We start from the raw sequence: 56598 nt of genomic DNA on the forward strand, positions 1-56598 counted from the left end.
CCGATCCCCTGGCTCAGTTCCTGTCGCTGCTCATCGCCCAATTTGCGCAGCAGCGCCGTAACGACAATTTCCAGCGCTTCTACCTGGGCGACCAGCTCTTTTGACTCGGTCTCTTTCTCCGCCAGCTTATCCAGTAGCTCTGCAATAAGATATTTCATTACATCATTCCGGTAACAATGCAAAGGCAGACACTATCACTTCAATTAACAAAATAATAGCGGATGTGACTGCTGTTTGAGCTGTTTTCCCGCCGCGTAATGAAAGCGTGATGTGCCTCATAGCGGGCCTGGATAACCGCCGCGCTTTTCGCACATCGTGCCGGCCGCGATAAACAACGCCGCCTGCAAGCCCGTCGACCACAAAGCGCCCTTTTACTTTTATATCTGCCTTAGTTACTGAGCTAAGCAAAAATAATTAACGCCGATATAAAAAAGTAAAAAACGATTATTTTTTCGTTTTCAGATAGCGTTAAAAGTAATATTACCGACGGCGGAACAATAATAAAATGCGGATCTTTCTTCGCCCCAAAAACGAAAACCCCGCGCAGGGAGCAGCAGGGAGTAGCGGAGTTTACGGGTAGTTTAGCGCTTTTCAGGGAGACGCAGAGCATACCAGCTCGGGAAAATCATTAATAACAGATAACCGGTGTCTGACGCTAATTTGAACCGCCGGCGCTTTATTGTCAATATCGCCGCAAGACAATAAACTTTAACACTTTTCCGCTGCGCTTCATTTAACCGTGGCGCGGCAAAAATTTTATTAATTCGCCCTGCTTAATCGCCAGCTAATTCTGTCTTTTTACGACGCAGACTATTAACTGCCAGCATATGTGTTATGGGCATTACGATTTATCGCTTAAGCAAAGCGAGGCGCTAAAACAACCGTAGCGCGGGCCGGTAACGGCTGACGGCAGAATCATCCTGGATAGCAGTTTAAATAAGCTTAAACGTTTTTTATTTATGCTGCTTCATCAGCATCTTATAAAACCCTCTGTTATAACATTAAATAAATAACACTATTTTTCAAACTATTACGCCAGGACGGCGTCAAAAGAGCCGCCTGGAAAAACAGGCTGCCACGCCTACACTTGATAGCGTTACAATGCAGAATATGCCTTGCTCAGGTAATTCATATTCTTGATGCTCACCAAACGCAACGGTAATCAGGAGAGGATTATGGCAGAACATCGTGGTGGTTCAGGCAACTTCGCGGAAGACCGTGAAAAAGCCTCTGAGGCCGGTAAAAAAGGCGGAAAGCAGAGCGGCGGCAACTTCAAAAATGACCGTGAAAAAGCATCCGAAGCGGGCAAGAAAGGAGGACAAAACAGCCACGGCGGCCGTAAGTCCTGATCGATTTTAAGTCCGATCGCTTTAACGATGACCGCTAACATCGCAGGTCGCCAGCCGGAGATAAATCCGCTGAGGCATCAGCCGGATGCTGGCGAATCAGCGTGCCGCGCGATTTACGGCAATAAAAAACCCGCCAGCTGGCGGGTTTCTTTTATTCTGGTTGCTTAGCGTACGGTGACGTTAGCAGCAGCCGGACCTTTCGGACCGTTTTCAATGGTGAACTCAACGTTCTGGCCTTCTTCCAGCGTTTTGAAACCCTGGTTCTGGATAGCAGAGAAGTGTACGAACACATCTTTGCTGCCGTCGGCCGGAGAAATAAAGCCGAAACCTTTCTCAGCGTTGAACCATTTTACTAAACCAGTCAGTTTTGCAGACATTTGTCTATCCTTCAGTCAATTAACGCCCTGTGGGCAACAGGTTTGTGTACAGATGTTATGAGGCACTCAGGAAGGCGATACTGAAGAAGGGATATCAGAGATAACTCTTACACTGCAGACTGCTTTACTAAAACTGCTCGCATACCCGGTTCTGTTTTAACAAACCGACGGCGTATTTACTCATAAAGGCGCGGGGAATGCAAGCAGGATTTCAATACTTTCTCGCTAAAAACGCTGCCGCTTCGCGTCAGACGACAAAAATATTTCATTTTGTTACTGGCATTTCTTCCTGGCGGATCTATGTTTAAAAAATCGCCAGCGGCTTGCGCCATGGCGGTAAAAGGCGTGTTTCCCGCGCCCGTCCGGTAAGCGGCCATCGCTTCTGAGCGGCGCAGGCTGACGCGCTGACGTTGCGTTTTCGGAGGTCGAACATGAGAACACAATCCACCAGCGCCGGGCGCGAAATCACCGACTATTTTAACAGTCCGGCATGGCACGCGCCTAAAGAGGCGGAGCTGCTGGCCATCGTCATGATGGAGCTGATGCAGGCGGGCAAACCCACCACCGACAAAGCGCTGATCGCCAGCGTGATTAAAAAACTCGATCTGGAAAGAGAAGAGCACGTGCTGCAGGGCTATCGCAACGTGCTGGCGCAGCTGATGAAGGGCCTCAACCGAGGCTAACCGCCCGGCTTAAACCACAAATACCAGAACAGCGCGACTTCCGCCGGATGCGCATGCAGAGCGCGGTAAAGATGACGATCGATGCCGCCCAGCTCAAACCCCAACTTCTCATACAGCAGGCAGGCGGCGACGTTCGTATTCTGCGTCTCCAGCGTAACGCCGGCCAGCTGCTGCTGCTGCGCCCAGATCGCGCCCTGCGCCAGCAGCGCGCTGGCGCAGCCGCTGCGCCGAAACGCGACGTCAACGGCGATATCTTCCACCAGCGCCAGTCCGTTCCAGCGCCGGCTGATAGCCAGGTAACCCGCCGGCTGTCGATCAACCAGCGCCACGAAAAAAGCGCCGTCGCGGCTGTTAAGATAGTCGGCAAACTGCTGCGGATCGTTAAAATAATTTTTTTCACGCGGCGCTACCGCCCGCAGGCCGGCGCCAACCGGGCGATCGAATGCCGCATCCAGCTCCTGCGTCACGATAAACCGGTAATCCAGCGCCTGAAGCGCCTGCAACAGCGTCGGCGTAGCTTCCTCTACCGCTAGCGTTTTCTTTTCCTGCATTCCCCGCCCCCATCGCTTCCGCAGCCCGTTCGACCAATAATAGCCGCTGTTTTTCCCTACGTAGCCGCCGATGAACCCGCTGCGCTATAAAAAAAATCCCGCACGCGGCGGGATAAATTAAAGACGGGCACGGTATTGTTATAGACAGGGAAATCACACAACTCCCCTTCACCCTACCCGCGACAGATGACGGCGGCATGACAGCCGTCGCCCGGTTCAGCCGCAGTAAACGCTGGTAATGACATCATCTTTATCGCCAAGGAAATTCAGGCGATTGAGGTTAAAATCCATCGTAACCGCAGAGTGCCAGGGGATCACGCGCACCGGGCCGTTGATATGCAGGCCGTTTACGGCGGTTAACGGTTTGCCGACATAGTTTTGATAATCGGCGGCGCCGCAGCGGTTATTCTCTACATCAACCGCCGCCGTATCGGCGCCCTTTTGCGCATGCTGACAGGCCGCCAGTGTAAAAAGCGCCATCACCAGCGCCGCTTTGCCATAACCTTTCAACGTGATTCTCCTTTTGCATCTGTGTTTCGCACATCGGCTTTAAAGCGTAACAGATCGTCGAAAGAATGCCGCCCGTTTTAGCATCGCCTGCCACAGGCCCAGCGGCAAAAGTGGCACAAATAGCGCAAATTATGCGCACCTGCTGCGTATAATCGTCTAAGATTAATCTTAGGAGGTGCGTTATGGAACTGGCTATTTTTATCGGCTTTGCGGCGCTGATGACCTGCGTAGCGGTTCGCGTCCGTTAAGCGCCTTAACGGGTCAGCCTGGCTGGCCCGTTGCTTTCCCGCTTTCGCCCTTATCCATCCCATGCAGCAAAGATGCAAAATCCCCTGCCGGCATCGGTCTGCCGAGAAAATATCCCTGCCCTTCATCACAGGCGATAGCCTGCAGCTCAGCAAACTGCTCGGCGTTCTCAATGCCTTCAGCGGTAATCGCCAGCGCAAAAGCTTTACCCAGGCCAATAATGCCGTTGACGATAGAGTGCGCCTGCTGCGAATGTGGAAAATCCTTCATATAGGAGCGATCCATTTTCAGGCCGTCAAACGGGAAAGTTTTCAGGTAGCCCAGCGAAGCGTAGCCGGAGCCGAAATCATCCACCGTTAATTTCACCCCCAGCCGCTTCAGGCTCTGCATCACTTTCAGCGTGTTGTCGGGATTTTCCAGCGTGACGTTTTCCGTAATCTCCAGCTCCAGCCGTTCGGCTGGCAGACCGGTCAGCTGCAGTACGCTGGCCACGCGTCCCGCCAGATCGCCGCGGCAAAACTCTACCGGCGAGATATTAACCGAAACGTAGAAAGCGCCGGGCCAGCTGAGCGCATCGCGGCAGGCGCGCTGCAGCACCCAGTCGCTGATGGGCAGAATCAGCCCGGTCTCTTCCGCCAGCGGAATAAAGCTGTCGGGCATCACCAGCGCGGGCGGCGATGGCTGCCAGCGCAGCAACGCTTCGGCGCCGTCCATTCTGCCGCTGTGCAATGAATAGCGCGGCTGGTAAAACAGACGCAGCTCGTCGCGCGCGACGGCGTGGCTCAAGGCGCGCTCCATTTCACGGCGACGCACCAGCTGTTCCGACATCTCCGGCGAATAGAAAACCCAGCGATCGCGCCCCAGATTTTTTGACTGGTAAAGCGCAATATCGGCCATGCGCAGCAGCTCTTCCGGCTGTAGCGCATCCTGCGGCGCGCGGGCGATGCCGACAGAGGCGCCGATATGCACCGTCTGGCCCGCCACGCTAAACGGCTTATGAATCTCCTGCATCAGACAGCGGCAGCGCGCCTCGATCGCCTCCCGGCTGTTCAGGCCGCTGAGCAGCAAAATAAACTCATCGCCGCCCTGGCGCGACAGCAGATCGTCCGGTTGCAGGCAGCCGCGCAGCCGCTGCGAAACCTCATTTAATACGCTGTCGCCCGCTGCATGACCATAGAGATCGTTAATCGGCTTAAAGTGGTCGAGATCGAGGCTGAACATGACCAGCGGCTGCGCTGCGGTCGGCTGCGCCTGCAGTTTGCCGTTAAGGAATTCATTCATGCGATGGCGGTTCGGCAGGCCGGTCAGCGTATCGTGCTGCGACAGATACTGAATGCGCGCCTGCGCTTCAACCTCCAGCGTAATATCCGATACCGTGCCGCGAAATCCGGTCGGCCCGTCCTGCAGCGCCACCGGCTTCGCCACCAGGCTGCAAATACGCTCCTCGCCCTGCGCCGAATGATAATGGCAGCGCAGCGTGCGCCGATCGCCGCCGGCGCCCTGGCGCAGCATCCACTGCGATACCGGCAGGCCGTTGCTGAGCAGCAGGCAGTCGATCGGCTTGCCCAACTGCACCGCCACGTCATAGCCGGTCACCGCCGTAAAGCGCGACGAGAGATAGGTCAGAACGCCGCGCGCATCGGTTTCCCAGATCCAGTCGGAGGCGGCCTCCGCCACATCGCGAAAGCGCGCCTCGCTGTCGCCCAGCTCGCGCTGGCTCTGCCTGAGCTGTTCAAAACGCCAGTCGGAAAGGCGCGCGTTATGCATCGCGTGGCGCACCACCCGGCGCGCAACCATTCCCAGCATCAGCATTGTCAGCGCCATCAGCGGTATCATAATCACCAGCAGATGATGTCCCGGCTCGCTGCTTTTCCAGCCCAGCTGCAAAGGAGCATCCTGCCCGACCGAGAGCGTCAGGCTTGCCAGAATAACGGGCGGCGCCTGCCCGGCAATGGAGCGCAGCTGGCTAACGCCCACGCTTTGCCCCAGCGCCAGCAGCTTCTGCGGCGTATAGCGATCGACAAACACCATAATCGACGGCGGGCCGGCGGTGTGGCCCAGTCCCGGCACTTTGCCGGTGGTAATCGGCGCGGCGGCGACTATCGCCGGCGCTCCTGCGATGGTGGCGTTTCTTACCAGCGCATTTTCCTCCGGCAGAAAGGTGCGCGCCTGGCGTATCATCTCCGCGCTCGCCTTGCCGAGCCAGTGTTCAAGCTGCATCGCGCTCAGTTTTCCGTCGATCACCGCATAGCGCGTGCGCCCGCTGCCGTCTACCACGAACACGCCGTCATAGTGATATTCGCTGTAAAGCCCCGGCCCCAGGTTTTGCTGGTCGAAAGCCCACCGCTTATCTACCTGCAGATGCAGGTGATTCCATGCCTCGCCCCAGAAGGCGTAGTCGCGAATATCGGTCAGGATCGATTTTTGCCGCGCCTGCCAGGCGTTACGCAGCAAAAACTTTTCCTGCGCCAGCGCCGCGCCGTTCTGCCGTACGGCAATAGCCACGATGGTTATGGCGGTAGTTAACAGCACGACGGCCAGCATACCGCCAAGTATCAGCAGGGTGCGCCGCGTAAAGAATGTCGCCTGGGCGTCCGCCGGGCGAAGATTGAACGGTAATAAGGTCGGTAAATTCATCTGCGAAAACCCTGATAAGAATGCGCTGGATAAGCTCTGCTGAAGCACGCCGCGCTCGTTGCGACACGGCGTAAAGCCCCGCCTGTCTCACGCTTGAGTTGGTTATCGGCCTACGCCGGAAAGGGTTTAGCGAAAACGCGCGGCAACTTACCCATCTCGACAGGAATTATGTCGGTTGTTACACTCCCTTCCCCCTTCGCCGCTAAAGCCGCCTATGAAAATGCAATCCGGCAAAGTCGCTGTAACCCTGTTCTGTCTCGGCAGTTTTGTTATTTACTATTTCATCACGCTGGCGATTACCTGGTTTCCTGATTATGCGGCGCTACGCCAGCAGGGATTACTGGTGCCGGTGCTCTGTCTGTTTGAGTTTGCCGTGCTGTGGCCGCTTTACCGTTTTTATCAGACGCACCGCGATGATATTCCGCTGGGGCGGCTGCGGCTAAAGCCGGCGCTGCTGTTTATCGTCCTGCTGCTGGGGCTGATGGCGGCACAGACGCTGTTTTTGCAGCCGGAGCGCTGGCTGGAAGATCAGGCGCATCAGACGGCGTTTACGCTCTGGGTGCTGCTTTTTTCCGCCGTGCTGCTGGCGCCGGTGTTTGAAGAGATTCTGTTTCGCGGCTTTTTACTGCAGGTATTTCTGCTGTGGGCGCCACGCAGCCGCTTCGCCGCCATTCTGCTGACGTCGCTGCTGTTTGCCGCCATGCATACGCAATATATCCACTGGCAAACTATCGTGGTGCTGACGCTGTTTTCCATCCTGCTTTGCTATGCGCGCCTGCGCGCCGACGGACTGCTGCTGCCCGTCGCGCTGCATATGCTGAATAACCTGATCGCGCTACTGCCGTCGCTCTGGTATGTGTAAGATAATGGCGAGTTGTTTTATAACCGTTTCAGTTGTGTTATAACTTTAATGCATAAGCATAGCGAATAATCTACTATCAGACCTTTCTGTTGTTCCCTTACACTCGCGAAAAAGTGGTAAGGAAATAAGATGAAAAGTTTAGCTCCCGCCGTCCTGACGCTGGCCTTCGCCGCCAGCTTTGCCGCCAACGCGGCTACGCCGCCCGATACGCTGGTGATCGCACAGTCGATTGATGACGCCGGCAGCTTCGATCCTGCCGAAGGTTTTGAGCTGACTTCCGTACAGGGCTTTACCAATATTTATCAGCGTCTGCTGCAGTCCGATCCGCAAAATCCCGGCGAGCTGAAGCCGACGCTGGCCAGCAGCTGGCAGGCGGGAAAAGATAATCGCAGCCTGATCGTGACGCTGCGCGATGGCGCTACCTTCGCCTCCGGCAACCCGCTGCGCCCGGAAGATGTCATCTTCTCGCTGTCGCGCGTGGTAAAGCTGAATCTCGATCCCTCATTTATTCTTACCCAGCTCGGCTGGAGCAAAGATAACGTTGACCGCCAGCTAAAAAAGATCGACGACCAACGCGTAGCGATTAGCTGGACGGCTGACGTCAGCCCGGCCTATGTGCTCAGCCTGCTGGCGGCGCCGGTTGCTTCCATTGTCGATGCGAAAACCGTGCTGGCTAACCAGCGGAATAACGATTTGGGCAACAAATGGCTGGCAACCCATTCTGCCGGCAGCGGCCCGTTCCAGATTCGCCGCTTTGTACCGCATGAGGTGGTGCTGCTGAGCGCCAACCCCAGCTCGCCGGGCGATACGCCGAAGCTGAAAAATATTCTGATCAAGAACGTGCCGGAAGCCGCTACCCGTCGCCTGCTGCTGGAGCAGGGCGATGCCGATATCGCCCGTAATTTAGGCGTCGATCAGATGGCGGCGCTGAAAAACAAGCCGGGCGTGAAGCCGCTGGCGATCCCGATGGCGTCGCTCTACTACATTCAGTTCAATATCGATGCGCAACCGGCGCTGAAAAATCCGGCGCTGTGGGAGGCCGCACGCTACCTGTTTGATTACCACGGCATCGCTGACGATCTGCTGAAGGGCCAGTTCCAGGTTCATCAGTCTTTCCTGCCGGAAGGCTTCCCCGGCGCGCTGAATGACAATCCTTACCGCTACGATCCGGAAAAAGCGAAAGCGATTCTGGCGCAGGCGGGCCTGAAAAATATCAGCTTTAAGCTGTCGGTCAGCAATCAGCCGCCCTATCTGGATATCGCTCAGGCGTTGCAGGCCAGCTTTGCCAAAGGCGGCATTAAAGTTGAGCTGCTGCCCGGCCTGAGCACCGAAGTGGCGACCAATGTAAAAGCGCATAAGTATGAAGCCACGCTGAACGCCTGGGGAGCAGACTATTTCGATCCGAATACTAACGCCGCCGCCTTCGCCTATAACCCGGAAGACGGCAGCAAAACGCTGGCGTGGCGTTCCAACTGGCATATTCCTGAGCTGAGCAAGCAGACGCTGGCCGCCACGGCGGAAAGCGATCCGGCGCAGCGCATTAAGCTTTATCAGGCGATGCAGCGCGAAGTAATGAAAAACTCGCCCTACGTAATCGGCCTGCAGGCGCGTAATCTGATCGCCGTACGCGCTAACCTGAAGGGCTACGTGCAGGGCATCAACCCGGATATGGTTTATTACAGCCAGGTCAGTAAGTAATGCGTTTATCTGCAACAGATGCCGGGCTTGCCCGGCGGTTCTGGCGGCCTGTCAGCCGCTTTATCACCGGCCTGCTTTCCCTGTTGGTCACGCTGCTCGGCCTGCTTGCCTTTACCTTTATGCTGTCGCATCTGTCGCCGGTCGATCCGGTATTGCAGGTGGCGGGCGATCACGCCAGCGAATCCACCTACCAGCAGGTGCGCCACGATTTAGGGCTGGATAAGCCGCTGCCGCTGCAGTTCTGGCGCTACCTGACCCATCTGGCGCAGGGCGATTTGGGCGCCGCCAATATTACCGGCCAGCCGGTGCTCAGCGATCTGGCGCGCACCTTTCCGGCGACGCTGGAGCTGGCGACCTGCGCGATGCTGTTCGGCGCATTTTTCGGTATCGCGCTGGCGCTGCTGGCGGCCTGGAAACCGGGCAGCCTGCTGGATAACCTGGCGCGGCTGATCTCTCTGCTTGGCTATTCGGTGCCGGTGTTCTGGCTCGGTCTGCTTGGCCTGCTGCTGTTTTATGCGGTGCTGCACTGGTCCGCCGGGCCGGGGCGGCTGGATGATATCTGGATCTATACCCTGGAGCCGAAAACCGGCTTTGTGCTGATTGACAGCTGGCTGTCGGGCGACAGCGAGATGTTTCGCAACGCAATTGCCCACCTCTGGCTGCCGGTGGCGGTGCTGGGGATGCTGTCGATGGCGGCGATTACCCGCCTGCTGCGCGCCGCGCTGCTGGAGGAGAACGGCAAAGAGTATGTCACCCTGGCGCGCGCCAAAGGGGCCAGCCGCGGACGCATTTTGCTGTGCCACCTGCTGCCTAACGTACGCGGCACGCTGATTACCGTGCTCGGCCTCTCCTACGCCACGCTGCTGGAAGGCTCGGTGCTGACGGAAACCGTCTTCGCCTGGCCCGGCGTGGGCCGCTATCTCACCACCGCGCTGTTCGGCTCCGACGTGCCTGCTATCCTTGGCGTCACGCTGCTGATCGGCGGCTGCTTTATCCTGTTAAACGCGCTGGTTGATGCGCTAACCTGGTTAACCGATCCGAGAACCCGATGACACAACATTTATCCGCTGCGGAAATGACGCCGCTCTCGCCGCGCCGCCGTCGCCGGCTGAGTACGCTGACCATCGGCGCGACGCTGGTGGCGATGCTGGTGCTGACCGCCCTGCTGGCGCCGCTGCTGGCGCCCTTCGATCCCGATGCGCAAACCATCTCCGCCCGCCTGCTGCCGCCCTCCGCCGCCCACTGGTTCGGCACCGACGGCTTCGGGCGCGATCTGCTGTCGCGCGTGATTTACGGCGCGCGTCCTACGCTGCTGCTGGTATCGCTAATCCTGGTGCTGACCATTCCCGTTGGTCTGCTGGTGGGTATGTTAGCGGGCTACCTCGGCGGCTGGAGCGAGCGCGTGCTGATGCGCATTACCGATATCTTTCTTTCCCTGCCGAATCTGGTAATCGCGCTGGCGCTGGTTGCGGTGCTCGGCCCCGGCCTGCTGAACGGCGCGCTGGCGCTTGCCCTGACCAGCTGGCCGCCTTTTGCGCGCCAGGCGCGGGCGGAAACGCTGGCGCTGCGTCGCAGCGACTATCTTGCCGCCGCGCGCATGCAGGGCATCGGCGGGCTGCGCCTGATATTCGGCCATATTCTGCCGCTCTGTTTGCCGACCGCGGTGGTGCGGGCGGCGCTCAGCCTCGGCGGCATTATCCTTTCCGCTGCCGGCCTCGGCTTTCTCGGCATGGGCGTGCAGCCGCCGACCGCGGAATGGGGATCGATGGTGGCGGAAGGCAGCAAAGTGATTTTCGATCAGTGGTGGGTAGCGGCCGCGCCGGGCGGCGCGATCCTGTTCGCCAGCCTGGCCTTTAACCTGACAGGCGACGGCCTGCGCGACCGACTGGATACCCGTCATGACGGCTGAAACTTTAATCGTTGCCGAAGATTTAACCATTTACAGCGGCGCTACGCCGCTGGTCAAACCGATCGGCTTTACGCTGGGGCGCGAACGCGTGGCGCTGGTGGGAGAATCAGGCTCCGGCAAATCGCTTACCGCCCGTGCGCTGATGGGGCTGCTGGCGCCGGGGCTGCATCTGCAGGCGCGTCAGCTGCAGGTGGTTGGGCGCGATGCGCTGACGCTCAATGAGAAACGCTGGAGCCAGCTGCGCGGCAGCGAACTGGCGATGGTCATGCAGGATCCGAAGTATGCCCTTAATCCAACGCGCACCATCGGCTGGCAGGTAGAAGAGCCGCTCAGACTGCACCATAAGCTGAGCCGCGCCGAACGGCGGGAAAAGGTGGCGGAGACGCTGGCGGCGGTCGGCCTGCCGCAGCCCGTTCAGCTAATGACGCGCTATCCGCACCAGCTCTCCGGCGGCATGGGCCAGCGCGTAATGCTGGCGATCGCCCTGATCGCCGATCCGCAGATGTTAATCGCCGACGAGCCAACCTCGGCGCTCGATCATGAGATGCGCGATCGGGTGCTGGCGCTGATCCGCCGGCTGGTAGAGGAACGTAACATGGGCCTGCTGCTGATCAGCCACGATCTGCAGCAGGTAGCAGAACACTGCGAGCGCGTGATGGTGATGTATAAAGGTCAGCTGCTCGACAGCCTGCCGGCGGCGGAGCTGCCGTACGCTACCCATTCCTATACCCGCACGCTGTGGGCCTGTCGCCCCAGCAAGGCGACGCACGGCCGGCTGCTGCCGGTGCTGGACCGCGCCGCGCTGGAACGGGAGCTTGCGCATGATTGAGTTACAGCATCTCAGCGTCGCCCATCGTCACGGCTACGATCTGCGCACCGTGGTGCATGACGTTTCGCTGGCGGTAGCGCCCGGCGAATGTTTCGGCCTGGTCGGCCCTTCCGGCTGCGGTAAATCATCGCTGCTGTGGGCAATGGCGGGCCTGAATCCGCACTGGCAGGGCAAGATGCGCCTCGCCGGCCATCAGGCGCAGCCGGGAAAAGCCTTTACCGGCGATCTGCGGCGCGAAGTGCAGATGGTATTTCAGGATCCTTACGCCTCGCTGCATCCGCGTCATCGCCTGCGCCGCACGCTGGCGGAACCGCTGAAGCTGCTGAAGCGGGACCATATTAACGATCGCATCAACGCGGGTTTGCGCCATGTCGGCCTCGATCCGGCGCTGGCCGATCGCTATCCGCATCAGCTTTCCGGCGGTCAGCGCCAGCGCGTCGCCATCGTGCGCGCGCTGTTGCTGGAGCCTGAGGTGCTGCTGCTGGATGAGCCGACCTCGGCGCTGGATATGTCGGTGCAGGCGGAGATCCTCAACTTGCTGAATCAACTCAAACAGCAGGATGGTTTAACTATGGTGCTGGTCAGCCACGATGCGGAAGTGATCGATCATATGTGCGATCGCGCGGTGCAGATGGCGGCAGGACGCATCGTCGCCGCCCGCAGCGCCTGATGCCGTAGCTAAAGGCGGCCGGCGGGCCGCCGCAGGCTATCGCTAGCTAAAGCGGAAAGAATAAGGTAAGCGAAGCGTCCCGTCAGGGGACGCCTGGATATAACTTACTGACAGGTCTGTCGCTCAGGCGATCACGGAACCCGACGCATCTTTTTTCTTTTCCGATTCAAAGTGCGTTTTGAACTGCTCATAGATAGCGATCATATTGCTGGCGTCGCCCTGCATCGGGCTCAGCTTGCCCGCGCGCACCAGCTCGATAACCAGCTGCAGCGCCGCCTGCTTCGGACTGCTGGAAGGGTGGGCAATTTCATTCGACATAAAACATTCCTGTCATTGATGGTTGAAACGGCAGAGTTTAGCCTAAAGCGCCGGAAAAAGCCGCGTTTCGCCGCCTTATGGCTGCTGCTGTTTCAGCCAGGCCTGCATACGATCGATCTCCGGCTGCTGCGCCGCAATGATCTGCTCGGCCAGTTTGCGCATCGCTGGGTCTTTGCCATACTGCAGCTCGGTTTTCGCCATCGCGATCGCTCCCTGGTGATGCGCGATCATCCCCTGCGCAAAGGCCACATCGGCATCCTGCGCCTTCAGCCCCTGCATCATCCGATCGTGCATTTCCGTCATGCCCTGCTGATAGCTTTGCTGCGCCGGGCTGAGCGCCTGATGCTGATGTGTTTCTTCCGCGGCCCAGGCGCCGGACGATGACGCCAGCAGGGAAAAAATGATTGCTGCGAATAATGTTTTCATCTGCGATCCTCGTGAGTCAGGTTGAGGTTATTTTTAACCAGACAAGAACCTGCCCTCCGGGCAAGGTCAATAAATATGACGACGATAATAAAATAAGCGAGACCATCACGTTTTCACATCAAAAAGATAGCGGGCAAATTATTTTCCGGGGCAGCTTCACATTTTTCACTAGCGACGCGTGCTAAGAAATCAGAACAAATAGCCGTTCAGCTTCACGCGCGCATTTGAATCAGATAAATCCATCTTCCCTTTATTTTTTTAGCGCCAATAATAGCTTTAGCATCACGGTTAGCGATGGTCCACGCCTCCAATAAACCTCGGTATATAGCGTATGAAATATTTCACTAAGTGTGTTCCGCTGTTGCTGTTTTTCGGGCTGGCGGCCAGGGCCGGGGCGGAAACCGTTGCCGTTTCGCTTTCGCAGGAGCAGGACGGCGGCGCTCAGGGACGCGCCTGTATTTACGTTTATCAGGGAAAAGCGGAGTTTCGTACCGTCAAAGCTGGCGAATCCTGTCAGCCGGAAATTTTACTTGAGACGCACGAAGGCTAAGGTAATACTCCCCGCTCTTATCATCCTTTCCACGATGTGGTTACCGGCCATGCGCTATTACCGGCGGGCGATGGAGCTGCTGCCGTTCGCAGCCTGATGCGAGGCTGGCGGCACAGCAGGCAGAAGCCTCGCCTGCGGCGCTACCGGGTGAAAACGAGCGTAGCGCTCAGCTCCGGCGGACAAACCGCCGTACGGGCTTATCGGCTATACTTACATTTTGAAATAATAGTACCCCGAATAAATAAGGCGTGCGAAAGGAGCTGAGAATGTTGATTGGGTTTGTGCTTTTAGTCAGCGCCTGCGGTCACGACGTCTGCGATGCCCTGCCGGTTACGGAACATATCTATCCAACGCGGGTCTCATGTGAGCATATGGCCTGGCGCATCCAGCAGCGGCGGCCCAACGCGGTACTGCTTTGCGGTGAAGTACATCGGTAAGTGAACGTAAAGATGCCTTTTTCTGCCGCTTAGTCGTTTGCTATTCGGCAGCAAAGAGGACAAAATATGAGCTGTTTTCGCACTAACTAATATCGTTGTGAATCCCATGAAAATACGGAAACCCCGTCGTCCTAACGGACGGTGGATTTATTACATCCTGCATGATGGTATTCTCTGGCCCTGCCCGGTGCGTTGGGAATGGGAGAGCGGCTACGGCGGCTGGCTGCCGTTCTACTTCTCGCCGACGCTGGAGTTTGTGGTAGGCGATCCGGCGAAGGCCTGGCGCGTGCCCGGCTCCGGCAACCGAAGCGCCAGACGGCAACGCTGGGCGGAAGCGGCCTGAAGCGGCGACGGCCAGGCACGCCGCCTGGCTGGTGGTAGCGACGGCAGTTTGCGTCGTTAACGGCGGGCCGGAATATTTCTTTCCCTGTTACTTATCCTCCATGCCGACAAATCAGACTTTATTTTCTGCCTGCCCACTATTTTTATTGGCTATGGCGATATCAGGCAAATTTTTCGCCCGCCGGCGGATTAAGATTTTTCCTGAAATTTATTGATCCTCTCGCTCTTCAGCTGCGGGCAAACGGCCGATCGATCAAGCGAGGCTTTTTGTCACGCGCGGCTGCATCCTCCCGCTGCGTTTTTGTTTACCGCCGGCTGAAATATCTCATCAGCCGCTGTCGCAGGAACCCCCTCCATTAATAACAGGCAGCATTAAGCGGGTAATCATGCGGGGTATGTCGCCTGGCGCCGGTTTCAGCTTCATATGGCGCCAGGCTGGCTTTTACCCCGCCGCAGCGCTCAGCCTGTCTTTCTTTTTTTAACAGCAACTCGCTTATCATTATTCAGTTTTCATAATCAAAGCGTCACGTTAAGGTAACCGCATGCAGAATACCGGCAACGATTAAAAGGAACGGCTATGTCATTTTCACCAGAAACGCACGCGATTTCACGCAACCCGGCCAGCGGCGCGATCCTTTCCGCCCTGCCCTATATCAGCGAGCAGCAGATTGACGCCGCGATTGCCGCCAGCCATCAGGCCTTTCAGCAGTGGCGCCGGCAGCCCGTTGCGGCGCGGGCGCAAAAGCTACGCGATCTGGCCGGCGCCATACGCCGCCGCAGCGAAGAGATGGCGCAAATTATTACCGCCGAAATGGGCAAGCCTGTTCTGCAGGCGCGCGGCGAGGTTGAAAAATCGGCCAGACTCTGTGAGTGGTATGCCGACCACGGTCCGGCGATGCTGGCAACCGAGCCAACCCAGGTCGAAAATAATCAGGCGGTAATCGAGTATCGCCCGCTCGGCCCGATTCTGGCGGTAATGCCGTGGAACTTCCCGCTGTGGCAGGTGCTGCGCGGCGCGGCGCCGATCCTGCTGGCGGGCAACAGCTATCTGCTGAAGCATGCGCCGGGAGTGATGGGCTGCGCCCAACTGATCGAGACGCTGTTTAACGATGCTGGTTTTCCACCACGGCTGTTCAGCGTGATCAATGCCACTAACGCGGGCGTAAGCCGGGCGATTAACGACGCGCGCATCGCCGGCGTAACGGTCACCGGCAGCGTTCGCGCCGGCGCGGCGATCGGGGCTCAGGCCGGCGCGGCGCTGAAAAAATGCGTGCTGGAACTGGGCGGTTCCGATCCCTTTATCGTACTGAAAGATGCCGATCTGGATGCGGCGGTAAAAGCCGCCGTTGCCGGACGCTATCAGAATACCGGGCAGGTCTGCGCCGCCGCCAAACGCTTTATTATTGAGCGTGAAATCGTGGACGCCTTTAGTGAAAAATTCGTCGCGGCGGTGCAGCAGCTGAAAATGGGCGATCCGCGTAATGAAGAAAACGATATCGGCCCGATGGCGCGCTACGATCTGCGCGATGAACTGCATCAGCAGGTGATGGCGACGCTGAACGAAGGCGCCACGCTGCTGGCCGGGGGCGATAAGCTGGCCGGCGCCGGCAACTACTATCTGCCGACGGTGCTGGCTAACGTTACGCCATCCATGACGGCGTTTCGTCAGGAGCTATTCGGCCCGGTAGCGGCTATCAGCGTGGCGGAAAACGCGCAGCACGCTCTGCAGCTGGCTAACGACAGCGATTTTGGCCTGATGGCGACGATTTATAGCGGCGATGACGCGCTGGCGACGGAGATGGCGGCGCGCCTGGAGTGCGGCGGCGTCTTTATTAACGGCTACAGCGCCAGCGATGCCCGCGTCGCCTTCGGCGGCGTGAAGAAAAGCGGCTTTGGCCGCGAGCTGTCGCGCTTCGGCCTGCATGAGTTCTGCAATATACAGACCGTCTGGCGCAACCGCAGCTAGCCGGCAACCGCGGCGCCCGCCCCGGCGACGCGGCCCATGCTTTCCCCCTGTCGCCAGCCTAAGAAAATGCTGATTCATTCCCTGCATAAGGCGGAACAGCGCCGGCTGGCGCCGCGCCACGTCTATACTGTGATCCCGCCGAAGCTGGAATATCCACTGCCCCCGCTGGGCTGAAAATTTGCCGGACCTGTTGAGCCGACATCAGCCGGGGCTGCAAAACAAAGCGGCGCTGACGGCGGCGGCACGGGCGAGCCGTCCGCTGAATGCATAATCAGCGCCATCCTTTGTCTGATAACGCGCCATCTGTTCCGCGCCGTACTGAAACCCGATCTGATAAGCGATATGATGATCCGCTTAATTATTTGATGACTGGGATAGCGCGGCCGTGCAGGCGCTGTTCCTGTTAATTTTAAGGCCGCTCCCTGACGTTCAGCGAGCGGCCTCTTATGCGAAGGAGTACCCGGTGGCGGTAAAATTAATTGCGGTTGATATGGACGGAACCTTCCTGGATTCCGTTAAAGGTTATAACAAGGCGCGCTTTCTGCGTCAGTATGCCCGCTTGCAGGAGCGTAATATTCGTTTCGTGGTCGCCAGCGGCAATCAGTACTATCAGCTGCAAAGCTATTTTCCTGAAATCGCCGATGAGATCGCATTCGTGGCGGAAAACGGCGCATGGATCAGCGATCGTAATGAGGAAGTGTTCTGCGGCAAGCTCAGCGCCGAAAAAGTAAAACAGGTGCTGGCGATTCTGGCGAAAGAGCCGGATATTCATACCGTGGTGTGCGGCAAGCGCAGCGCCTGGATCGATCCTTCGATGCCGGATGAGATAGTGGCGCGGCTGTCAAACCACTACCGGCGGCTGGAAAAGTGCGCCGATCTGAGCGCCGTCGACGATACCATCTTCAAGTTCTCGCTTAATCTGCCGCCGGAAGGGGTTGCGCCGCTGATAGAGCGCCTCACCGTAGAACTTCAGGCGGCGGGCGAGATTATGCATCCGGTTTCCAGCGGCTTCGGCTTTATCGATTTGATCATTCCCGGTCTGCATAAGGCGCACGGCATCAGCCTGCTGCAGCAGCGTTGGGGCATTGACGATTGCGAAGTGGTGGCGATCGGCGACAGCGGCAATGATATTGAGATGCTGCGCCAGGCGGGCTACAGCTTTGCAATGGCTAACGCGGTAGAAGCGGTGCTGGCGACGGCGCGCTACCGTACCGAAAGCAACGATGAAGAAGGCGCGCTCAACGTTATTTCCCGCGTGCTGGCCAGAGAATATCCGTTTAACTGACGCGCCCGGCGACGGCAGCCGCGTTGCTGCCGTCGGCAGGATATCGTCAAATAACGGCGACGCCGCCGGTCACCGCGATGGTCGCGCCGGAAATATAACTGGCCTCATCGCTGGCAAGCATTACATAGGCGGGCGCCAGCTCAGCGGGCTGCCCCATACGCTGAAGAGGCACTTCTTCGCCAAAACTCTTCACTTGTTCCGGCGGCATAGTGGCCGGGATCAGCGGTGTCCAGATCGGCCCCGGCGCCACTACGTTGGAGCGGATGCCTTTATCCGCCAGCAGCGCCGCCAGGCTGCCGGAGAAATTCACGATCGCCGCCTTGGTCGCGGAATAGGCGATCAGTTTCGGCTTAGGCCGATCGGCATTCACCGAAGCGGTGCTGATAATCGATGCCCCGGCTGGCATATGCGGCACCGCCGCCTTGCAGAGATAAAACATGGCGTAGATATTGGTTTTGATCGTGCGGTCAAACTCATCATCGCTGATTTCATCCAGCGATTCGCGCGTCATCTGAAACGCCGCGTTATTCACCAGGATATCAATCTGGCCAAAGTTGTTGACCGCCTGCTGCACGATATGGCGACAGTGTTCCGACTCGGTAATATCGCCCGGCACCAGCACTGCTTTGCGTCCTGCCGCCTCGATCAAACGTGCGGTATCTTTCGCATCCTCATGTTCGTCCTGATAGGAAATCAGTACATCTGCTCCTTCGCGCGCAAAGGCGATCGCTACGGCGCGGCCTATGCCGGAATCGCCGCCGGTGATAATCGCTTTCTTGCCTGTCAGGCGGCCGGAGCCGCGATAGCTCTCTTCGCCATGATCGGGCGCGGGCTGCATATCAAAAATAGAACCCGGTACATCCTGCTGCTGCTCTGGCTGCGGCGGTTGTGGTCGACTGGTCATAATAATCGCTTCTCCTTCAGGTTAGCGGCGCCGGACGCCGTAATGACAATGCAGGATCATCTTATTATTCAGTCAATAACGCAGATTAAAACGGTACTGGCGGAATAACTGAATACCGTTTCAGTATAGTTGACGGCCTCATATTGCAAGCGCAGCGGCGGATGCGGGCAAGCGCCAGGGCGGCTGAAGCGCGGTTGCTACGTTACGGCGGCGGGCGCCTTACGCCCGTTGGCGATGCGCGCCTGTTAAATTACGACGGCGGACGCCCGCCGGGTAGCAAGGCAGATATTCAGCCGCGCCCGTTTTCAGGCCGGCTGCGGGTAGCGCGGCAGCAGAGCCAGCCGGCTGGCGGTGCGCTGAATATCATCCAGCGCTACGTCCTGGGTTAGCTCAGACGGTGAACAGGCGGTAGTGATAAATAGCTGGCATGAGCGATCGTAAAGCACATCGATAAGATTAATAAATCGCTGCTGCGCGGCGGGAGAGACGCCGCCCAGCGGCGGCACATCTTCAAGCAGCCAGCGGCGGTAACGCTCGCTGAGCGTCAGATAATCCATCACCGCCGTTGGCGCCTCGCATAGCGCGTGAAAAGAGAAATGCAGCACTTCCTGCGCGGGCGAAAGCACCTGCAGCGTGCGATAGCCGACCGTTAGCGCCAGCGGCGCGGCGGCGGGAACGGGAAGCGCCAGCCGCTGACGCCACGCGCCCGCGCCGGGAGGCAGCATCGCGCCGGCGCTGAAGGCTTCATGCGGCTGACGTCGGCGCCTGCGGTAATCATTTTCGCCCGTCAGCGCCACCAGCGTCATATGCTGCCGCATCAGTTCGATACAGGGCACAAAGCGCTGATGATAAAGGGGATTCGCCAGCAGATTCTCCGGCGGATGGTTGGAGGTGGCCACCAGCAGTACGCCGCAGCGAAAAAGCTGCGCCAGCAGCGGCTTGATCAGCATCGCATCGCCGATATCGTGCAGATGAAACTCATCAAAACAGAGCAGCTGACAATCACCGATGCTAGCGGCAATCGCCGCTTCCACGCTGCGGCCGCCGGCAATCATCTGATGCAGTTCACGAAAGAAAAGGTGAAAATGCACGCGCTTTTTTTGCTGCAGCGGCGCCCAATGGAAAAAGGCGTCAACGATAAACGTCTTCCCCCGTCCCGGCGGCCCCCAGACGTACAGCCCGTCGCCGCAGGCGCCGCGCGCTGTTCCCGTCAGCAGCGGCGCAATCAGCGTTTCCAGCTGGATTATCAGCCGTTGCTGCCACTCATCCAGCACCATCGCTTTCTCTGCCGCCGTGCGCTGCATCAGCTGCTGAAAAGCCGTTTCGCTTTGGCTGGCCGGCTGGGTCATTTCATTCTCCTGTAGCCAGTGGCGGCTGGCCCGCCATCATAACCTGTAGCGTCGCACGCAGCGGCAAAGAACCGCGCGCAGAACGATGCCGCGGTAAACCATAAGCTTTCCTGCTGTACGCCGCGCCGGCGCGAGAGCCGGTATCTTTCCCGGCAGCATAGCGCACGCCGGGCGATTTATTTACGTTTTCCGGTAACGCCCGGCGATATCATTCCAGCCATTGCCAGAAAATCCGGCCGGTTATTGCTGCGCTATGGCGCAACTCAGAAAAGACTGATATTTACCGCACGACGTTAACCAACGCTGACAGCAGCGCCAGAACAAACATAACAATAACAAAAATAAAACATTTAACCAACAACTTCCTCATTATCAATGGCTGAATTCCGCAAACGCCTCTCATCAATTACGCCAAAAGCAATTTTTTTTAGCGCTATTTCGTCCAATTAGCCTGAGAAAAAAAGCGCTGTTTTACAAAAAATTACAGGTAACGTTTGGCACTCTTCTGTTATGCAGACCTTATCGGCGCCCGGCAAATAAATACCTCAAAATCACAATTATTTATTTAATTTTAATTCTAAAAGAAAGTATTTCCTCACTAATTAAATAGCCGCCTGAAATTAGGCTATTGACAAAATTCAGCAACAGCTTAAAATTCATCATGTATATATATACAGTAGTACGTACTAAAGTAGTCTGGAAAAGTATTTTCAAATTTCACGTTAAGGAATAACGCATGACTGTGACTAATAAAGCACTCGCTTCACTTCCGCTTTCAAAAACCTATATTGACTTCGAAAACTGGTCGAAAGAAGTGACCGGTAAAGATCTCGTCTGCTGCGCGCCGCGTAATGCCGATGAGTTAGTTACCCTGGCAAACTGGGCCTATAAAAATGGCTATACGGTACGCGCCGTCGGCTTCAAACATAACTGGTCGCCGCTTACTATCGCTAACGGTAATCAGAATGAAAAAGTGATTCTGGTCGACTTAACCCGCCACCTGAATAAGGTCACCATTACTAAAGGCGAGAGCTACGGTTATTTTACCGCTCAGGCCGGTATTGATATGGAAACCCTGTTAACCAAGCTGGAGAAAAAAGGCTACGGCTTCTATTCCACGCCGGCGCCGGGCGACCTGACGCTGGGCGGCATCCTGACTATCGATGGACACGGTACCTGTACTCCGGCCAATGGCGAAACGAAAAAGCCTGGCGGCACCTACGGCACCGTCAGTAACGCGATTATGGCGATGACTATCATGGCCTGGAATGAGCAGAAACAGTCCTACGAGCTGAAAACCCTGCAGCGTAACGATCCGGAAATCGCGCCTTATCTGACCGCTCTCGGCCGCACGCTGGTTTACGATGTCACCATGCAGGTGCCGGTAAACGATAAAATGCGCTGCGAAAGCATCGTGGATATTCATATCGATGAGCTGTTCGCTCCCGAAACCAAGCCGGGCATGCGTACCATGGAGTATTATCTCAATACCTGCGGGCGCGCCGAAGCCATCTGGTTCCCGTTTACTGAATATCCGTGGATGAAAACCTGGACAATATCACCGAAGCGTCCGCGCAACGTGAAGCAGGTCAACTCGCCCTTTAACTATTCGTTCTCCGATCAGGTGCCGGTGCAGATCTCCGATCTGATCAAGTCCATCACCAACAATAAGGCTGACCTTACGCCGGCGTTGGGTAACATGGAAATGGAGCTGGTGAAGTTTGGTCTGCGCGAAACGCTGACCAGCGATCTCTGGGGCTGGAGTAAAAACCTGCTGCTCTATGTTCGTCCCGACACGCTGCGCGTTACCGCCAACGGCTACGCAATTATCACCAGCCGCGCCAAAGCTCAGCGCGCCATCCATGACTTTATCCAGCAGTATCTGAAGATGGTGGATGAATATAAAGCCCGTAACTCTTACCCGATGAGCTGCGCCATTGAAATCAGGGTTACCGGGTTGGACAAACCTGAGGATTCAGTAGTGCCCGGCGCCGTTACGCCTGCGCTCTCCGCCGCTCGCCCGGTTGAAGGCCATCCGGAACGTGACGTGGCTATCTGGATCGATAACCTGACCATGCCCGATACGCCGGACGCGCTGCAGTTCTATATCGAAATGGAAGAGTGGGTGTTTAACCACTACAACACGCCGGATTCAACCGTACGTGTTGAGTGGAGTAAAGGCTGGGGCTACGGCGAAAAAGGCGCCTGGACCAGTGAAAAAATGTTGACCAGCGTCGTTCCTTCCTGCTATCCGGACTGGAACAAAACTATCGACATTTTTGACAAAAACGATCCGCATAAGATCTTTACGTCGCCCTTTATGCGCAAGCTGTTGGTTAAACGCTAACGCCCGGCAATCATCATTGCCATCAATCACGAAAGCAGGCGGCCTCACCCACCTGCTTTCAGCAAAAAGGCCTGTTTAACAGGCCTTTTTTAACCAGCTGGCGTTATTTCCACCACTGCGCATTCCAGTGATAGTTTACCCAGCTATCGTCGCCGCCGAGGATAATCCCTACGGAAGCAATGGCTTTCATAATGGTAAAGCCGATCAAGTCAGCGGCAACGTGGATAATACCAATGCCCACCGCATCAAAAACGGTACCCACAGAAGAAATTAATGGGGTATTCAAAAAATCATTAAACAGCTTCACGCCGAAAATAATACCGTTACCAACCAGCGCCAGACCATCGCCAATTAACCCAGACCCGGCTACTTGCTCAACTTCAGCAAAAGTCAGTTCACGCATAATAAACTCCTTTTCAACTCGTCCTGTTTATTCTTACTCGTCAGTTAACATCTGACTTAACATTTTTAAACGACAACCGAAGGGATACTATAACGTTAGCTTTACAACGATATCGTATTTTTACTAATTTCCCCTCTTTCCCCGGAAAATGACTTTTTGCAAAATTGATTTTCCAGGTTATTTCCAGATGATTTACTGCCTGTCCTGTCAATTAAAAATCGATCGGCAAACCAGCTATGCCTGCGCATTCAGGCGACTCGCAGAGAAATAATTCAGGACGAATATCATCATCCGCCAGTAGGTATAAAGAACACCGTCTGTCGGCAGGAGCGCCATTATGGCCGCCCCAACGATGCCATAATTAATAGCCGCTAATCCGGCCCGCCGGCAGGGGCGCCATTATGGCCGCCCCAACAGTGACATAATTAATGGCCGCTAATCCGGCCCGCCGACAGGGGCGCCATTATGGCCGCCCCAACGATGCCATAATTAATGGCCGCTAATCTGGCCCGCCAGCGTCGCCGGCGCCTGCAGATCTACCAGCAAGCAGAGCAGGATAGCGTCACGACTGGCTTCAATCGGCGGCAGCCGGTTTAAACCATCGCTTAGCGCATCGCCTTTGCCAAGCCGTTCGCCGCCAACGCTAATCGTCCCCTCCGCCACGTAAAGCCATTGCGCCAGCCCAGGGCGGCAGGGCGCCTCGGTTACCGCCTGTTTCGCCAGACGAATATCCCAGGCCCAAACCCGTTGCCGCAGCGTCAGCGGCGCCGCTTCACCCTGCGGCCCAGCCAGCAGCGTCCACGCGCCTTCAACTATGCCTTGCGGCCGCGCCATAAACTGCACGCGCCCTTCTCCACCAGCCTGTTGCGGCCGGATAAAGATTTGCAGCATTTCCGTATCCACAATCGGAGCGGATTCTTCATGCTCTACACCTTCGCCGGCGCTAATCAGCATTATTTTTTTCGCGGAGAGCGGCGTGCGCTCGCCGTGCCGATCTTCATGGAACAACGAACCGCGCCAGACGTAATGCAGAATTTCATCATTTACGTGCTGATGCATGGCGATCCGCGCGCCGCTTTTCAGCTGCATATGGTCGACGATGGCCAGCGGTCCGAAGGCGCTGGCGTTACTCGCCGCATCTGCCTCACCGGGGCGCATGCGTCTGATGGTAAAAGGGCCATATTCAAACAGCTGTATCGGGCTGGCACGCATGATATTCATTATTTCCCCCTTCGCTATGGCGCGGCTGACGCCGCCGAACAACCATGACGCCCGCAGGCGCCATGTATCAAGGCTCTGCGGCGCCGGGTTATTTCGTCAGCTCGGCGGTCATATGCACGCCGTTATTGAAGTTCGCTTCGGTAATTTTGTAGCCGGCGCCCTGCTGCTGCGCCTGCGCTGCAATTTTCGCCTCCGCTGCATCCAGCGTCAGCGCGCTGGCGGTCACGCTCTCCGCCAGGCTGGCGAATGAAAGCGTAGAGAGCACTACAGCGGCAGCAAAAAATTTGATGTTTTTCATAAGGTCTTTCCCGTGTATTTAAAATTTTTTGAGGCGATTTGCCTCGATGAAGCAATAGTAGGCGGGAAAGAGAGGATTAAAAAGCGGAAGGATTTGCTAAAAACATTCATAAAAATTGAATAAGATTGTACATAGCGAATTGTACGATTTTCCCGTCGCTGTTTCGTCAGTGCGCGTTTAACGCCAACGCAACCCATAATGCCCTGCTGCGCCAGGTGATTTGCCGCTACACATCTGTTTAGCGCAGCAGGTTGTACGCTGGTCGCAATTGCAACCAGCGACAGGCAAAAAATTGTCTGCCAGTACCGCAGCGCCCTGCTGCTGGCTCAACGGCTTAACAGCATTTTCCCGCAGCCATCGCGCTAACGGCCTGGCCCTGTTGCCGCTGCGCTGACCATAGCAAAACACTAAACAAAACTAATCAATAAACAGACAAAAAACAGCAATAGCCTTAAAAGATCCGGCTAAAAGCCCCGAAAATTGCGCATAACAGCGCCTGCTCTATACTTCAGTTAATAGATTACTTAACTAAATTATTTAATATAATAAATATAACAAGCGAAGCCGCCAAACCGTTCTGGCGACTGCCGCGCCGCTCTGCCCTCTCATTATCGCCCTTATCTTTCACAGCATGTACGGCATTACCCGCCGACATTTTGCCAAAAAATGTTAGCCGCATACGAAGCAGCGCACAGGCTCCATGCCGCTTTTCCTGCTTTTTTATTTGGCTTTAACAGTTGCGCTCGCTGGCCGCTACTCTGACGGGCGGAGCGCAGGAGAACGGTAATGATACCTTTCGCATCATTCTGGCAGGCAGGTTACGAAGGCGCAGATCATATCAACCCGCACGGCGAGCCGCTGGCGATGAACGAAACCAATGCTCACCTGGCGCGCGCCGGCGAGGATTACGCCGCGCTGGCAGCATTTAATATTGCAACGGTGCGGGAAAGCGTCGGCTGGCGCCTGACGGATCGCGGCGGCGAATATGACTTTTCCTCACTCGACAGCCGGCTGCAGGCGGCGCAGAAGCACAATATCCAAATCATCTGGACCCTGTGCCACTACGGCTGGCCGGACGATCTCGATCTGTTTTCCGCCGATTTTATTCCGCGCTTCGCCGCGTTTTGCGCCGCCGCGGCCCGTTACCTCGCCCCCTGGTCCGCACAGCCGCCGATCTACTCGCCGATTAATGAAATCTCTTTTCTGAGCTGGGGCCTAGCCGTCGGCCTTTTCGCCTGCCGCAACCTGCCGCAGCCCGATCCCGCCGACGCCTGTAAGCGCCGGCTGGTGCAGGCTACGCTGGCCGCCTGCGACGCCATCTGGCAGGCCGACAGCCGGGCGCGCATTCTGCACAGCGATCCCATTATCCATATTATCGCCAGCGAACAGACGCCGGAGGCGATGCAGGACGCCCGCTCACACAGTAACGCGCAGTATCAGGCATGGGACATGCTGAGCGGCAGGCTGGCGCCGGAGCTGGGCGGCGCGCCGCGCTATCTCGATCTGATCGGCGCGAATTACTACCACGATAACCAGTGGGAGTTGCCTTCAATGGCGCGCCTGTACTGGCATCTTGGCGACCGCCGTCGCCGCCCGCTGCACCAGATGCTGGCAGATCTGCACCAGCGCTACCGGCGCCCGCTGCTGCTGGCGGAAACCAGCCACGTCGGCAGCGGACGCGGCGCCTGGATTCGCGACGTCGCCGCGCAGCTGGCTCAGGCGCAGCTGGCGGGCGTGGATCTGCGCGGCGTCTGCCTTTATCCCATCCTTGACCGGCCCAAATGGGAAGATCTCACCTTCTGGCCGCGCAGCGGCCTGTGGGATCTCGACCGCGACGGCCCCGATCCTTTTCTTCGCTTAATCAGTAAGCCTTACGCGACGGCGTTGCGCGAAGCGCAAAAAACGCTTGTTAACTTTCAGTCGTTCACTCCTCCGGCAGCGGAGAATAAGGAAAATGGTATGCAGCAAAAAACTTTGATCGTGTTTAGCCACCTGCGCTGGGGCTTTGTTTTTCAGCGTCCGCAGCATTTGCTGTCGCGCCTGGCGCAGCACTATCGCGTGCTGTTTATTGAAGAGCCGATTTACGATGCGCAGCCGGCATCGCTTCACTATTCCACGCCCGCGCCAAACATCACCGTAATCCAGCCCCATACGCCGATAGCCGCCCCCGGCTTCCACGACGATCAGATCGCCGCCCTACAGCTGCTGCTGGCGGAGCTGGTTGATGAGCAGCAGCAGCCGGTTGTGTGGTTCTATACGCCGATGGCGCTGCCGCTGCTGACGCCTTTTACCCCGTCGCTGGTGATCTACGACTGTATGGATGAGCTTTCTGCCTTTAATCAGGCGCCGCGCCAGCTTCAGCAGCGTGAATCGGCGCTGATGACGCGCGCCGATCTGGTGTTTACCGGCGGTTCCAGCCTGTATGAGGCGAAAAAGCACCGGCATCACGCCGTGCACTGTTTTCCCAGCAGCGTCGACGCGGCGCACTTTGAACAGGCATTGGATCGTAGCAACGGCCATCCGCTTCAGCAGGCGCTGCCGGCGACGCGGCTCGGCTACTACGGCGTGATCGATGAACGTCTCGATCTGGCGCTGGTAGCGGCGCTGGCCGATGCCCATCCTGAATGGCAGCTGGTAATGGTTGGCCCGGTGGTGAAAATCGATCCGGCTACCCTGCCGCAGCGCGCCAATATTCACTGGCTGGGCCAGCAGCCCTACGAGGCGCTGCCGCAGCTGCTGGCCGGCTGGGATGTCTGCCTGATGCCCTTCGCCCTGAACGCCTCTACCCGCTTTATCAGCCCGACCAAGGTACTGGAGTATATGGCCGCCCGGCTGCCGATTGTCAGCACGGCGATCGCCGATGTAGCGCGCCACTATGCCGAGCTGGTAGCGATCGCTTACTCCACGCAGGAGTTTATTCACGCTTGCGAACGCGCGCTGACGATGGCGGCGGCAGATCGCGCCCGGCTGGCGCAGCAGATGCAGGCGGTAGTCGCCGCCACCTCCTGGGACGCCACGGCGCAGCAGATGTATAGCCTGATGGAAAAAGGCGCGGCGGCGGCGCGCGCTCCAGCGCCGGATATCACGCCGGTGATTGCCGATGAGGTGCAACAGGTTACGCGGCGGCTGAACCCGGCAGCCGAACAGCTTTCGGTGGTGCCCTGCCTGATTATCGGCGCCGGCCCTACCGGCCTCAGCGCCGGCTATCACTACGGCAAAGGGGCCGTGGTGCTGGAGAAAAACGCCGCGCCGGGCGGCTGGTGCCGCTCGCTGAACGACAAAGGCTTCACCTTCGACTATGCCGGGCACATTATGTTTTCGCAGGACCCCTATGTGCTGCAAATGTATGAAATGCTGCTTGGCGATAACCTGCACTGGCAGATGCGCGAGGCCTGGATCTATAACGAGGGCGGAGCATACACGCGCTATCCATTCCAGGGCGCGCTGCACGGCCTGCCTGCCGAAGTAATTAAAGAGTGTATTCTCGGCGCGATTGAGGCGCGCTACGGCGAGGCGGCGAACGCGGCGGCAGCCCCCGCCGCAGCGCGCGACTGCTGCGCCGACGGCGTGGTGCCGGATGGCGAGGCCTGCGTGCAGCAAACGGCAACCGGCCAGACGGAGAACTTCGAGCAGTTTATCTACAAAACCTGGGGGCGCGGCATCGCTAAATATTTCGCCCTGCCCTATAACAAAAAGCTCTGGACGCTACCGCTGTCCGAAATGGAAACTTCATGGCTGGGCGGACGCGTGCCGCTGCCGGATCTGGATCAAATTGTTGCCGGCGCGCTGGCGCCGCTGGAAAAACCGCTGGGGCCGAACGCCCGCTTCGGCTATCCGTTGCAAGGCGGTTTTCAGGCGCTGATGCACGGTTTTCTGCCGCATATGGCCTGCGATCTGGAAACCAACAGCACCCTGGCGGCGCTGCATCCTGAACAGCATATCGCGGTGCTGACCGATGGCCGTCGCTATCGCTATGAACAGCTGATCAGCACTATGCCGCTGCCGCAGCTGATTAACCTGATCGGCAGCGAAGCGCCTGCGGCCGTTCATCAGGCGGCCGCGAAACTGCGCCACGTTTCTATTCGCTGCGTCAATATCGGCGTGGGGCGCGCCAACCTGACCGAAAAGCACTGGATTTATTACCCCGGCGCAACGCTGTTCCACCGCATTTTCGTGCAGGGCAACGCCAGCCCGTTCTGTAACCCGCCGGGCGGCTGCGGCCTGACCTGCGAAATCAGTTATTCGCCGGATAAACCGCTGCCGGTGGATGGCGATGCGCTGATCCAGCGCTGCATTGAAGAGTGCATCGCCGTCGGCATGATCAACGCCGACGATCCGATCGTGACCGCCAACCAGGTGGATATTCCCTACGCCTACGTGGTTTACGATCACGCGCGCAGCGCCAATATCGCGCTGATTCGCGACTGGCTGCTACAGCAGGATATTCTGCTGGCGGGCCGCTACAGCGAATGGGAATATTACAACTCCGATCACGCCTTCCTTGCCGGCAAGCGCGCGGCTGAATTCGTGCAGGCCCGCAACGCCGCGCCTGGAACCCAGGAAACCCGCTACTGATGTTCTGCGGCATCAGGTGGTTATCTGATGCCGATCTTTCTCTCATCATCCGCATCTCAGGCTGATCGCCGCTGCCCGTCTGGTCTACAATAGGTGACGCCGGCGAGCGCTTCCTGCGCAAATAATCATAACCATACCGGCGGCAATAAGAGTGGGTGAAGTATGAAAATACGTTTTCTGTCCAGCAATGAGCTAAAGCTGGACGAAGTATGCAGAATTCTGGAGCCGGTTGGCGTGCAGGTTCTGCCGGTAAGCTGCCATATTGAAGAAATACAGACGGAAAATGAAGTCGCGCTGGTGCGCGATAAGCTCACCAAAGCCTTTGCCCTGATCGGGCGTCCGCTGTTCGTCGAACATACCGGCCTCTATCTGGATGGTCTCAACGGCCTGCCCGCCGGGCTGACGCGCATCTTCTGGAATCGCCTGAAGGCGGAGCGTTTTACCGCGCTGGTACAGGCGCTGGATAGCCAGAACGCCACCGCCAAAACGGTGCTCGGTTACTGCGACGGGCGCAAAATGTATCAGTTTTCCGGCGAGGTGCGCGGTAAGATCATCGCCGAGCCGGCCGGTCCGCGCGAGTTTATCTGGGACTGCATTTTCGTGCCGGAAGGCCATACGCAAACTTTCGCCGAAATGGGCGATCTGAAGCATGAGATCTCCATGCGGCGTCTGGCGCTGGATCGTTTTGCCGCTTTTCTGAAAACCGCCAGGAGCCTGCCATGAAACCTGAACTCAAGCGCGCCTACGATTCCGGGAAGCTGATCCTGTTCGCCGGCGCCGGCGTATCACGCAACCTCGGCCTGCCGGAATGGCATGAGCTGATTACGCATCTCGCTCACGAGCTGGGCTACGACCCGCAAATTTTTAACGCTTACGGCACCCACCTGTCGCTGGCGGAATACTATAAGCAAAAGAAGGGATCGCTGGGACCGCTGCGCAGCTGGATGGATCGCGAATGGCACCGGCCTGATATCGACGTGCGATCGTCGGAAATCCATACCATGATCACTCAGGGCGATTTCTCACGCATCTACACCACTAACTACGATCGCTGGCTGGAGATGGCGCACGACGCGCACAACGTACCTTACTATAAGGTGGCTAACGCCGCCGATCTGGTTTCACTGACGGAAAATCGTCGGCATATCATCAAGCTGCACGGCGATTTTGACGATGATACCTCGATCGTGCTGGATGAGAGCAGCTACTTTGAGCGGCTCTATTTTGATTCGCCGCTGGATATTAAGCTAACGCATGACGTAATGGGCAATTCCGTGCTGTTTATCGGCTACAGCATCAGCGACTTTAATATCCGCCTGCTGTTCTACCGCCTGACCAAGATATGGGGACGCACCGGCCTGTCTTCCGCCCGCCCAACCTCCTATCTGTTTACCAACCGCACCAACCCGGTAGCCAAAGAGGTGCTGGGCCAGTGGGGCATCGAAATGATCGTGTCGGAAGAGGATAACCCGCGCAAAGCGCTGGGCGACTTCCTGGCAGAGCTGATCGCCTGAGCCGCCGGGCATCAGGACGCCTGATACCAACGCGCCCTGATGCCTGCGGCGAACAGCGACGACACGCGCCCGGCATAGCGTCAACGCTCGGCAGGGCGCGCCGTTTTTTCCTGTTCGCTTTTAGCCAGACGTATTTACCTGCAATTTGTCGTAGCCGCACAGATAATACCAGGCCATCGATAGCAGCCAGCAGCAGATGAACAGGCCCACTATCCAAAAACCCAGGGTGCCGAGGTTATCATTCAGCGCCGCAATTCTGTCCCACAGGCCGCCCTGCAATTCCAGCTTATCAATAATCAACCCCAGCGCCTCCAGACCACCGATAAACAGGGCCACTACTACTGACGCGCCGGTAATCGTCAGATTGTAATAGAGCTTGCGTACCGGACGTGAAAAGGCCCAGCCGTAGGCGCCTATCATCACATAGTTATCCAGGGTATCAATCAGAATCATGCCGGCGGCAAAGGCGGCAGGAAACAGCATCAGATGCCAAAATTGCATCCCCTGCCCGGCGCCGGTAGCAGAAATTGACAGCAGTCCGATTTCGGTGGCGGTATCAAAACCCAGGCCGAACAGGAAACCGACCAGATACATATGCCAGTTGCAGCTGACCAGACCAAACAGCGGGCGACACAGGCGGCTAAGCCATCCGCCTCCCGGCTGTTGCTCATCAGGCTGCTGGGCCGGTAACGGCACCCCCTGTTTTACCTGACGAAACTTTTTCCATACGTCCAGCAGAATCACCAGATTAAGCAGCGCTACAACCATTAAAAAGACAGCGGATACGGAGGTCCCTATTACGCTGCCGATCTGATGCCACTCTTCAAGCCGATCGCGTAGCAGCATGGTAGCGGCAGCGACCATCGCCGTCGCCAGGATGACAATCGTTGAATGGCCCAGTGAAAAAAATGCGCCAATGCCGATAGGCTTTTTGCCCTGCTGCATCATCTTGCGCGTAACGTTATCAATCGCCGCAATATGATCGGCATCCACGGCATGCCGTAACCCAAAGCTATAAGCGAGAACGGCCATGCTCATCAGGGCGGCGTTATGCCCGAAAACGGCGAAAACCAGCAGCCAGACGGCGATATTAGCCAGTACGATAAGCGTCAGTAATCCCGCGGCATGCCACCGCAGCACGCTATGGCGTTCAGACGCAATGTTATCCTTCATTTACTTCCTCCCTGTTAAACAGACAGCTGTTATCAGACCGCTTTTCTGGCCTGGCCAGCAGACAACACCAGGTAACCAGCACAAACGGCATCGTAAACGCCGGCATGCCCAGCGGCATAAGCAGCGTATTTAAAGCGCTCTGCACTAAAACGGCGGCCAGTACCCCTATAGCGCCGCCGATCGCGTCTCGCCAGTCAGCGCAGGGAAAAGCGGCCCCTAAAGCGACAGCGGTCAATATCGCACTAAAGGAATAGAGCCCGTCATTAAGCGCTTGCGCATCCGCGCTCATAAGCCAGGCAAAACCCAGGGCCACAGCCGAACCGCCCAGAGCGCAGAACATAGCCCGCCGCGAGCTGCACGCTAACCCCGCCAGCATCAACACGCCCGCCAGGCTGCTTTGCAGCAGAAAAACCTGGGAAACGCCTGATAAAATGGCCTGCGGCAGCAGCAGGGGCAACGCCTGCGGGTTGGTTACATGCGGTAAAACCGGTACGGGCAAAGGTCCCGGATGTAGCGCAGCGAAATGGTAGCTGGCTAACAGCGCCATCCAGCTGATCAGCACGAAAGGCGCCGTCAGCACCGGCAGCTGGCGAGCAGCAAACGCCCGTTCCATCGCCGCCGTCAGCATGACAGACAGCAGGCAACAGACGACCAGTACGCCCCACATCAGCGGCGTCGCCGCCAGAAAAAAAGGCAGCGCCGTGCCGATTAAACAGCCGTTATAGCCGTACAGCCCCTGCGCCGTTTTCTCCCGCTCCGCCGGCAAGAATAGCGCCGCCGCCGCGGTTGCAATCGCCGTTCCCAGCAGGCAGCCAACAGCGATGGTCAGCTCGTGCGCCTGACCGGCGGCAATAAAGATGGCAATAAAAAACAGCAGCCCGCACAGCGCGCTATCCTGAAACATAACCTGCGCGCAGCCGCGCAGCACCCAGACTACGCCCTGCCTCAGGGCGCAGCACCACCTGAAACAACGGTTTCGCATTTTTCTCTCCCTTCCGGCCTCAGCGCCAGAGAAATGCGGGCATTAAAGACGCGCCGGTTATTTCTTGCCGCGCCACCTGCCAGAAAGCGCGCATCGCGCTTTTTACCTGATGCGCTTCATAGCCCAGCGCTTTAAATATCACTCCGCACTGGTTCGGCAGCAGGCTGGCTCCGCTGGCGATCCCGGCGGCGGCGTCATAGATCGGCTGGCTTTGCTGTAAAATGGCGGCGTGGTGGCGCGCCGGCGTAAGCAGTACGAGATTGCCAAAGACGGAGAATTCTCCCATTACCCCCACGTTATTCAGCGGCTGCGTTTTTGGCGTCAGCAGATAGCGCTCGCTAAACAGCTCGGCGCCGTCGCTGGTACTGGCGGTAACAGAAGAGGAGTAGAGATCGAAGTTAAATCCCCCATCGGCGGCATGATATTTGCGCCCCGACGTCACAATTTCGCCATAAAGCAGCGTGGCCGTCGGGTGGATAGCGATCTGCGTAGTGCTGAAAAAGCGCGAGTTGTCGTGCGGGATAACCGGATCGGGCATCAGCTCCAGGTAACTCTCTTCTTCCAGCGTGATGTGCTGGCACTGGGCGGCATAGTTATGGCTCATGGCATGAATTTTTGTCGCCGCCTGGGTGGTAACATGGCCGCAGGCGCCTGCCGCCATATAAATATCCAGCGCCTGACGATCGCCCTGGAGCAGACAACCTGAAGTGGAAATCATAAAAACGCAGGGCATATGCGGCATCGCCTCATCCCAGTACAGCGCCCGCTGTACCAGGCTGGGAGCGCGGCGCTCCATATGCGCCAGCACGCTACGCCGACTGCGGCGGGCGAAATCCAGCCGCAGATAGCCGCATTTGCCGGGGCTGCCGCTGGCCATTTGCGGCGGCTCCTGTTGATAGGCCGCCAGCTCAGGCGCCTCTCGTCCAATATGCGCTATTTCCCTGAGCGCCATACCTCTTCTCATGAAACCACCTGCCCGCCGTGGGTGAAAAGAAAATCACGCATAATCATCCCGACCAGCGCTTCAACGCCCTCTCCCGTTTTACAGTTGGTGAGAATATAGGGGCGCTCGCCGCGCACGGTGCGGGTATCCTGTTCCATTACGGCAAGGCTGGCGCCCACGTAAGGGGCGAGATCGATTTTATTAATCACCAGAATATCGGCCTGTACCAGGCCGGGGCCATTTTTGCGCGGGATCTTTTCCCCCTCGGCAACATCAATAACGTAGATATAGAAATCGGCCAGCGCCGGGCTAAACGTCAGCGTCAGGTTATCGCCGCCGCTCTCGATCAATACCACGTCGCTGTCCGGGAAACGCGCCTCCATCTCCTCAACGGCAGCGATGTTCATACTGGGATCCTCTCGCACTGCGGTATGGGGGCAGGCTCCCGTCTCGACGCCCAGAATTTTCTCCTCGTCCAGAACGCCCTTTAAGGTGCGCTTAACCTGCTTCGCATCTTCGGTGGTGACGATATCGTTAGTGATAATCAACGGCCTGACGCCTTTTTGTATCAGCAACGGCGTAATGACCTCAATAATGGCGGTTTTTCCTGAGCCAACCGGCCCGCCAATACCTATACGGGTAATTTTTTTCACAATATTTCCTTAGGGGAGTTAGCGTTAATTGCTGAACAGACGAGTAAAGGCCCCGACATGCAGCGCAGCCAGCACATCATTTAGCGGCGCATAGCTGGCCATCTGGTCCACATCGCCCTGTTCGGCCAGATCGCATAGCGTCTCAATCGTTTCGTTAAGCTCGAATAAGATGCGCTGGGTTTCCAGATGCGTGATGCGCATCAGACGCATGGCCGCGCTGAGCAGCGTCATTGCTACGCCATACAGATGAACCACCACCGCTTCACGCGGCGTCGCGCCAAGCGCGTTCAGCAGCAGCGCCTGAGTAATGGGATAAGTGCCCGGCGTTTCGCCCGATACAATCTTCTCCAGCCACCAGGCTATATCGGGATGATCGGTAACAGCGGCGGCCATTTCCGCCAGCTTTTTCCCCATGCGGGCGATCATCATCCGGCTCTCTTCGTTCAGTTTGCGATTAAACAGCTTGCGGTCATGGAGCGGCGCCGCCGCCAGATCCCGCTGTTGCAAACAGCGACAGCAGGAGGCGACGGCGCGCGCGTCGCCGGTAGCCGCCTGCAGCAAAGCGCTGCGGGTAAACTCCGCCAGCGTTGCCGCATTGTGTACCAGACCATGCTGAACGGCAGATTCCATGCCGTTGGAAAAGGCGAACGCGCCTACCGGCAGTACCGAATCGCCAAACTGCATGATGCGAATCAGACGTAATGCGTTCATTTTTCCTGAGTCACCTGCTGGTCCGCTGCATGGGCGACATGTACATGCGTGGCGGCATCTTCGGCGCCGCCAAACAGCAGGCGCGCTTCCGCCTGCGTCAGCGCCGGCAGCACGCTCTCGCCCGGAACAAAGGAATAAGGCAGGTAATGGAACCCGTGCGTTTTCATCACCGCCTCCATTACATGCGTCGCCACGGTAAGCGGAATATAGATCCGCGTATCCTTAAGCACCGCTTTCCAGTGCTGATTGCCCAGCGCATGGCCCAGCTCGAAACTGATGCGCATCAGGCTGTGCCGCTCCTGAGCCAGCAGGCTTTCCAGATGAATCACCATCACCGCGCGCAGCTGGATTTTCACCACTACCGCACGCGCCTGTTGCTCATCCCACAGCACCACATCGCCATCCTGCAGCAGCTGCTGACGCGGCAGCGCAATCCCCAGCTCCAGGCCGGCGCGCGTCCTTTTACGACAGCGGCTTTTTTGCGCTTCCCACTGCGTTAACTCCAGCATATCCGCCGGGTTAGCGGCCGCTCTTGCCTGCCACAGCGCATCCCGTTTGATATTGCCCAGCACCTTTTCCACGATAATCATGCTTTCTCCTAACTAAAGAAGTAACGCTGGTTAAGTACCGCTGAGGTCACCGGCTCGACGGTGGCATGTTCGCCATTGACGCGAACGGCGAAGGTTTCAGGATCCACCTCAATGTGCGGCGTTTCGGCGTTGCGCACCATATCGCGCTTGGAAATAGCTCGGCACTGGCTGACGGCCATAACCTGACGTTCCAGCCCCAGTTTCTCTTTCACGTCGGCTTCCAGCGCCGCGCGCGAAACGAAGGTGACGCAGGTGTCGCGCAACGTTTTGCCCTGCGCGCCAAACATCGGGCGATACCAGGTAGGCTGCGGCGTAGGGAGGGAAGCGTTGGGATCGCCCATCACCGCCCAGTTAATCATGCCGCCTTTGATAACCAGCTTAGGTTTGGCGCCGAAGAAGCGAGGCTCCCACAGCACCAGGTCAGCCATTTTTCCTGTCTCAACCGAGCCGAGTACGTGGCTGATGCCCTGGGCGATAGCGGGATTAATGGTAATTTTTGCCACGTAGCGCAGTACGCGAAAATTATCATTTTCCGCCGCATCCTCCGGCAGCTTGCCGCGCGCCTGTTTCATCGCATGGGCGGTTTGCATTACCCGCAGCCAGTTTTCACCCACGCGCCCCATCGCCTGTGAGTCACTGGAGAACATCGACAGGACGCCCATATCGTGCAGGACATTTTCTGCGGCGATGGTTTCCGGACGAACGCGGCTTTCGGAAAAAGCGACATCCGCCGGCACATCAGGATTGAGGTTATGGCAAACCATGATCATGTCGAACAGCTCCGCCTGGCTGTTAATGCCAAACGGCAGCGTGGGGTTGGTTGAACTGGGCAAAACGTTCATCTGCGCCGCGACTTTAATAATATCGGGCGCATGGCCGCCGCCGGCGCCTTCGGTATGGAAGGTATGGATGGTGCGGCCTTCAAACGCATCGATGGTGTCTTCTACGTAGCCGCCCTCATTCAGGCTGTCGGTATGTACCGCTACCTGGATATCCATCTCATCCGCTACGCGTAACGCATGGCGCAGCGCTGAACCGGTCGCGCCCCAATCCTCGTGTACTTTAAGTCCGGCGACGCCGGCGCAAATTTGCTCCCGCAGAGGGCCGGCGCAGGAGGCGTGTCCTTTCCCCAGCAGCCCAATATTCACCGGAAGATCTTCAACGGCGCGCAGCATGCGCTCAATATGCCAGGGCCCGGCGGTCACCGTCGTACCGTTAGAACCGTCGGTTGGCCCAACGCCGCCGCCGAAAAAGGTCGTCACCCCGTTAGAAAGCGCATGTTCCGCCTGCTGCGGCGAAATAAAGTGAATATGGGTATCAATGCCGGCGGCGGTTAAAATAAGGTGCTCACCCGAAATAACATCGGTGCTCACGCCGACCACCATACCCGGCGTTACGCCATCCATCATGCCGGGATTACCACACTTGCCTATACCCGCAATCAGACCGTTTTTAATACCTACGTCCGCTTTGACCACGCCCTGCCGGGCATCCAGTACGGTAACGTTAGTAATCACCAGATCCAGCACTTCTGCGCTAAGCATACGGTTGTCCGCGCCCATGCCGTCGCGCAATGATTTACCGCCGCCATAGACGGATTCATCGCCGTAGCCGCGTAAATCTCGTTCAATTTCGATAAACAGGTTGGTATCGCCAAGGCGAATTTTATCTCCCGTCGTTGGGCCGAACAGGCCAGCATATTCCTGGCGTGAAATTACAGGCATAACAAACTCCTTAAAGGTTAGCGGCTTGTTGATTTATCCCGGTTTTGATAACCCAGTGCGATAGCGTGTTTAACCGCCTGAATTTTTTCAGCGCGTTCGCCCTGCGCTACCGGGCTTTCTCCAGCCCAGCCATCCACCAGATTATTAAAGCCATACAGCGTTTGCTTTCCACCCACCGCTATTAACCCAACCTCGATTTCATCACCCGGCTCAAAACGAATAGCGGTAGTGGCGGCGATATTTAATCGTTTACCGTAGGCCTGCTTTCGATCAAACTGCAGGGCTTTATTCACCTCGAAGAAATGAAAATGGGACCCAACCTGTATAGCGCGGTCGCCAGTATTACGTACCTTGATTCGGGTTTCTGGTTTGCCTGTATTAAATTCAATCGGGCTTTTTTTCAGAATATAACCACCAACTTCGGTCTCGTTTTCCTCATCCAAATAACTCACAGCACTCTCCATGTATTTTCAACCAAAACTCCTGATACAGAAAAATGTAAATTAACTCATTTTCAATAATCACTTTACTGAACAGGATCGTGTACCGTAATTAAGCGGCTGCCGTCAGTAAAAATAGCTTCTACCTGTACATAAGGAATAAGCTCCGCAACGCCTTCCATAACATCATCCCTACTCAGCGCCTGCCTTGCGTCCGACATAACCTCCTCCAGGGTTTTACCATCCCGCGCGCCTTCCAGCGCAGCCACCGTAATAATGGCTACCGCTTCCGGGTAATTAAGTTTTAATCCTCGTGCTTTTCTCCGGGCAGCGACATCGGCCAGGGTATAAACCATGAGCTTATCTATTTCTCGCGGTGTTAATTGCATCGTCCCTCCTTATTAAATAACTTCCCGACGCAAGATAATTATTTTAAATACCGCTCTTAAACAAGAGAGCGGCATAACTAAAAAGTAACAAAAAGAAAAAAACCTTATTGGAATGTTTTACAATAAAGAAATCAAAAAGATATTTTCACCCTAATTATTACTGCGCTTTTTTTTTGCCGTTTACTCTTTATTTAACTTCAACGCCGGCTTACGGGAAATAAAATGAAACAAGTTAAACAAAAATTAAGCCGCAAAAAAAACTCAGGTTATTAATCCTGAGTTTTTTAGTGATTAAACACAATGAAATAGTTATAGTAATAACTCTATTTTTTTATTATCGCACAATATGCCGCAACCTTTTTTTTAATTTGCTTTATGCCGTTGCTAAATATTGCTGCGGTATGCAAATCCGGCCATATCCGCAGCAGCCATACTTAATTACCCGCTACTTTAATTCCAGCCGGCGCGCCAGGCGATGCAGGTTGCCCGCATCCATCTCCAGCCGCCGGGCGCAGGCGGCCCAGTTATTGTCGCTGGCCTGCAGCGCACGCAGAATATACTGACGCTGAAAATCACGCGTGGCGTCCTGTAAATTTTGCTGCGGCAGCTCGGCGGCAGGCGGCGGCGCTTCCATCACTTCCGCACCGTTATCCAGAGAAAAATGGTGCGGCATCAGCAGAATATCGCCGTTGCGCGCATCCGCCTGCGCAACGATAGTGGCGCGATAGATGGCGTGCTCCAGCTCGCGTATATTGCCCGGCCAGCGGTAGGCGCTCAGCATCGCGCGCGCCGCCGCGCTGAGCGCGATATGCTGCAGGCCAAACTTTGCCCGACACTTCTCGCAGAAATAACCGGCCAGCAGGATGATATCCTCGCCGCGCTCGCGCAGCGCCGGCACCTGTAACGGGAATACGCTGAGGCGATGATAGAGATCGGCGCGGAAAGTGCCGTCGGCCACCGCCTGGCGCAGTTCCAGGTTAGTCGCCGCCAGAATGCGCACATCCACCTTCAGATGGCGATCTTCGCCCACGCGTTGCAGGTCGCCATATTGCAGTACGCGCAGCAGCTTCGCCTGTAGCGTCAACGGCAGCTCGCCGATCTCATCAAGAAACAGCGTGCCGCCGTCGGCCATTTCAAACTTGCCGGTACGATCGTGCACCGCGCCGGTAAAGGCCCCCTTCACATGGCCGAACAGCTCGCTCTCCGCCACCGTCTCCGGCAGCGCCGCGCAGTTCAGGTAGATCAGCGGGCTGGCGGCTCGCGCCGACTGACGGTGCAGCGCCTGCGCCACCAGCTCCTTGCCGACGCCGGTTTCACCGGTAATCAGCACATTCAGATCGGTTGGCGCCACCACCGCGATCTCTTTTTTTAGCTGCTGCATCGGTACGGAATTGCCGATCATTTCGCTCTCTTCCGTTCCGCCGCGGCGCGCATGATCGGGCGTAAAGGCGTTGCCGGGCTGCTCCAGCTGCTCCAGCAGCAGCGCATTATTTAGCGCGCTGCCCACCAGGCTCGCCACCACGCGCAGCTCCTCGTCGCTGTAGTCGTCAAACTGGCTGGCGTTCATGCCGTCCAGCGTCAGCGCGCCGATCAGGTTTTGACCGGAAAACAGCGGCAGCCCAACGCAGGCGTGGACGTGCAGCTCATGCCGATCGGGGATCAGCCCGTCATAGGGATCGGGCAGGCTGCTGTCGGCGGGAAAACGCACCACGTCGCCGGCACGGGCAATCGCCTCCAGGCGCGGATGCGCCTCGATTTTAAAGCGCCGGCCCATCACATCCGGCGCCAGTCCCGCCGTCGCCAGCGGACGAAAATGCTGCGCCTCGTAGCGCAGCAGCGCGGTGGCGTCGCACTGCAACAGATAATGAATACTGTTAATCATGTGCTTAAAACGGTCGGAACGGGAAAGACCGTTCTGAATCTCCACCGCCAGCGCGGCCAGGCTTTCTACTGAAATCGTCATGCTGTCGTTTCCACAATGCTGTTGTCAAAAAAACAATAGATGAATACTGTCATTTTAACAACCTTTAAATTTCAAATCTTTATAAATCAATGAGATAAAAAGTTGGCACGCGAAGTGCAATAACAGGGAAACTTTATGAACCTGTTGAGGAACCAAGATGAGCATTCACGTTAAAAACAATATTACCTGGGTAGGCCAACGCGACTGGGAAGTACGTGATTTTCATGGTACCGAATATAAAACGCTGCGGGGCAGCAGCTATAACAGCTACCTGATCAAAGAAGAGAAAAATGTCCTGATCGACACCGTCGACCACAAATTCAGCCGTGAATTCGTCAACAATCTGATGCAGGAGATCGACCTCGACAAGATCGATTACATCGTGATTAACCATGCGGAAGAGGACCACGCCGGCGCCCTGACCGAGCTGATGTCACGTATTCCGCATACGCCGATCTACTGCACCGAAAACGCCATTGACTCCATTAACGGTCATCACCATCACCCGGAATGGAACTTCAACGTGGTGAAAACCGGCGACTCTCTGGATATCGGTAACGGCAAAAAACTGATCTTCGTTGAAACGCCGATGCTGCACTGGCCGGACAGCATGATGACCTATATGACTGAAGATGCGGTGCTGTTCAGCAACGACGCCTTCGGCCAGCACTACTGCGACGAACACCTGTTCAACGATGAAGTGGATCAGACTGAACTGTTTGAACAGTGCCAGCGCTACTACGCCAATATCCTGACGCCGTTCAGCCGTCTGGTAACGCCGAAAATCACTGAAATCCTCGGCTTCAATCTGCCGGTGAGCATGATCGCCACCTCCCACGGCGTGGTATGGCGCGATAACCCGACGCAGATTGTCGAGCTGTATCTGAAATGGGCCGCTGACTATCAGGAAGATCGCATCACTATCTTCTACGACACCATGTCCAACAACACCCGCATGATGGCCGACGCTATCGCCCAGGGTATTAACGAAGTTGATCCACGCGTAGCGGTAAAAATCTTTAACGTGGCGCGCAGCGACAAAAATGAAATCCTGACTAACGTGTTCCGCTCCAAAGGCGTGCTGGTGGGCACTTCCACCATGAACAACGTGATGATGCCGAAAATCGCCGGCCTGGTAGAAGAGATGACCGGTCTGCGCTTCCGCAACAAACGCGCCAGCGCCTTCGGTTCACACGGCTGGAGCGGCGGCGCGGTAGATCGTCTTTCCACCCGTCTGCAGGACGCCGGCTTCGAGATGTCCCTGAGCCTGAAAACAAAATGGCGCCCGGATGGTAAAGCGCTGGAAGAGTGCCGCGAACATGGCCGCAACATTGCCCGCCAGTGGGCGCTGTCGCCGCTGCCGGAAAAAGCCGCACAGCCGCAGGCCGCCGCGCAACCCGCCGCCGCGCTGGAGGTAGCTGTTAACGCCGCGCCGGAAAGCGCCGACAACGCCGCCGCGACAGATGCCGGTCAGAAAATGATTTGCAGCGTCTGCCTGTGGGTCTACGACCCGGCCACCGGCGAAGATTCTCAGGACGTAGCGCCGGGCACCGCCTGGTCTGACGTACCGGAAGATTTCCTCTGCCCGGAATGCGGCATGGGTAAAGACGTCTTTGACCCCTACGAGGGCTAATACTATGTCATCAGATATCATTGTTATCGGTTCCGGCTTTGCCGCCCGACAGTTGATTAAAAACCTGCGTCAGCAGAATAAGGAGGTGCCGATCCGTCTGATCGCCGCCGACAGCTGCGACGAATATCACAAGCCAGAGCTGAGCCACGTCTTCTCTCTGGCGCAGCGGGCCGATGATTTGACCCGCGTCACCGCCGCCGACTACGCGGAAAAAAACAACGTGACGCTGCACCCGCATACACGGGTAACCCGTATCGACGCCGCCGCACACCGCATCGAAACCACGGCAGGCGACTTCTCCTATGGCAAACTGGTGCTTGCCACCGGGGCCGAGGCGCTGGTGCCGCCGGTCAGCGGCAGCGAGCTGATGTACACCCTCAACAGCCAGCAGGAATATCGCCGCTGTGAAGAGAGCCTGCAAAGCGCGAAACGCGTGCTGCTTATCGGCGGCGGCCTGATCGGCACCGAACTGGCGATGGATCTGAATCGCGCCGGTAAAGCGGTGACGCTGGTGGACCGTAGCGGCAGCCTGCTCTCCGCGCTGATGCCGCCGGAAATCAGCGGCCGCCTGCAGCATCGTCTGGTGCAGTCAGGCGTCGAGATGCGCTTTAACTGCGAACTCTCTTCGCTGGCGCGTCATCACGATACCCTGGTGGCAACGCTGAACAACGGCCAGCAGCTCACCTGTGATGCGGTGGTATGCGCCATCGGCCTGCGTCCCAACGTGGCGCTGGCGCAGCAGGCGGGCCTGAAAACCGGACGCGGCATCGTGGTGGACGATCGTCTTACCACCAGCAACCCCGATATTTTTGCGCTGGGCGACTGCGCGGAAATTCAGGGCCGGCTGATGCCTTACCTGCAGCCCGCTCAGCTGGCGGCAATGACGCTGGCGAAAAACCTGACCGGCAATAGCGCCAGCCTGAGCCTGCCGGCGATGCTGGTCAAAATTAAAACGCCCGATCTGCCGCTGCACCTGGCGGGCAACGCTGGCGATGCGGATCTGAACTGGGAAATGCAGTTCAGCAAAGCCGGCATTGTAGCGAAAGGGCTGGACGCCGCCGGACAGCTGAAAGCGTTCGTGGTCAGTGAAGATCATATGAAGCAGGCGCTTCCCTTGCTGAAACAGTTAACCCGTTAATAACGGAGTAAAACATGACCGATCTGATTTGTTATCAAACGCTGCCGCTTTGGGATAGCACCACGCTGCCGCCGATCTGGCTGCAGCCCTACCACACCGAGCCGGGAAGCTGGGCGCAGCTCAAGCTGTACAAAGGTACGCTGGATCTTGCCCTGCTCACCGAACGCGGCGAAGTGGTAGAAACGCTGACCCTGAATTCAGCGTCACAACCGCCGCGCCTGACGCCGCAGCAGTGGCATCGGGTGGTTTCCTTTAGCCCGGACATGGAGTGCCAGCTGGCGCTCTACTGCAAGCCGGAGGATTACTACCACAAGCGCTATCAGCTGACGCCGACGCACTCCGAAGTGCTGGAAGCGGCAGGCCGCATTCCGCCTGGGCGGGCGCTGGATCTCGGCTGCGGCAACGGCCGCAACGTGCTCTATCTGCAGCAGCAGGGCTTTAGCGTTGAGGGCTGGGACAGAAACAGCGACAGCCTGAACAGCCTGCAGCAGATAATCAACACGGAAGAACTGGCGAGCGTTCAGCTGCGGCAGTGTGATTTAAATCAGGTAACGATTGAGAAGCAGTACGATTTTATTCTCTCAACCGTGGTCATGATGTTTTTGCAGCCGGAAACCATTCCTGGGCTGATTGGTCAGATGCAGCAGGCAACGGCGCCGGGCGGCCACAATCTGATTGTGGCGGCGATGAGCACGCCGGACTACCCCTGTCCGATGCCGTTCCCGTTCACCTTTAGCCGCAGCGAACTGCTCGGTTATTACGACGGCTGGGATATTCTGAAGTACAACGAAAATCCCGGCGCGCTGCATAAAACCGACGCGCAGGGCAACCGCATTAAGCTGCGCTTCGCCACGCTGCTGGCGCGCAAGCCGGCTTAACGCGACGGTGACGGACCAAAAAAAAGCCTGCGTTACGCAGGCTTTTAGTGAAGAGAGGACTCAGAAAGTCATGGTTACGCCAGCATAGTAAGCGCGCCCCGGTTCGTTATAGGTTGATGCGCTTTCATTTTCACGATATACGCGCTTATCCAGCAGGTTGTTGATGCCGGCGTTAACACGCAGATTTTTCAGCAAATCGTAATTAACGTTTAGCCCCACGACCGAATAAGCGGCCACCTCTTTATCTGACAGCCCTTCCTTGTTTTCTTTATTGTTTTCTACATGATTACGCGGCTTCTGACGGCCATACAGCGTCCAGTTAACGTTGGCGGAAAGCTTATCGGTCGCCTGATAATCCAGCATGTTGTTGATGGTGTATTTCGGGATAATCGACAGCGGATTGCCGGTTCGCTTATCTTCCGAAGTAATCATATAGGTAACGTTGGTGCGCCAGTTCAGCGTATCTTCCACCAGCGGAATCACCAGGTTCCCTTCCAGCCCTTCGACTACCGCCTTACCGCCGTTTTCCCAGCGCAGGATATTATTGCCCGCGCTGGTTTCGGCAATAACGCTATTGCCGGAAACGATTTTATTTTTGTAGTCATTACGGAACCAGGTAATGCCCGCGTCATAGCCGTCATGGGTAAATTCAATACCCAACTCTTTATTGACGCTGACTTCAGGATCGAGATCTTTATTCCCCATCAGATAACACTGGCCGACAACGCCGATCGGGCAGCCGTTGCCTTTGGTGGAAAGCAGGTAGCCTGCGCTGGCCTGATAAAGGTTCGGCGCCTTAAAGACGCGCGCAATCCCCGCCTTCAGCTTAAAGTAATCGCCCAGCTCCTGGGAAATATTCAGGCTGGGGCTCCAGTTATTGCCGAACTCGCTGTGGTGATCCAGACGCAGGCCAGGGATCAGCGTGGTGCCGGGCAGCGCTTCGATATTATCTTCGAAATACACCGCGGTTAAATCGGCGTGGTTTTTACCGCTGCGCGTAGCCGGATCGCCGGAAATGCCGTCGTAGTCAAAATCGCTGATGTTGGCCATCGTCATGGATGCCGGATCGTTCAGCTTCTCGCGGCTCCACTCTGCGCCCAGCGTCACGTTTTGATCCACCAGCAACGTCAGCGGCAGGTTCAGCTCGCCGGTGGCGCGGTAGTTTTGCAGGCGGCTGGTATTATATTTGTCGCTGTTAATCATCCCTTCAACTTTGCCGCCTGCGCCTTCGCCCAGCCGGGTGTTGTTGGTTTTCTCATAGTAGAAGCCCAGCTTCGACTGTCCCCAGTCCCAAATGCCGTTATGGGTCACGCCCCAGTTCTGACGATACATGCGGTTCGTTTCATGGCCGTACAGATCGGCGATGAGGTTGCCCGGACTGACGTTGCTGTTGCTGTACTGCGTATCGCCGGCGTAGATATTGCCCTGGCGGCTGTAGCCGTAATCGAAATCAATAATCTGCGACGGCGAGAGTTTCCAGGAGAGCTGGCCGTTTATATCCTTGTTACGCACCCCTTCGTGCCCGGCGGCGTAAGAGCCGTTCTGCGCGTTGTTGATATCCCAGGCGTCGGCCTGCGTTTTATTAATATTGCCATACAGGCGCATGGTCAGCGCTTCGCCCGCCAGCGGGCCGCTCAGGCTAAAGTTGGCGCGTTTGGTCGCCCCTTCTTTCTCATCTTCCGGCTGGTTGGTGAACAGCGACAGGCTGCCGTGCCAGTCGTTGGTCGGACGTTTGGTAATGATATTAATCACCCCGCCCGCCGCGCCGGAACCGTAGCGCGCCGCCGCCGGGCCGCGCAGCACTTCAATACGCTCCACCATTTCCGGCGGCACCCAGTTGGTATCGCCGCGGGTATCGCGTTCGCCGCGCCAGCTGTAGCGCACCGAGTTACGCGAAGTGGCAGGCACGCCATCAATCAGGATCAGGGTATTTTCCGGACCCATGCCGCGAATATCGATTTGGCGGTTATTGCCGCGGCTGCCGGAGGCGCTGTTGCCGGTCAGGTTAACGCCGGGCATTTTACGAATGATGTCAGAGAGATCGTTTACCGGCGGGCTTTTTTCAATGTCTTCCGCAGTGATGACAGAGACGCCCGGCTGCTGTTTAAGCACTTCTTCTGCCGTAGCGCGCACCGTCATAACGCCATCTTCCGGCGGTATATTATCCACCGCCAGCGCAACGCCGGGACAGCCGATCAACAGCAGCAGCGCGCAAGGACGCATTTTGAAAGACTTTGTATAAATCATGCTACTAATCCCTGATAGATGTGTACGATTATTTCAGGGCGATATGATAACGATTATTATTACTATTACACTGCCGGCGGAGCAATCTCCATAAAATCTCCATAATTGCCGCTATTGGAAAAGGCCGCACTGCCCCGCTGATGCCAAAACTTTTTCCAAAACAATCAGATAAATAAAGCACCCCGACAGAGGTAATTAAACGGATAGCCCAAACCTGCTTTTTAGCGATGCATAAAGTGGCGCATGCAGCACTGTTCAAGCCGCCGCGACAAAGGTATGATTTGCTCGCCTCATCAAGAATGCGAATCATATGCATTAACGATTGCTATCTGTCTGTTAACATTTTCAGGAGAGAAAATGCGTCTACCTTCCGCTTTTACCGCTACGCTGCTTGCCGCCGCCGTCGCCCTGACCGGGTGTGACGATACCACCGCGCAGACCACATCGGCGCATACGCTGCAGGTTGAACATGCGCAGGGCACCACCACTGTGCCGCAGCCGCCGCAAAAGGTGATTATTCTTAACCCTTCCACGCTGGATAACGCCGATGCGCTACAGATCCCGGTGGCGGGCGTACCGAAAAACAGCACGCATTTGCCGGCGTTTCTGGCGAAGTACGAGGGCGACGCTTATCTGAATACCGGCACGCTGTTTGAACCCGATTACGAAGCCATCAGCAACGCGCGTCCCGATCTGATCATTGCAGGCGGACGCGCGCACGACGCTTACGACAAGCTCAGCGCCATAGCGCCGACCATCTCGCTGGAAGTGGATACCAAACATTTCACCCAGAGCCTGACCCAGCGCGTACAACAGCTGGGCGAAATTTTCGGCAAGCAGGATGAGGCGAAAGCGCTGACCGATAGCTTCGCCGCTAAAATCGCCGCGCTGCGCGATAAGAGCCAGCACGCCGGCAAGGCGATGGTGATTATGGTCAGCGGCGGCAAGATGTCCGCCTATGCCCCCGGCTCGCGCTTCGGATTTATCTTTGACGAGCTGGGATTCGCCCCCGCCGCCACCTTCAGCCAGGCGGGCAAGCACGGCAACGTAGTCACCTCTGAATTTATTATGGATGTCGATCCCGACTGGCTGTTCGTTCTCGATCGCGACAGCGCTATCGGCCGCGCCGAAGGCGAATCCGCCCGTCAGGTACTGGATAACGCGCTGATTCATAAAACCAAAGCCTGGCAGAACAAACATATCATCTACCTCGATTCCGCTTCGCTCTATATCGCTGGCGGTATTCAGAGCTACAGCGGTCTGATGGACAGCATCAGCGACGCGCTGGATAACACCCCAGCCGGACAATAAATCGGCTTATGAAGAGTTTTAGCTTTATCGCGGGCCTGGCGTTGCTGCTGGGCCTGATGATCTGGAGCCTGTTCGTCGGCGTCAGCCAGGTCACGCTGACCCGCCTGTGGAGCGATGCGGAAGTACGCGACGTCTTCTTTCTCAGCCGCGTGCCGCGCACCCTGGCGCTGCTGCTGGCGGGCAGCGCGGTCAGCGTCGCCGGGCTGATTATGCAGATGCTGACGCAGAACCGCTTTGTCGAGCCCTCTATCGCCGGCACCACGCAGTCTGCCAGCCTCGGCCTGCTGCTGGTGATGATCGTCAATCCCGCCGCGCCGGTCATGGTGAAAATGATCGTCGCCACGCTGTTTGCGCTGATCGGCACCGGGCTGTTTTTGCTGGTGCTGCAGCGGATGCGGCTGAAAACGCCGCTGATGGTGCCGCTGACCGGCATCATGCTCGGCGCCATTTTCAGCGCGGTCACCACCTTTCTGGCAATGGAGTTCGATCTGCTGCAGTCGCTGGGCAGCTGGGAGTCGGGGGATTTCTCCGGCGTGCTGCAGGGCCGCTATGAGCTGCTGTGGCTGACCGGCCTGCTGACGCTGCTGGCCTGCTTTACCGCCGATCGCTTTACCGTCGCCGGAATGGGGCGGGAGTTCGCCGTTAACGTCGGGCTGAACTATCGCCGCGTGGTGTTTATCGGCATGGCGATTATCGCGCTGATCAGCGGCGTGGTAATCGTGGTGGTCGGCGTGCTGCCCTTCCTTGGCCTGATCGTGCCGAACCTGGTAAGCATCACGATGGGCGATAACCTGCGCCGCACCATTCCCTGGGTGGCGCTGTGCGGCGGCGGGCTGGTGGTGCTGTGCGATATCATCGGACGATTGATTAGCTTCCCGTGGGAGATCCCGGTCAGCGTCATTCTCGGCTGCCTGGGCGCTGCGATATTCCTGCTGTTGATTTTAAGGAGCCGCCGCTATGCAGGCTGACAGTTCGGTACAACCGCCTTCAGGGCGCGCTTTACGGCTGCGTTTTCATACTCCGGCCCGGCGGCTGGCGGGATTAAGCGTACTGGCGCTGGCCTGTATGGTGCTGTTTATGACCATCAACCTCAGCGGCAATATCAGCTATATCCTGACGCATCGCGGGCTGATGCTCGCCACCATGGTGCTGGTCGCCTTCTCCTCCGGCGTGGCGACGCTGCTGTTTCAGACGGTTACTAATAACCGCATCCTGACGCCGTCGGTAATGGGGCTGGAGGCGCTGTTTATTCTGATCCAGACGCTGCTGATCTTCTTTATCGACGCTAACGGGCTGGCGCTGCTCGGCGCCAGCGGCCAGTTTATCTGCGAAGCGCTGCTGCTGGTGCTGTTTTCCACCTTCCTCTACCGCTGGCTGCTGGGGCGGGTGGGCGTCAATCTGCATATGGTGCTGCTGGTAGGGCTGGTATGCGGCACGCTGTTCCGCAGCATCTCCGGCCTGCTGCAGCGTCTGCTGGAGCCGGGGGAGTTCGCTATTTTACAGAGCCGCATTTTTGCCACCTTTACCCGCGCGGCGCCGGAAATTATCGCGCTGTCGGCGCTGGCGGTGCTGGCGACGGCGGTGGCGATCTGGCGTATGCGCTACAGCCTGGATGTAATTGCGCTGGGACGCGAGCTGGCGATGGGCCTCGGCGTCAGCTGGCGGCGGCGCGTAACGCTGATCCTGCTGCTGGTTTCGCTGCTGGTGGCGCTCTCTACCGCGCTGGTGGGGCCGCTGACCTTTTTTGGCCTGCTGGTAGCCAACCTCACCTATCCGCTGATCGGCTCGCATCGCCATCAATATCTGCTGCCCGGCGTAGTGCTGACCGGCATCATTACGCTGGTAGGCGGACAGGTTATTCTGGAGCGCGGGCTGAATATGGCGGGTACGCTCTCGGTGGTGATTGAGTTCGTCGGCGGCGCGCTGTTCCTCTGGTTTTTGATTAAAAAGGCTGCGGTGTGATTGAAGTAAAAGAGATTTGTAAAAGCTATCAGAACACAACGGTGCTGGATCGCGTTACCGAATCGATTCCGGCGGGCGGCATTACCTCGATAATCGGCGCTAACGGCGCGGGTAAATCGACGCTGCTGTCGGTAATTAGCCGCCTGTTGACCGCCGACAGCGGCAGCGTGTGGGTTAGCGGGCTGGAAGTAGCGAAAACGCCCGATGAACAGATGGCGAAAGTGCTGGCGGTATTGCGCCAGGAGAACCACTTTACCAGCCGCCTGACGGTGGAAGATCTGGTCGGTTTCGGGCGCTATCCCTGGTCGAAAGGACGCTTAACCCAGCAGGATAAGCAGCATATGGAGACGGCGATGACGTTTCTCGATCTGCTGCCGTTGCGAACGCGCTATCTGGATCAGCTCTCCGGCGGCCAGCGCCAGCGCGCCTGCGTGGCGATGGTGCTCTGTCAGGATACCGACTACGTGCTGCTGGACGAGCCGCTGAATAATCTGGATATGAAACACAGCGTGGCGATGATGAAGCAGCTGCGCCGTGCCGCCGACGAGCTGCATAAGACCATTATCCTGGTGATTCATGATATCAATTTCGCCTCAGCCTATTCCGACCATATTATCGCCATGAAACAGGGCCAGGTGCTCTATCGCGGCGCGCCGCAGGAGATTATGCGTCCGGAGGTGATTGAAGAGATTTTTGATACCAAAGTGCAGATTGAAATACTGCATGGTCAACATATCGCCATCTATTACCGTTAGCGCCCCTGCTGATTGAAATACCGCATGGTCAGCATCGCGCCATCTGTTACCCCTTAGCGCCTTCCCGCTATCGCTCAGAAATGAGTGATAGCGCGGCCTTACACTCGCCAGACAGTTTTTTGTCAAAAAAAATAACGTGTGGCGCCAGACGGAAAGTGTTAACTTCCGCCAGCGTAATATAACTAACTATATGACGCTGGATACAAAATGCACAAAAAACCTTTAGCAGCGCTGCTGCTGACCTTACCAGGGATCTCTCCGTTCGCCATTGCCGTTAACGCCTCCGCTTCGGCGAATAAAAGCAACGCAGAGCAGGAAACGATGGTGGTTGACGCCAGCGCCGCGCCCGTCGCCGACCAACACAAGGCGGGCGCCGGCTTCGTTACCAGCGATCTGGAGATTGGTCCGTCAGGCAACAAGGCGTGGATCGATACGCCCTACTCCACCACCACCGTTACCCAGCCGATGATTGAGAACCAGCAGGCGAAAAGCGTCAGCGAACTGCTGAAGTACCTGCCCGATACGCAGATGCAGGCGCGCGGCGGCATGGATGTCGGCAGGCCGCAAAGCCGCGGTATGCAGGGCAGCGTGGTCGCTAACAGCCGCCTTGACGGGCTGAATATGGTCGCCACTACCGCTTTTCCAGTGGAGATGCTGGAGCGGCTCGACGTGCTGAACAGCCTGACCGGCGCGCTCTACGGCCCTGCCAGCCCGGCCGGACAGTTTAACTTTATCGCCAAACGCCCGACGGAACAGACGCTGCGGCGCGTCACGCTCGGCTATCAAAGCGGCAACGCCTGGAGCGGCCATATCGATCTCGGCGGTCATTTGGATGCCGATAACCGCTTCGGCTATCGCCTTAACCTGCTGAATGAGGATGGCGAAGGCAGCGTGGATGACAGCACGCGCCGCCGCAAGCTGATCGCGCTGGCGCTGGACTGGAATATTCAGCCGGGTACGCAACTGCAATTTAACGCCAGCCACTATAACTTTGTGCAGAAAGGTTACGTTGGCGGATTCAGCTATCAGCGGGGCGTCCAGCTGCCAACGGCGCCGGACAGTAAAAATAAAAACTTTACCCTGCCGACGGCAGGCAACGATCTCACCAGCGATACCCTCAGCACCCGCCTGATTCACTATTTCAACCCGGACTGGTATTTAACCGCGGGCATGGGCTACCAGCAGGCGGATCGGGGAATGCGATCGGTTTCCAGCACGCTGATTGATAACCAGGGCACGTTAAAGCGCAGCATCAGCGATTCCAGCGCCGCAGGCCGCTTCCGCGTGCTGAGCAACAGCCTGACGCTGAATGGGCATGTTGATACCGGCAGCATCGGACACGATCTGTCGCTGGCTACCGCCGGCTACGTCTGGTCAATTTACGGCGCAAAAGGCAGCAGCCGTTCCTACGATCCTGGCAGCACGTCCTTCTACGATCCTTCACGCCCACAAGAGCCGGGCGATGGCAAAATCAATACTCACGGCGCACGCTATAAATCAGGCGTCAACACCCAGCAAAGCCTGACCATCGGCGATACGGTGACCTTTAACCCGCAGTGGTCGGCAATGTTCTACCTGAGCCAGAGCTGGCTGGAAACGCGCAGCTTCGATAAACAGCACCATAAAACCAGCCAGGATAATCAGGATGGCCTCAGCCCCAACGCCGCGCTGATGTATAAAATCACCCCGGCAGTAATGGCCTATATCAGCTACGCCGACTCGCTGGAACAGGGCGGCACCGCGCCAATAGATGATGCAGTAAAAAATGCCGGTCAGTCGCTCTCCCCTTACCGCAGCAAACAGTATGAAATGGGGCTGAAAGCGGATTCTGGCACGATGAACCTGGGCGCAGCGCTGTTTCGCCTGAAACGCCCCTTCGCCTGGGTCGATCCCGGCGACAGGGTTTACAAGGAACAGGGCGAACAGGTTAATAACGGCCTGGAGCTGACCGCCAGCGGTAAACTGTGGCAGGGGCTGAATATCTACAGCGGCATAACGTTCCTCGATCCAAAACTGAAGAAAACCCAAAGCGCCAGCACCAGCGACAAACGGGTGGTCGGCGTGCCAAAAACGCAGGCTAACCTGCTGGTGGAGTACAGCCTGCCCGCGTTGCAGCAGCTGGTGTGGAGCGCCAACCTGCACTACACCGGCAAACGCGCCGCCAACGATACCAACACCAGCTGGGCAGGCAGCTACGCCACGCTCGATCTGGGCGCACGCTACCGCGCGAAAATCGATCGCGTACCAACTACCTTCCGCGTGGCGGTGAATAACCTCACTAACGAGCACTACTGGGGTTCGATTTTCGCCTCCAGCACCGACGGCACCGGCGGTTCCGCCAGCGCTTTCGCAGGCGCCGGACGTGAAATTCGCGCCTCGGTTACCTTTGATTTTTAACCGGAGCGGCGCGTCTGACGGGCGCGCCGATAGCTGATGAAAACCATCCGTTTTTTTGCTCTGCTAGCCAGCCTGCTGCCGGCGCTGGCGCTGGCCGTGCCTGAACATCGGGCCATTCGCGTCGCCACCCCATGGCCGGCGCAAAACGCCATTATCGCCATGCTCGGTTACGGGCAAAATATCGTCGGCACCTCAGCGACAGCCCAGCGTATTCCGCTGTTTCAGCAGGTTTATCCCGCCATTGCCAAGGTGCCGGTTATCAGCGTAACCAGCGGCCATGAAATCAACCCGGAGCAGGTGATCGCTCTCGGCACTCAGCTGCTGTTCCTGCCGGAAAGTATGGAAACGCCGCAGTCCCGCCTGTTGCAGCAGGCGGGCGTGCAGGTGCTGACGCTGCGGGCTAATTCCATGCAGGCGCTGCGTGAACGCGTCACCCTCAGCGGCAAGGCGCTGGGGCCGGATGCGGAACGGGTCGCCAGCCGCTATCAACGCTATTTCCAGCGTAATGTTGATCTGGTGCGCGCGCGGTTACAGGATCTGCCCGCTGAGCAGCGGCTGAAGGTGTATCACAGCATGGGCGGCAGCCTAACCACCACCGGACGCCCCTCGCTCAACCAGGACTGGATGGATCTGGCCGGGGCCGTCAACGTGGCGGAGCACTGGTTTCAGGGAAAACCCAACAGTAGAGGTGAGGTGTCGCTGGAAAAGATTGCGCAGGCCAACCCGGACGTGATTGTCGCCATGAATCAGCGCGATGCCGCACTGATGCGCAGCTCGCCCCAGTGGCAGGGGGTGCGCGCCGTACAGCAGCAGCGGGTATACGTTAACCCGCAGGGAATGTTCTGGTGGTGTCGCGAAACCAGCGAAGAAGCGCTGCAGTTTTTATGGCTGGCGAAAACCCTTTATCCGCAACGCTTTGAGGACATTGATATAGCGCAGGAGACGCGCCGTTTCTATCACGATTTCTTTGGCATCAACCTGAGCGATGAACAGGTTGATGCCATTCTCCATCCGCAATAGCCAGGGCGCGTCATTCTCCGCGCTGCGGATAGGGCGCGGAGGGAGGGGCTTACTCGCCTTTGCGGGCGTTAACCACCTGCCCCATGCCTTTGCCTTCCAGCTGCTCTTCGGGGTCGGCAAAGAAATCGATATTAAAGTAGGTATCGTCTGTCAGCAGTTCAATATGGTGCCAGTATTGCGGCGGGCTGATGCCGAAATGCCCGGCTTCAATTACCACTTCAATTTCCGCCTTCTCGTCATGTTCGTCAGGGTGACCGTAATATTTCACCGCGCCCTGCATCACCGACAGGCGGCCATACACGCCCTTTTTGGTGTTGTGATGGGTTAGCAGCGCGCGCGGCACGCTGGTTTTATCCCAGAATGGCGTAGAGCGGGTATGTACAAAGTGTTTAGGAATTTGATGAGCCATGGCGATCTCCTCAGGTTTTTCATATCGTCGTTATCTGTTTTAGATATTGCAACTGGCGTGCCAGCTTTTAATTTACTTATTATTCAGTTAATTATATTTCTAACGTCAGCGGGGATTGTTAATATGACGCGGTTAAAAATTGTCGGTTTGACGATCTGTTGTCGGGGGCACAATACCGCCGCACGCTACCGGTATGCCTGAATACGGCCTTCTTTGTTTATAGCGCAACGTCGCGCCTTTTACTGCCGCTGGCAAAAGATTCTGTTAAACTGAGCGCTGCAAACCCGCCCGATTAGAGACTTTCCCGTGACCGCTTTTTCCACCCTGACGCAACTGCCCGCCAGCCAGCTCGATAACCTGCGCGAGATGGGCTTCGAAGCCATGACGCCGATTCAGGCCGCCGCCCTGCCTGCTATTCTTGAAGGCCGCGACGTACGCGCCCAGGCGAAAACCGGCAGCGGCAAAACCGCGGCGTTTGGGCTTGGCCTGCTGCAACATATCGACACCGCGCAGTATCAGACGCAGTCGCTGGTGCTCTGCCCAACGCGCGAGCTGGCCGATCAGGTCAGCAACGAACTGCGCCGCCTGGCGCGCTTTACGCGCAATATCAAAATCTTAACGCTGTGCGGCGGCCAGCCGCTCGGCGCCCAGCGGGACTCGCTGGTCCATGCGCCGCATATTGTGGTGGGCACGCCGGGACGCATTCTCGATCACCTGAAGCGCGAAACGCTGGATCTCTCGCAGCTGCGCTCGCTGGTGCTGGATGAAGCTGACCGCATGCTGGAAATGGGCTTTCTGGAAGATATAGAAACCATCGTCAGCCGCGCGCCGTCGCAGCGCCAGACGCTGCTCTTTTCCGCCACCTGGCCGCAGGATATTATCGCCATCAGCAATCGCTTTCAGCGCGATGCGCTGGCGATCGCCACGGAAGATGTCACCGAGCTGCCGGCTATTGAACAGCACTTTTATGAGGCCGGCAGCCGCGAAAAGCTGAACCTGCTGATCGGCCTGCTGAGCCAGCAGCAGCCCGCCTCCTGCGTGGTATTCTGCAATACCAAACGCGAATGCGACGATATCGCCGCCGCGCTGGAAAACAGCAATATCAGCACGCTGGCGCTGCATGGCGATCTGGAACAGCGCGATCGCGATCGGGTACTGATTCGCTTTGCCAACGGCAGCTGCCGGGTACTGGTAGCAACTGACGTCGCCGCGCGCGGCCTGGATATTAAGGCGCTGGCGCTGGTGGTGAACTATCAGCTCTCCTACGATCCTGAAGTACACGTGCACCGCATTGGCCGTACCGCACGCGCCGGCGAACAGGGCGCGGCGGTGAGCTTTGTCGCGCCGGAAGAGATGGTGCGCGCTCACGCGCTGGAGGATTATTTACAGCAGCCGCTAACGTGGATATCCAGCGCCGCGTTAAAAAATCAGCCGCTACAGGCGCTGCCCGCCGCGATGATGACGCTCTGCATTGATGGCGGCCGCAAGGCGAAAATCCGTCCGGGCGATATTCTCGGCGCGCTGACCGGCGAAGCGGGCCTCAGCGCCGATCTGATCGGCAAAATCGATCTGACGCCCACCCACGCCTATGTCGCCATCGCCGCCGCCAGTGCGAAAGAGGCGCTGATTAAGCTGAAACAGGGCAAGATTAAAGGAAAAAGCTGCCGCGCTATTTTACTGAAGTAAACGCCTGCGCCAGCTAGCGCGTTATTTGCTGAAACAGGCGTCTGCGCCAGCTACCCAGCCGCGAACCTTATCGGGACGCGGCTTTTTTTTGGCTTGCTGCCAGGGTTGATTTAATACCGGCCTGCCGCTGTCCGCCAGCCGGGCGATAAACCGCAGCGGGCCGGCGGCGCGCCGCCTCTCGCTGGGTTAACGCTGCGCATTTTCCTGACGCCGATCTGGTTTCTGCGGTAACCGGTATTCCTGCACGCAAGGAGCGTTTATGCTGTTAAACGAAAGATATTTACCGTCACCAATAAGGAAACCCTATGGGCATTGCTGAACGCAAAAATTACCCGCAGCTGGGCGAAATCAAAGGTCCTTACGTCCATGCCGTGCGTCACGGTGAAACGCTGTATGTTTCGGGACTGACCGCTTTCGGCAGCGAAGCGCAAAAAGCAGGCATCGCCGCCCAGGCCGAAGAGATTTTCCGTCAGTTTAAACTTATCGCCAGCGCTGAAGGCACCTCACTGCATGCGCTGCTGAAGGTCACTATCTTCGTTACCTCGCTGCGCGAAATAGATGCGCTGCGCGCGGTACTGTTTCGCAACTTTGGCGACCATCTGCCCGCCTGCTCGCTGGTTCAGGTCAGCCAGCTCTTTTCGCCCGATCTGTCGGTAGAAATCGAGGCGATTCTGGCGCTGAACCATTAAGGCCAACGCCGCCTTTTAACGGCGGCGAGGCGTTGCGATTATTCGGCGCGTCCTCATTTCGCCGCATGTAGCGCATGTTGCAGACGAGCGAAAAGCGCCTCATCCGCCGCATTCCACAGATCGCCTTTTCCCTTCAGCAGCTCGCGCAGCAGCATGGACCATTGCCCGATACGCGCCAGCTCCTCCGCTGAAAAAAACGGCGACGGCGCACTTTCTGTTATTCCAGCCATACATAACCCCATAAGTCATCAATAGATATCCGCTAACGCCGAACAGCGACACGGTAAATCATGTTAATTCAACGCTAAGGAGGATGCCCAGCGAGCGGCTCCCGCTTCGCCCTTTTCCAGATTTTCTTTATCGGCTTCATAAGTTAGCAACGCCATCAGGCAGTTACAGACGGAAACCTTATTGCGCGGCGCGCGCGGCATTACAACTTCTCTTTCCGCTGCGTTAAGGACTACCCTTTAGCTGAGGATAAAAACCACCCGGCCAAGGGAGCAGTAGAGTTATGGTTATCAACAGCATTGTGTATCGCGACGGCGCGCGTGAAGAAGTGATCGATCCTGAAAACATCAGCCGTGAAATAATGGAAGACCCGGATGCCTTTATCTGGCTGGGGCTGTATCAACCCGATCCCCCTTTTATG

At 57.3% G+C, this 56598-nt stretch carries 56 protein-coding genes (2 of these 56 cut by a window edge); 30 read left to right on the top strand and 26 right to left on the bottom strand.

Features of this window, described 5'->3' with window-relative positions; genetic code table 11:
• Positions 1-158 carry the 5' portion of an anti-adapter protein IraP gene (iraP, locus tag FKM52_RS14075; RefSeq protein WP_141176807.1) on the bottom strand. The gene continues 103 nt to the left of window position 1, outside the view, so only the first 158 of its 261 coding nucleotides appear in the window; it begins with the start codon at positions 156-158; its stop codon lies off the left edge, out of view.
• Between the two features lie 1017 nt (positions 159-1175).
• Here iraP and FKM52_RS14080 point away from each other — a divergent pair.
• Positions 1176-1349: a con-10 family general stress protein gene (locus tag FKM52_RS14080; protein ID WP_141176808.1), complete on the top strand. Its 174-nt coding sequence runs from the start codon at positions 1176-1178 to the stop codon at positions 1347-1349.
• A 164-nt stretch (positions 1350-1513) separates the two neighbouring features.
• Here the strand turns inward: FKM52_RS14080 and cspE are convergent, their stop codons facing one another.
• Positions 1514-1726 carry a transcription antiterminator/RNA stability regulator CspE gene (gene cspE, locus FKM52_RS14085; RefSeq protein ID WP_038627682.1) on the bottom strand — a complete coding sequence of 71 codons (213 nt, stop codon included), beginning with the start codon at positions 1724-1726 and terminating at the stop codon, positions 1514-1516.
• A gap of 431 nt (positions 1727-2157) precedes the next feature.
• On the opposite strand from cspE, the gene FKM52_RS14090 reads away from it, so the two are divergent.
• Complete coding sequence (locus FKM52_RS14090; protein WP_141176809.1) at positions 2158-2409, top strand: biofilm development regulator YmgB/AriR family protein; 252 nt, start codon at positions 2158-2160, stop codon at positions 2407-2409.
• Here FKM52_RS14090 and FKM52_RS14095 read toward each other — a convergent pair.
• The 3 genes from FKM52_RS14095 to FKM52_RS14105 all read right to left on the bottom strand — a co-directional run bounded on the left by FKM52_RS14095 (position 2406) and on the right by FKM52_RS14105 (position 6353).
• Positions 2406-2960 carry a GNAT family N-acetyltransferase gene (locus FKM52_RS14095; protein ID WP_141176810.1) on the bottom strand — a complete coding sequence of 185 codons (555 nt, stop codon included), beginning with the start codon at positions 2958-2960 and terminating at the stop codon, positions 2406-2408. The genes FKM52_RS14090 and FKM52_RS14095 overlap by 4 nt on opposite strands.
• 216 nt (positions 2961-3176) lie before the next feature.
• Entirely contained in the window at positions 3177-3470 is a 294-nt protein-coding gene (locus tag FKM52_RS14100) for an I78 family peptidase inhibitor (RefSeq protein WP_141176811.1), read from the bottom strand.
• 261 nt (positions 3471-3731) lie between these two features.
• Entirely contained in the window at positions 3732-6353 is a 2622-nt protein-coding gene (locus FKM52_RS14105) for a bifunctional diguanylate cyclase/phosphodiesterase (protein WP_246085534.1), read from the bottom strand.
• A 214-nt stretch (positions 6354-6567) separates the two neighbouring features.
• Between FKM52_RS14105 and FKM52_RS14110 the strand changes: the two genes are divergently transcribed.
• The 6 genes from FKM52_RS14110 to FKM52_RS14135 all read left to right on the top strand — a co-directional run bounded on the left by FKM52_RS14110 (position 6568) and on the right by FKM52_RS14135 (position 12321).
• Positions 6568-7215, top strand: coding sequence for a CPBP family intramembrane glutamic endopeptidase (locus FKM52_RS14110; RefSeq protein WP_141176812.1), 648 nt, complete (start codon positions 6568-6570; stop codon positions 7213-7215).
• 129 nt (positions 7216-7344) lie between these two features.
• A complete protein-coding gene (locus tag FKM52_RS14115; RefSeq protein WP_141176813.1) occupies positions 7345-8913 on the top strand; it encodes an ABC transporter substrate-binding protein in 1569 nt (522 codons plus the stop codon).
• Positions 8913-9965, top strand: coding sequence for an ABC transporter permease (locus FKM52_RS14120; RefSeq protein ID WP_141176814.1), 1053 nt, complete (start codon positions 8913-8915; stop codon positions 9963-9965). Before FKM52_RS14115 ends, FKM52_RS14120 begins: the two co-directional genes overlap by 1 nt.
• Positions 9962-10822 carry an ABC transporter permease gene (locus FKM52_RS14125; protein ID WP_141176815.1) on the top strand — a complete coding sequence of 287 codons (861 nt, stop codon included), beginning with the start codon at positions 9962-9964 and terminating at the stop codon, positions 10820-10822. Before FKM52_RS14120 ends, FKM52_RS14125 begins: the two co-directional genes overlap by 4 nt.
• Positions 10812-11651 carry an ABC transporter ATP-binding protein gene (locus FKM52_RS14130; protein WP_141176816.1) on the top strand — a complete coding sequence of 280 codons (840 nt, stop codon included), beginning with the start codon at positions 10812-10814 and terminating at the stop codon, positions 11649-11651. Before FKM52_RS14125 ends, FKM52_RS14130 begins: the two co-directional genes overlap by 11 nt.
• Entirely contained in the window at positions 11644-12321 is a 678-nt protein-coding gene (locus FKM52_RS14135; protein WP_141176817.1) for an ABC transporter ATP-binding protein, read from the top strand. Before FKM52_RS14130 ends, FKM52_RS14135 begins: the two co-directional genes overlap by 8 nt.
• A 123-nt stretch (positions 12322-12444) precedes the next feature.
• Here the strand turns inward: FKM52_RS14135 and FKM52_RS14140 are convergent, their stop codons facing one another.
• Entirely contained in the window at positions 12445-12639 is a 195-nt protein-coding gene (locus FKM52_RS14140; RefSeq protein ID WP_141176818.1) for a hypothetical protein, read from the bottom strand.
• Positions 12640-12714: 75 nt separating this feature from the next.
• Complete coding sequence (copM, locus tag FKM52_RS14145; RefSeq protein ID WP_141176819.1) at positions 12715-13065, bottom strand: CopM family metallochaperone; 351 nt, start codon at positions 13063-13065, stop codon at positions 12715-12717.
• 331 nt (positions 13066-13396) lie between these two features.
• On the opposite strand from copM, the gene FKM52_RS14150 reads away from it, so the two are divergent.
• The 6 genes from FKM52_RS14150 (at position 13397) to FKM52_RS14170 (ending at position 17645) form a co-directional block, all read left to right on the top strand.
• On the top strand, positions 13397-13615 hold the full coding sequence (locus tag FKM52_RS14150) for a hypothetical protein (protein ID WP_141176820.1): 219 nt from the start codon (positions 13397-13399) through the stop codon (positions 13613-13615).
• Between the two features lie 266 nt (positions 13616-13881).
• Complete coding sequence (locus tag FKM52_RS21720; protein ID WP_167519773.1) at positions 13882-14052, top strand: hypothetical protein; 171 nt, start codon at positions 13882-13884, stop codon at positions 14050-14052.
• 106 nt (positions 14053-14158) lie between these two features.
• The gene (locus FKM52_RS14155) at positions 14159-14395 is read left to right on the top strand and encodes a hypothetical protein (protein WP_141176821.1); all 237 of its coding nucleotides are present in this window, start codon (positions 14159-14161) and stop codon (positions 14393-14395) included.
• 576 nt (positions 14396-14971) lie between these two features.
• Positions 14972-16360, top strand: coding sequence for a succinate-semialdehyde dehydrogenase (sad, locus tag FKM52_RS14160; RefSeq protein ID WP_141176822.1), 1389 nt, complete (start codon positions 14972-14974; stop codon positions 16358-16360).
• A gap of 66 nt (positions 16361-16426) precedes the next feature.
• Positions 16427-16534 (top strand): winged helix-turn-helix transcriptional regulator, encoded by a 108-nt coding sequence (locus FKM52_RS14165; RefSeq protein WP_246085535.1) that lies wholly within the window; start codon positions 16427-16429, stop codon positions 16532-16534.
• Between the two features lie 289 nt (positions 16535-16823).
• Positions 16824-17645 (top strand): Cof-type HAD-IIB family hydrolase, encoded by an 822-nt coding sequence (locus FKM52_RS14170; protein WP_141176824.1) that lies wholly within the window; start codon positions 16824-16826, stop codon positions 17643-17645.
• Positions 17646-17691: 46 nt separating this feature from the next.
• Here the strand turns inward: FKM52_RS14170 and FKM52_RS14175 are convergent, their stop codons facing one another.
• Together FKM52_RS14175 and zapE are read right to left on the bottom strand one after the other, a co-directional pair.
• The gene (locus FKM52_RS14175; protein WP_167519789.1) at positions 17692-18555 is read right to left on the bottom strand and encodes a glucose 1-dehydrogenase; all 864 of its coding nucleotides are present in this window, start codon (positions 18553-18555) and stop codon (positions 17692-17694) included.
• A gap of 299 nt (positions 18556-18854) precedes the next feature.
• Positions 18855-19898 carry a cell division protein ZapE gene (zapE, locus tag FKM52_RS14180; protein ID WP_141176826.1) on the bottom strand — a complete coding sequence of 348 codons (1044 nt, stop codon included), beginning with the start codon at positions 19896-19898 and terminating at the stop codon, positions 18855-18857.
• 736 nt (positions 19899-20634) lie between these two features.
• On the opposite strand from zapE, the gene FKM52_RS14185 reads away from it, so the two are divergent.
• Entirely contained in the window at positions 20635-22245 is a 1611-nt protein-coding gene (locus FKM52_RS14185; RefSeq protein WP_141176827.1) for a cholesterol oxidase substrate-binding domain-containing protein, read from the top strand.
• 103 nt (positions 22246-22348) lie between these two features.
• Here the strand turns inward: FKM52_RS14185 and FKM52_RS14190 are convergent, their stop codons facing one another.
• The 3 genes from FKM52_RS14190 to FKM52_RS14200 all read right to left on the bottom strand — a co-directional run bounded on the left by FKM52_RS14190 (position 22349) and on the right by FKM52_RS14200 (position 24167).
• Entirely contained in the window at positions 22349-22648 is a 300-nt protein-coding gene (locus FKM52_RS14190; RefSeq protein ID WP_141176828.1) for a hypothetical protein, read from the bottom strand.
• A 489-nt stretch (positions 22649-23137) separates the two neighbouring features.
• Complete coding sequence (locus FKM52_RS14195; RefSeq protein ID WP_141176829.1) at positions 23138-23869, bottom strand: pirin family protein; 732 nt, start codon at positions 23867-23869, stop codon at positions 23138-23140.
• Between the two features lie 88 nt (positions 23870-23957).
• Positions 23958-24167, bottom strand: a complete 210-nt coding sequence (locus FKM52_RS14200) for a YdgH/BhsA/McbA-like domain containing protein (RefSeq protein ID WP_141176830.1) — start codon at positions 24165-24167, stop codon at positions 23958-23960.
• 786 nt (positions 24168-24953) lie between these two features.
• On the opposite strand from FKM52_RS14200, the gene FKM52_RS14205 reads away from it, so the two are divergent.
• From FKM52_RS14205 to FKM52_RS14215, 3 genes are all read left to right on the top strand, one after another.
• Positions 24954-28742, top strand: a complete 3789-nt coding sequence (locus FKM52_RS14205; protein WP_141176831.1) for an NAD(P)-binding protein — start codon at positions 24954-24956, stop codon at positions 28740-28742.
• Positions 28743-28904: 162 nt separating this feature from the next.
• Complete coding sequence (locus FKM52_RS14210) at positions 28905-29465, top strand: non-canonical purine NTP pyrophosphatase (protein ID WP_141176832.1); 561 nt, start codon at positions 28905-28907, stop codon at positions 29463-29465.
• Complete coding sequence (locus FKM52_RS14215) at positions 29462-30256, top strand: SIR2 family protein (RefSeq protein WP_141176833.1); 795 nt, start codon at positions 29462-29464, stop codon at positions 30254-30256. The genes FKM52_RS14210 and FKM52_RS14215 overlap by 4 nt, the downstream gene beginning before the upstream one ends.
• 120 nt (positions 30257-30376) lie before the next feature.
• On the opposite strand, the gene FKM52_RS14220 is transcribed toward FKM52_RS14215, so the two are convergent.
• The 10 genes from FKM52_RS14220 to norR form a co-directional block, all read right to left on the bottom strand.
• Positions 30377-31429: a HoxN/HupN/NixA family nickel/cobalt transporter gene (locus FKM52_RS14220; RefSeq protein WP_141176834.1), complete on the bottom strand. Its 1053-nt coding sequence runs from the start codon at positions 31427-31429 to the stop codon at positions 30377-30379.
• Positions 31419-32411: an urea transporter gene (locus FKM52_RS14225; RefSeq protein ID WP_141176835.1), complete on the bottom strand. Its 993-nt coding sequence runs from the start codon at positions 32409-32411 to the stop codon at positions 31419-31421. The genes FKM52_RS14220 and FKM52_RS14225 overlap by 11 nt, the downstream gene beginning before the upstream one ends.
• Positions 32412-32430: 19 nt before the next feature.
• Entirely contained in the window at positions 32431-33375 is a 945-nt protein-coding gene (locus FKM52_RS14230) for an urease accessory protein UreD (RefSeq protein ID WP_141176836.1), read from the bottom strand.
• Entirely contained in the window at positions 33372-34007 is a 636-nt protein-coding gene (ureG, locus tag FKM52_RS14235) for an urease accessory protein UreG (RefSeq protein ID WP_141176837.1), read from the bottom strand. The genes FKM52_RS14230 and ureG overlap by 4 nt, the downstream gene beginning before the upstream one ends.
• Positions 34008-34031: 24 nt before the next feature.
• Positions 34032-34718 carry an urease accessory protein UreF gene (locus tag FKM52_RS14240; RefSeq protein ID WP_141176838.1) on the bottom strand — a complete coding sequence of 229 codons (687 nt, stop codon included), beginning with the start codon at positions 34716-34718 and terminating at the stop codon, positions 34032-34034.
• Positions 34715-35308, bottom strand: coding sequence for an urease accessory protein UreE (locus FKM52_RS14245; protein WP_141176839.1), 594 nt, complete (start codon positions 35306-35308; stop codon positions 34715-34717). The genes FKM52_RS14240 and FKM52_RS14245 overlap by 4 nt, the downstream gene beginning before the upstream one ends.
• Before the next feature lie 8 nt (positions 35309-35316).
• A complete protein-coding gene (locus tag FKM52_RS14250; RefSeq protein ID WP_141176840.1) occupies positions 35317-37032 on the bottom strand; it encodes an urease subunit alpha in 1716 nt (571 codons plus the stop codon).
• Positions 37033-37049: 17 nt separating this feature from the next.
• Positions 37050-37484 carry an urease subunit beta gene (gene ureB / locus FKM52_RS14255; protein ID WP_246085536.1) on the bottom strand — a complete coding sequence of 145 codons (435 nt, stop codon included), beginning with the start codon at positions 37482-37484 and terminating at the stop codon, positions 37050-37052.
• Positions 37485-37558: 74 nt separating this feature from the next.
• On the bottom strand, positions 37559-37861 hold the full coding sequence (locus tag FKM52_RS14260; protein WP_141176842.1) for an urease subunit gamma: 303 nt from the start codon (positions 37859-37861) through the stop codon (positions 37559-37561).
• Between the two features lie 445 nt (positions 37862-38306).
• A complete protein-coding gene (gene norR, locus FKM52_RS14265) occupies positions 38307-39824 on the bottom strand; it encodes a nitric oxide reductase transcriptional regulator NorR (RefSeq protein ID WP_141176843.1) in 1518 nt (505 codons plus the stop codon).
• 157 nt (positions 39825-39981) lie between these two features.
• On the opposite strand from norR, the gene norV reads away from it, so the two are divergent.
• The 3 genes from norV to tehB are packed head-to-tail and all read left to right on the top strand — an operon-like array spanning position 39982 to position 43473.
• Positions 39982-41457 (top strand): anaerobic nitric oxide reductase flavorubredoxin, encoded by a 1476-nt coding sequence (gene norV / locus FKM52_RS14270; protein WP_141176844.1) that lies wholly within the window; start codon positions 39982-39984, stop codon positions 41455-41457.
• A 4-nt stretch (positions 41458-41461) separates the two neighbouring features.
• On the top strand, positions 41462-42595 hold the full coding sequence (gene norW, locus FKM52_RS14275) for an NADH:flavorubredoxin reductase NorW (protein WP_141176845.1): 1134 nt from the start codon (positions 41462-41464) through the stop codon (positions 42593-42595).
• A 14-nt stretch (positions 42596-42609) separates the two neighbouring features.
• Positions 42610-43473, top strand: coding sequence for an SAM-dependent methyltransferase TehB (gene tehB / locus FKM52_RS14280; protein ID WP_141176846.1), 864 nt, complete (start codon positions 42610-42612; stop codon positions 43471-43473).
• Between the two features lie 60 nt (positions 43474-43533).
• Here tehB and FKM52_RS14285 read toward each other — a convergent pair whose 3' ends face one another.
• Both FKM52_RS14285 and FKM52_RS14290 read right to left on the bottom strand, forming a co-directional pair.
• On the bottom strand, positions 43534-45720 hold the full coding sequence (locus tag FKM52_RS14285; RefSeq protein WP_141176847.1) for a TonB-dependent siderophore receptor: 2187 nt from the start codon (positions 45718-45720) through the stop codon (positions 43534-43536).
• Between the two features lie 28 nt (positions 45721-45748).
• Positions 45749-46036 carry a hypothetical protein gene (locus tag FKM52_RS14290; RefSeq protein WP_141176848.1) on the bottom strand — a complete coding sequence of 96 codons (288 nt, stop codon included), beginning with the start codon at positions 46034-46036 and terminating at the stop codon, positions 45749-45751.
• 41 nt (positions 46037-46077) lie between these two features.
• Here FKM52_RS14290 and FKM52_RS14295 point away from each other — a divergent pair, with 41 nt between their 5' ends.
• The 6 genes from FKM52_RS14295 (at position 46078) to FKM52_RS14320 (ending at position 53165) form a co-directional block, all read left to right on the top strand.
• Positions 46078-47031, top strand: coding sequence for a siderophore ABC transporter substrate-binding protein (locus FKM52_RS14295; protein ID WP_141176849.1), 954 nt, complete (start codon positions 46078-46080; stop codon positions 47029-47031).
• 8 nt (positions 47032-47039) lie between these two features.
• Positions 47040-47999, top strand: coding sequence for an ABC transporter permease (locus tag FKM52_RS14300; RefSeq protein WP_141176850.1), 960 nt, complete (start codon positions 47040-47042; stop codon positions 47997-47999).
• 97 nt (positions 48000-48096) lie between these two features.
• Positions 48097-48993 carry an iron chelate uptake ABC transporter family permease subunit gene (locus FKM52_RS14305; RefSeq protein WP_208852812.1) on the top strand — a complete coding sequence of 299 codons (897 nt, stop codon included), beginning with the start codon at positions 48097-48099 and terminating at the stop codon, positions 48991-48993.
• On the top strand, positions 48990-49748 hold the full coding sequence (locus tag FKM52_RS14310) for an iron ABC transporter ATP-binding protein (protein ID WP_141176851.1): 759 nt from the start codon (positions 48990-48992) through the stop codon (positions 49746-49748). Before FKM52_RS14305 ends, FKM52_RS14310 begins: the two co-directional genes overlap by 4 nt.
• A 207-nt stretch (positions 49749-49955) precedes the next feature.
• On the top strand, positions 49956-52145 hold the full coding sequence (locus tag FKM52_RS14315; protein WP_141176852.1) for a TonB-dependent receptor: 2190 nt from the start codon (positions 49956-49958) through the stop codon (positions 52143-52145).
• Positions 52146-52181: 36 nt separating this feature from the next.
• Positions 52182-53165, top strand: a complete 984-nt coding sequence (locus FKM52_RS14320) for an ABC transporter substrate-binding protein (RefSeq protein WP_141176853.1) — start codon at positions 52182-52184, stop codon at positions 53163-53165.
• Between the two features lie 49 nt (positions 53166-53214).
• Here the strand turns inward: FKM52_RS14320 and FKM52_RS14325 are convergent, their stop codons facing one another.
• Positions 53215-53574, bottom strand: a complete 360-nt coding sequence (locus FKM52_RS14325; RefSeq protein ID WP_141176854.1) for a TehB family protein — start codon at positions 53572-53574, stop codon at positions 53215-53217.
• 306 nt (positions 53575-53880) lie between these two features.
• On the opposite strand from FKM52_RS14325, the gene dbpA reads away from it, so the two are divergent.
• Complete coding sequence (gene dbpA / locus FKM52_RS14330; protein ID WP_141176855.1) at positions 53881-55260, top strand: ATP-dependent RNA helicase DbpA; 1380 nt, start codon at positions 53881-53883, stop codon at positions 55258-55260.
• 305 nt (positions 55261-55565) lie between these two features.
• On the top strand, positions 55566-55949 hold the full coding sequence (locus FKM52_RS14335) for a RidA family protein (RefSeq protein WP_141176856.1): 384 nt from the start codon (positions 55566-55568) through the stop codon (positions 55947-55949).
• A gap of 53 nt (positions 55950-56002) precedes the next feature.
• Here FKM52_RS14335 and FKM52_RS21725 read toward each other — a convergent pair whose 3' ends face one another.
• Positions 56003-56179 carry a hypothetical protein gene (locus FKM52_RS21725; protein ID WP_181407943.1) on the bottom strand — a complete coding sequence of 59 codons (177 nt, stop codon included), beginning with the start codon at positions 56177-56179 and terminating at the stop codon, positions 56003-56005.
• A gap of 281 nt (positions 56180-56460) precedes the next feature.
• Here FKM52_RS21725 and corA point away from each other — a divergent pair, with 281 nt between their 5' ends.
• Positions 56461-56598, top strand: the 5' end (the start) of a protein-coding gene (gene corA, locus FKM52_RS14340) for a magnesium/cobalt transporter CorA (protein ID WP_141176857.1). 834 nt of this gene lie beyond the right edge of the window; 138 of the gene's 972 nt are visible here — the first part of the coding sequence; it begins with the start codon at positions 56461-56463; the stop codon falls past the right edge of the window.

It is taken from the genome of Mixta tenebrionis (assembly GCF_006517625.1).
In the GTDB taxonomy this organism is placed as follows: Bacteria; Pseudomonadota; Gammaproteobacteria; order Enterobacterales; family Enterobacteriaceae; genus Mixta; species Mixta tenebrionis.

Excerpts from the sequence above, each read along its gene's own strand:
- FKM52_RS14190 (WP_141176828.1), bottom strand. The coding sequence starts at position 22,648 with ATGCGTGAACTGACTTTTGCTGAAGTTGAGCAAGTAGCCGGGTCTGGG.
- FKM52_RS14205 (WP_141176831.1), top strand. The coding sequence starts at position 24,954 with ATGATACCTTTCGCATCATTCTGGCAGGCAGGTTACGAAGGCGCAGAT.
- FKM52_RS14215 (WP_141176833.1), top strand. The coding sequence starts at position 29,462 with ATGAAACCTGAACTCAAGCGCGCCTACGATTCCGGGAAGCTGATCCTG.
- cspE (WP_038627682.1), bottom strand. The coding sequence starts at position 1,726 with ATGTCTGCAAAACTGACTGGTTTAGTAAAATGGTTCAACGCTGAGAAA.
- tehB (WP_141176846.1), top strand. The coding sequence starts at position 42,610 with ATGACCGATCTGATTTGTTATCAAACGCTGCCGCTTTGGGATAGCACC.
- FKM52_RS14245 (WP_141176839.1), bottom strand. The coding sequence starts at position 35,308 with ATGATTATCGTGGAAAAGGTGCTGGGCAATATCAAACGGGATGCGCTG.
- FKM52_RS14105 (WP_246085534.1), bottom strand. The coding sequence starts at position 6,353 with ATGAATTTACCGACCTTATTACCGTTCAATCTTCGCCCGGCGGACGCC.
- FKM52_RS14125 (WP_141176815.1), top strand. The coding sequence starts at position 9,962 with ATGACACAACATTTATCCGCTGCGGAAATGACGCCGCTCTCGCCGCGC.
- FKM52_RS14115 (WP_141176813.1), top strand. The coding sequence starts at position 7,345 with ATGAAAAGTTTAGCTCCCGCCGTCCTGACGCTGGCCTTCGCCGCCAGC.
- FKM52_RS14095 (WP_141176810.1), bottom strand. The coding sequence starts at position 2,960 with ATGCAGGAAAAGAAAACGCTAGCGGTAGAGGAAGCTACGCCGACGCTG.
- FKM52_RS14325 (WP_141176854.1), bottom strand. The coding sequence starts at position 53,574 with ATGGCTCATCAAATTCCTAAACACTTTGTACATACCCGCTCTACGCCA.
- FKM52_RS14210 (WP_141176832.1), top strand. The coding sequence starts at position 28,905 with ATGAAAATACGTTTTCTGTCCAGCAATGAGCTAAAGCTGGACGAAGTA.
- norW (WP_141176845.1), top strand. The coding sequence starts at position 41,462 with ATGTCATCAGATATCATTGTTATCGGTTCCGGCTTTGCCGCCCGACAG.
- FKM52_RS14185 (WP_141176827.1), top strand. The coding sequence starts at position 20,635 with ATGACTGTGACTAATAAAGCACTCGCTTCACTTCCGCTTTCAAAAACC.
- FKM52_RS14165 (WP_246085535.1), top strand. The coding sequence starts at position 16,427 with ATGCTGATTCATTCCCTGCATAAGGCGGAACAGCGCCGGCTGGCGCCG.
- FKM52_RS14240 (WP_141176838.1), bottom strand. The coding sequence starts at position 34,718 with ATGAACGCATTACGTCTGATTCGCATCATGCAGTTTGGCGATTCGGTA.
- FKM52_RS14195 (WP_141176829.1), bottom strand. The coding sequence starts at position 23,869 with ATGAATATCATGCGTGCCAGCCCGATACAGCTGTTTGAATATGGCCCT.
- FKM52_RS14315 (WP_141176852.1), top strand. The coding sequence starts at position 49,956 with ATGCACAAAAAACCTTTAGCAGCGCTGCTGCTGACCTTACCAGGGATC.
- FKM52_RS14120 (WP_141176814.1), top strand. The coding sequence starts at position 8,913 with ATGCGTTTATCTGCAACAGATGCCGGGCTTGCCCGGCGGTTCTGGCGG.
- FKM52_RS14220 (WP_141176834.1), bottom strand. The coding sequence starts at position 31,429 with ATGAAGGATAACATTGCGTCTGAACGCCATAGCGTGCTGCGGTGGCAT.
- FKM52_RS14290 (WP_141176848.1), bottom strand. The coding sequence starts at position 46,036 with ATGCATATGATTCGCATTCTTGATGAGGCGAGCAAATCATACCTTTGT.
- FKM52_RS21720 (WP_167519773.1), top strand. The coding sequence starts at position 13,882 with ATGTTGATTGGGTTTGTGCTTTTAGTCAGCGCCTGCGGTCACGACGTC.
- FKM52_RS14150 (WP_141176820.1), top strand. The coding sequence starts at position 13,397 with ATGAAATATTTCACTAAGTGTGTTCCGCTGTTGCTGTTTTTCGGGCTG.
- FKM52_RS14250 (WP_141176840.1), bottom strand. The coding sequence starts at position 37,032 with ATGCCTGTAATTTCACGCCAGGAATATGCTGGCCTGTTCGGCCCAACG.
- FKM52_RS14155 (WP_141176821.1), top strand. The coding sequence starts at position 14,159 with ATGAAAATACGGAAACCCCGTCGTCCTAACGGACGGTGGATTTATTAC.
- FKM52_RS14335 (WP_141176856.1), top strand. The coding sequence starts at position 55,566 with ATGGGCATTGCTGAACGCAAAAATTACCCGCAGCTGGGCGAAATCAAA.
- FKM52_RS14225 (WP_141176835.1), bottom strand. The coding sequence starts at position 32,411 with ATGCGAAACCGTTGTTTCAGGTGGTGCTGCGCCCTGAGGCAGGGCGTA.
- FKM52_RS14295 (WP_141176849.1), top strand. The coding sequence starts at position 46,078 with ATGCGTCTACCTTCCGCTTTTACCGCTACGCTGCTTGCCGCCGCCGTC.
- FKM52_RS14200 (WP_141176830.1), bottom strand. The coding sequence starts at position 24,167 with ATGAAAAACATCAAATTTTTTGCTGCCGCTGTAGTGCTCTCTACGCTT.
- FKM52_RS14135 (WP_141176817.1), top strand. The coding sequence starts at position 11,644 with ATGATTGAGTTACAGCATCTCAGCGTCGCCCATCGTCACGGCTACGAT.
- FKM52_RS14285 (WP_141176847.1), bottom strand. The coding sequence starts at position 45,720 with ATGATTTATACAAAGTCTTTCAAAATGCGTCCTTGCGCGCTGCTGCTG.
- sad (WP_141176822.1), top strand. The coding sequence starts at position 14,972 with ATGTCATTTTCACCAGAAACGCACGCGATTTCACGCAACCCGGCCAGC.
- copM (WP_141176819.1), bottom strand. The coding sequence starts at position 13,065 with ATGAAAACATTATTCGCAGCAATCATTTTTTCCCTGCTGGCGTCATCG.
- FKM52_RS14305 (WP_208852812.1), top strand. The coding sequence starts at position 48,097 with ATGGTGCTGTTTATGACCATCAACCTCAGCGGCAATATCAGCTATATC.
- FKM52_RS14080 (WP_141176808.1), top strand. The coding sequence starts at position 1,176 with ATGGCAGAACATCGTGGTGGTTCAGGCAACTTCGCGGAAGACCGTGAA.
- zapE (WP_141176826.1), bottom strand. The coding sequence starts at position 19,898 with ATGACCCAGCCGGCCAGCCAAAGCGAAACGGCTTTTCAGCAGCTGATG.
- FKM52_RS21725 (WP_181407943.1), bottom strand. The coding sequence starts at position 56,179 with ATGGCTGGAATAACAGAAAGTGCGCCGTCGCCGTTTTTTTCAGCGGAG.
- FKM52_RS14320 (WP_141176853.1), top strand. The coding sequence starts at position 52,182 with ATGAAAACCATCCGTTTTTTTGCTCTGCTAGCCAGCCTGCTGCCGGCG.
- FKM52_RS14230 (WP_141176836.1), bottom strand. The coding sequence starts at position 33,375 with ATGAGAAGAGGTATGGCGCTCAGGGAAATAGCGCATATTGGACGAGAG.
- FKM52_RS14110 (WP_141176812.1), top strand. The coding sequence starts at position 6,568 with ATGAAAATGCAATCCGGCAAAGTCGCTGTAACCCTGTTCTGTCTCGGC.
- norR (WP_141176843.1), bottom strand. The coding sequence starts at position 39,824 with ATGACGATTTCAGTAGAAAGCCTGGCCGCGCTGGCGGTGGAGATTCAG.
- FKM52_RS14260 (WP_141176842.1), bottom strand. The coding sequence starts at position 37,861 with ATGCAATTAACACCGCGAGAAATAGATAAGCTCATGGTTTATACCCTG.
- FKM52_RS14300 (WP_141176850.1), top strand. The coding sequence starts at position 47,040 with ATGAAGAGTTTTAGCTTTATCGCGGGCCTGGCGTTGCTGCTGGGCCTG.
- FKM52_RS14140 (WP_141176818.1), bottom strand. The coding sequence starts at position 12,639 with ATGTCGAATGAAATTGCCCACCCTTCCAGCAGTCCGAAGCAGGCGGCG.
- norV (WP_141176844.1), top strand. The coding sequence starts at position 39,982 with ATGAGCATTCACGTTAAAAACAATATTACCTGGGTAGGCCAACGCGAC.
- FKM52_RS14130 (WP_141176816.1), top strand. The coding sequence starts at position 10,812 with ATGACGGCTGAAACTTTAATCGTTGCCGAAGATTTAACCATTTACAGC.
- FKM52_RS14090 (WP_141176809.1), top strand. The coding sequence starts at position 2,158 with ATGAGAACACAATCCACCAGCGCCGGGCGCGAAATCACCGACTATTTT.